This is a genomic window from Chitinophaga sp. CC14 (assembly GCF_048957795.1).
Classification (GTDB): Bacteria; Bacteroidota; Bacteroidia; order Chitinophagales; family Chitinophagaceae; genus Chitinophaga; species Chitinophaga ginsengisegetis.
The window spans coordinates 865,072-922,742 of the sequence record NZ_JARBFY010000003.1 but is presented as its reverse complement, the minus strand read 5'-3'; the positions used below and the strand labels follow the sequence as shown (position 1 = coordinate 922,742).

At 42.2% G+C, this 57,671-nt stretch carries 51 protein-coding genes (2 of these 51 only partly in view); 36 read left to right on the top strand and 15 right to left on the bottom strand.

What is annotated here, in order from left to right; translation table 11 throughout:
- The 26 genes from PV783_RS13860 to PV783_RS13735 all read left to right on the top strand — a co-directional run.
- On the top strand, positions 1-1,441 hold the 3' portion of the coding sequence (locus PV783_RS13860) for a DEAD/DEAH box helicase family protein (RefSeq protein WP_420988416.1). It extends 4,085 nt beyond the left edge of the window; only the last 1,441 of its 5,526 coding nucleotides appear in the window; its start codon lies off the left edge, out of view; the stop codon is at positions 1,439-1,441.
- Between the two features lie 17 nt (positions 1,442-1,458).
- On the top strand, positions 1,459-1,794 hold the full coding sequence (locus PV783_RS13855) for a DUF4133 domain-containing protein (RefSeq protein WP_420988415.1): 336 nt from the start codon (positions 1,459-1,461) through the stop codon (positions 1,792-1,794).
- Positions 1,795-2,125: 331 nt separating this feature from the next.
- Positions 2,126-4,633, top strand: a complete 2,508-nt coding sequence (locus PV783_RS13850) for a TraG family conjugative transposon ATPase (protein WP_420988414.1) — start codon at positions 2,126-2,128, stop codon at positions 4,631-4,633.
- A 39-nt stretch (positions 4,634-4,672) separates the two neighbouring features.
- Positions 4,673-5,353: a conjugal transfer protein TraI gene (locus PV783_RS13845; protein WP_420988413.1), complete on the top strand. Its 681-nt coding sequence runs from the start codon at positions 4,673-4,675 to the stop codon at positions 5,351-5,353.
- A gap of 70 nt (positions 5,354-5,423) precedes the next feature.
- Positions 5,424-6,092, top strand: a complete 669-nt coding sequence (locus PV783_RS13840; protein ID WP_420988412.1) for a hypothetical protein — start codon at positions 5,424-5,426, stop codon at positions 6,090-6,092.
- A gap of 35 nt (positions 6,093-6,127) precedes the next feature.
- Positions 6,128-6,763, top strand: a complete 636-nt coding sequence (locus PV783_RS13835) for a TerB family tellurite resistance protein (RefSeq protein ID WP_420988411.1) — start codon at positions 6,128-6,130, stop codon at positions 6,761-6,763.
- Between the two features lie 14 nt (positions 6,764-6,777).
- On the top strand, positions 6,778-7,968 hold the full coding sequence (gene traJ / locus PV783_RS13830; RefSeq protein WP_420988410.1) for a conjugative transposon protein TraJ: 1,191 nt from the start codon (positions 6,778-6,780) through the stop codon (positions 7,966-7,968).
- 28 nt (positions 7,969-7,996) lie between these two features.
- Entirely contained in the window at positions 7,997-8,611 is a 615-nt protein-coding gene (gene traK / locus PV783_RS13825; protein WP_420988409.1) for a conjugative transposon protein TraK, read from the top strand.
- Positions 8,612-8,616: 5 nt separating this feature from the next.
- Positions 8,617-9,096, top strand: a complete 480-nt coding sequence (locus PV783_RS13820; RefSeq protein WP_420988408.1) for a hypothetical protein — start codon at positions 8,617-8,619, stop codon at positions 9,094-9,096.
- A gap of 31 nt (positions 9,097-9,127) precedes the next feature.
- Complete coding sequence (gene traM / locus PV783_RS13815; RefSeq protein ID WP_420988407.1) at positions 9,128-10,450, top strand: conjugative transposon protein TraM; 1,323 nt, start codon at positions 9,128-9,130, stop codon at positions 10,448-10,450.
- Positions 10,451-10,488: 38 nt separating this feature from the next.
- Positions 10,489-11,355, top strand: coding sequence for a conjugative transposon protein TraN (traN, locus tag PV783_RS13810; protein ID WP_420988406.1), 867 nt, complete (start codon positions 10,489-10,491; stop codon positions 11,353-11,355).
- Between the two features lie 57 nt (positions 11,356-11,412).
- Entirely contained in the window at positions 11,413-12,051 is a 639-nt protein-coding gene (locus PV783_RS13805; RefSeq protein WP_420988405.1) for a hypothetical protein, read from the top strand.
- 78 nt (positions 12,052-12,129) lie between these two features.
- Positions 12,130-13,032 carry a hypothetical protein gene (locus PV783_RS13800; protein ID WP_420988404.1) on the top strand — a complete coding sequence of 301 codons (903 nt, stop codon included), beginning with the start codon at positions 12,130-12,132 and terminating at the stop codon, positions 13,030-13,032.
- 46 nt (positions 13,033-13,078) lie between these two features.
- Positions 13,079-13,858 carry a phosphoadenosine phosphosulfate reductase family protein gene (locus PV783_RS13795; RefSeq protein ID WP_420988403.1) on the top strand — a complete coding sequence of 260 codons (780 nt, stop codon included), beginning with the start codon at positions 13,079-13,081 and terminating at the stop codon, positions 13,856-13,858.
- A 53-nt stretch (positions 13,859-13,911) separates the two neighbouring features.
- Entirely contained in the window at positions 13,912-15,294 is a 1,383-nt protein-coding gene (locus PV783_RS13790; RefSeq protein ID WP_420988402.1) for a hypothetical protein, read from the top strand.
- Positions 15,295-15,357: 63 nt separating this feature from the next.
- Complete coding sequence (locus tag PV783_RS13785) at positions 15,358-16,731, top strand: hypothetical protein (RefSeq protein ID WP_420988401.1); 1,374 nt, start codon at positions 15,358-15,360, stop codon at positions 16,729-16,731.
- A gap of 18 nt (positions 16,732-16,749) precedes the next feature.
- Positions 16,750-18,108, top strand: coding sequence for a hypothetical protein (locus PV783_RS13780; protein ID WP_420988400.1), 1,359 nt, complete (start codon positions 16,750-16,752; stop codon positions 18,106-18,108).
- Between the two features lie 104 nt (positions 18,109-18,212).
- On the top strand, positions 18,213-19,622 hold the full coding sequence (locus PV783_RS13775) for a hypothetical protein (protein WP_420988399.1): 1,410 nt from the start codon (positions 18,213-18,215) through the stop codon (positions 19,620-19,622).
- Positions 19,623-19,647: 25 nt separating this feature from the next.
- Positions 19,648-21,012 (top strand): hypothetical protein, encoded by a 1,365-nt coding sequence (locus PV783_RS13770; protein WP_420988398.1) that lies wholly within the window; start codon positions 19,648-19,650, stop codon positions 21,010-21,012.
- Between the two features lie 76 nt (positions 21,013-21,088).
- A complete protein-coding gene (locus PV783_RS13765; RefSeq protein WP_420988397.1) occupies positions 21,089-22,432 on the top strand; it encodes a hypothetical protein in 1,344 nt (447 codons plus the stop codon).
- A gap of 82 nt (positions 22,433-22,514) precedes the next feature.
- Positions 22,515-23,534, top strand: a complete 1,020-nt coding sequence (locus tag PV783_RS13760; RefSeq protein ID WP_420988396.1) for a hypothetical protein — start codon at positions 22,515-22,517, stop codon at positions 23,532-23,534.
- A 27-nt stretch (positions 23,535-23,561) separates the two neighbouring features.
- Positions 23,562-24,602 (top strand): bifunctional DNA primase/polymerase, encoded by a 1,041-nt coding sequence (locus PV783_RS13755; protein WP_420988395.1) that lies wholly within the window; start codon positions 23,562-23,564, stop codon positions 24,600-24,602.
- Positions 24,603-24,621: 19 nt separating this feature from the next.
- Positions 24,622-25,455, top strand: a complete 834-nt coding sequence (locus tag PV783_RS13750) for a DNA adenine methylase (protein ID WP_420988394.1) — start codon at positions 24,622-24,624, stop codon at positions 25,453-25,455.
- A gap of 63 nt (positions 25,456-25,518) precedes the next feature.
- On the top strand, positions 25,519-26,073 hold the full coding sequence (locus PV783_RS13745) for a hypothetical protein (RefSeq protein WP_420988393.1): 555 nt from the start codon (positions 25,519-25,521) through the stop codon (positions 26,071-26,073).
- A 563-nt stretch (positions 26,074-26,636) separates the two neighbouring features.
- Positions 26,637-27,026 (top strand): hypothetical protein, encoded by a 390-nt coding sequence (locus tag PV783_RS13740; RefSeq protein WP_420988392.1) that lies wholly within the window; start codon positions 26,637-26,639, stop codon positions 27,024-27,026.
- A gap of 34 nt (positions 27,027-27,060) precedes the next feature.
- Positions 27,061-27,435: a hypothetical protein gene (locus tag PV783_RS13735; RefSeq protein ID WP_420988391.1), complete on the top strand. Its 375-nt coding sequence runs from the start codon at positions 27,061-27,063 to the stop codon at positions 27,433-27,435.
- A 153-nt stretch (positions 27,436-27,588) separates the two neighbouring features.
- Here the strand turns inward: PV783_RS13735 and PV783_RS13730 are convergent, their stop codons facing one another.
- The 10 genes from PV783_RS13730 to PV783_RS13685 all read right to left on the bottom strand — a co-directional run bounded on the left by PV783_RS13730 (position 27,589) and on the right by PV783_RS13685 (position 37,406).
- The gene (locus tag PV783_RS13730) at positions 27,589-28,107 is read right to left on the bottom strand and encodes a hypothetical protein (RefSeq protein ID WP_420988390.1); all 519 of its coding nucleotides are present in this window, start codon (positions 28,105-28,107) and stop codon (positions 27,589-27,591) included.
- Positions 28,108-28,128: 21 nt separating this feature from the next.
- Positions 28,129-28,725, bottom strand: coding sequence for a hypothetical protein (locus tag PV783_RS13725; RefSeq protein WP_420988389.1), 597 nt, complete (start codon positions 28,723-28,725; stop codon positions 28,129-28,131).
- A gap of 75 nt (positions 28,726-28,800) precedes the next feature.
- Complete coding sequence (locus tag PV783_RS13720; protein WP_420988388.1) at positions 28,801-30,030, bottom strand: hypothetical protein; 1,230 nt, start codon at positions 30,028-30,030, stop codon at positions 28,801-28,803.
- A 178-nt stretch (positions 30,031-30,208) separates the two neighbouring features.
- Positions 30,209-31,504, bottom strand: a complete 1,296-nt coding sequence (locus PV783_RS13715; RefSeq protein ID WP_420988387.1) for a hypothetical protein — start codon at positions 31,502-31,504, stop codon at positions 30,209-30,211.
- A 130-nt stretch (positions 31,505-31,634) separates the two neighbouring features.
- Entirely contained in the window at positions 31,635-32,906 is a 1,272-nt protein-coding gene (locus tag PV783_RS13710; protein WP_420988386.1) for a hypothetical protein, read from the bottom strand.
- 114 nt (positions 32,907-33,020) lie between these two features.
- On the bottom strand, positions 33,021-33,626 hold the full coding sequence (locus PV783_RS13705; RefSeq protein WP_420988385.1) for a hypothetical protein: 606 nt from the start codon (positions 33,624-33,626) through the stop codon (positions 33,021-33,023).
- A gap of 12 nt (positions 33,627-33,638) precedes the next feature.
- Positions 33,639-34,127, bottom strand: a complete 489-nt coding sequence (locus tag PV783_RS13700) for a hypothetical protein (RefSeq protein ID WP_420988384.1) — start codon at positions 34,125-34,127, stop codon at positions 33,639-33,641.
- A gap of 1,632 nt (positions 34,128-35,759) precedes the next feature.
- Positions 35,760-36,185, bottom strand: a complete 426-nt coding sequence (locus PV783_RS13695) for an RNA polymerase sigma factor (protein ID WP_420988383.1) — start codon at positions 36,183-36,185, stop codon at positions 35,760-35,762.
- Positions 36,186-36,284: 99 nt separating this feature from the next.
- Positions 36,285-36,857 (bottom strand): hypothetical protein, encoded by a 573-nt coding sequence (locus PV783_RS13690; RefSeq protein ID WP_420988382.1) that lies wholly within the window; start codon positions 36,855-36,857, stop codon positions 36,285-36,287.
- Positions 36,858-37,061: 204 nt separating this feature from the next.
- Positions 37,062-37,406, bottom strand: a complete 345-nt coding sequence (locus PV783_RS13685; RefSeq protein ID WP_420988381.1) for a hypothetical protein — start codon at positions 37,404-37,406, stop codon at positions 37,062-37,064.
- Between the two features lie 203 nt (positions 37,407-37,609).
- Here PV783_RS13685 and PV783_RS13680 point away from each other — a divergent pair, with 203 nt between their 5' ends.
- The 9 genes from PV783_RS13680 to PV783_RS13640 all read left to right on the top strand — a co-directional run bounded on the left by PV783_RS13680 (position 37,610) and on the right by PV783_RS13640 (position 45,763).
- A complete protein-coding gene (locus tag PV783_RS13680; RefSeq protein ID WP_420988380.1) occupies positions 37,610-37,978 on the top strand; it encodes a helix-turn-helix transcriptional regulator in 369 nt (122 codons plus the stop codon).
- 623 nt (positions 37,979-38,601) lie between these two features.
- A complete protein-coding gene (locus PV783_RS13675; protein ID WP_420988379.1) occupies positions 38,602-39,369 on the top strand; it encodes a hypothetical protein in 768 nt (255 codons plus the stop codon).
- The gene (locus tag PV783_RS13670; protein ID WP_420988378.1) at positions 39,366-40,658 is read left to right on the top strand and encodes a tetratricopeptide repeat-containing glycosyltransferase; all 1,293 of its coding nucleotides are present in this window, start codon (positions 39,366-39,368) and stop codon (positions 40,656-40,658) included. Before PV783_RS13675 ends, PV783_RS13670 begins: the two co-directional genes overlap by 4 nt.
- Positions 40,648-43,260 carry a lanthionine synthetase LanC family protein gene (locus PV783_RS13665; protein ID WP_420988377.1) on the top strand — a complete coding sequence of 871 codons (2,613 nt, stop codon included), beginning with the start codon at positions 40,648-40,650 and terminating at the stop codon, positions 43,258-43,260. Before PV783_RS13670 ends, PV783_RS13665 begins: the two co-directional genes overlap by 11 nt.
- 5 nt (positions 43,261-43,265) lie before the next feature.
- A complete protein-coding gene (locus PV783_RS13660) occupies positions 43,266-43,715 on the top strand; it encodes a MauE/DoxX family redox-associated membrane protein (protein ID WP_420988376.1) in 450 nt (149 codons plus the stop codon).
- Between the two features lie 368 nt (positions 43,716-44,083).
- Complete coding sequence (locus tag PV783_RS13655) at positions 44,084-44,380, top strand: hypothetical protein (RefSeq protein WP_420988375.1); 297 nt, start codon at positions 44,084-44,086, stop codon at positions 44,378-44,380.
- Positions 44,381-44,711: 331 nt separating this feature from the next.
- Positions 44,712-45,014: a hypothetical protein gene (locus tag PV783_RS13650; RefSeq protein ID WP_420988374.1), complete on the top strand. Its 303-nt coding sequence runs from the start codon at positions 44,712-44,714 to the stop codon at positions 45,012-45,014.
- 18 nt (positions 45,015-45,032) lie between these two features.
- Complete coding sequence (locus PV783_RS13645) at positions 45,033-45,341, top strand: hypothetical protein (RefSeq protein ID WP_420988373.1); 309 nt, start codon at positions 45,033-45,035, stop codon at positions 45,339-45,341.
- A gap of 113 nt (positions 45,342-45,454) precedes the next feature.
- Positions 45,455-45,763 (top strand): hypothetical protein, encoded by a 309-nt coding sequence (locus tag PV783_RS13640; protein ID WP_420988372.1) that lies wholly within the window; start codon positions 45,455-45,457, stop codon positions 45,761-45,763.
- A 64-nt stretch (positions 45,764-45,827) separates the two neighbouring features.
- Here PV783_RS13640 and PV783_RS13635 read toward each other — a convergent pair whose 3' ends face one another.
- The 5 genes from PV783_RS13635 to PV783_RS13615 all read right to left on the bottom strand — a co-directional run bounded on the left by PV783_RS13635 (position 45,828) and on the right by PV783_RS13615 (position 54,888).
- A complete protein-coding gene (locus PV783_RS13635; protein ID WP_420988371.1) occupies positions 45,828-47,261 on the bottom strand; it encodes a TlpA family protein disulfide reductase in 1,434 nt (477 codons plus the stop codon).
- Between the two features lie 336 nt (positions 47,262-47,597).
- Positions 47,598-48,965: a RagB/SusD family nutrient uptake outer membrane protein gene (locus PV783_RS13630; RefSeq protein WP_420988370.1), complete on the bottom strand. Its 1,368-nt coding sequence runs from the start codon at positions 48,963-48,965 to the stop codon at positions 47,598-47,600.
- A 21-nt stretch (positions 48,966-48,986) separates the two neighbouring features.
- Positions 48,987-52,541, bottom strand: a complete 3,555-nt coding sequence (locus PV783_RS13625) for a SusC/RagA family TonB-linked outer membrane protein (protein ID WP_420988369.1) — start codon at positions 52,539-52,541, stop codon at positions 48,987-48,989.
- 389 nt (positions 52,542-52,930) lie between these two features.
- On the bottom strand, positions 52,931-54,124 hold the full coding sequence (locus PV783_RS13620) for a FecR family protein (protein ID WP_420988368.1): 1,194 nt from the start codon (positions 54,122-54,124) through the stop codon (positions 52,931-52,933).
- Between the two features lie 164 nt (positions 54,125-54,288).
- The gene (locus PV783_RS13615; protein WP_420988367.1) at positions 54,289-54,888 is read right to left on the bottom strand and encodes an RNA polymerase sigma factor; all 600 of its coding nucleotides are present in this window, start codon (positions 54,886-54,888) and stop codon (positions 54,289-54,291) included.
- Positions 54,889-55,784: 896 nt separating this feature from the next.
- Between PV783_RS13615 and PV783_RS13610 the strand changes: the two genes are divergently transcribed.
- Positions 55,785-57,671 carry the 5' portion of a hypothetical protein gene (locus tag PV783_RS13610; protein ID WP_420988366.1) on the top strand. Its footprint extends 48 nt past the window's final position, so only the first 1,887 of its 1,935 coding nucleotides appear in the window; its start codon is at positions 55,785-55,787; its stop codon lies beyond the right edge, outside the window.

Sequence of the window (57,671 nt, the reverse complement as noted above, 5' to 3'; positions counted from 1 at the left end):
TGACCCCGGAAACAAAGTAAATGTATGTGCCGCCAATATAGCACGGATCTACCATGAAACAACCGAATTTAAAGGTACCCAGGTATTCTTCTCTGATATAGGCACTCCTAAACCAGGAGAATTTAACGTATATGACGCCATTAAAGAGAAATTGGTAGACATACACAAAATTCCAGCCCATGAAATAAGCTTTGTCCACGATTGGAACGATACAAATAAAAAAGAGCTATTCGACAAATTTAATGCCGGGCAAATCCGGGTATTGGGAGGCAGCACAGAAAAATTGGGAGTAGGAACCAACATCCAGGAAAGGGGGGTGGCAGAACATGACATTGATATACCCTGGCGCCCCGCCGACCTGGAGCAACGGGCAGCAAGATTGGCAAGGCAAAAAAACCAGGTAGCAAAACGATATAGGGATAATAAAGTAATCCGCTATATCTATGCCACAGAGCGAAGCCTTGATGGCTACAAATTTAACCTGCTGGAAACAAAGAGCTCTTTTATTCGTCAATTTAAAAACTCAAATCTTTCCTCCCGCACACTGGACGAAGGAGCCATGGATGAAAACGGCAACATAAGCTATATCGAATGTATGTCCATTCTCAGCGGGGATACTTCTCTATTAGACAAAGCCAAACTTGACAACAAAATTACCGTCCTGGAAAGCCTGCGCACCCTCCACCTGAGAGAGGTTTCAGATGCCCAATGGCAAATGGAAGTTCTAAAGTCCAAGCAACATAACAATACCCAGATTTTGTCAAAACTGGCAACTGACAAGGCCTTGTTTACCGGCAACCTCCGCTTAGAGAAGGATGGTAGTAAAGCCAACCCGATTTCCCTTTACGGGTTTGGTGGAACCGATGCGGAACAAATCGGTGAATTCATCCTTAAAACAAAGGAGGCTATTTCCTGCTCAAAGGAATCTCCCCAAGTTCAGGAAAAAATCGGCACCCTCTATGGCTTTGACCTGTACGCAAGAGCAACCTGGTTTATGGGGACCGTGCGCAAAGATCTTTATGCAATAAACCCTGCAAGCGGCATTATCTATCTGCACAATAATGGCGTCCCAAACGATGATAACCTCAAAATGGCAGGAAGATACTTTCTCTATGCCCTGACAAAAATTGATAATGTTATTTCATTTCATCAAAAGGAAGAATTGCAGCTTTCAGAAGACATCGCCACCTATACACGAATATCCAACAAAACATTTGAAAAAGAAACCGAATTGCAAACATTAAAAGCCGAGCGTGAGCAGATCATCAAAAAGATTGATAACGCCAGCATCAATATAAAGGATGAAGCCCACAAAGAAGCCGGCGCCAAGGTAATAGATATGGGCGCCGATGAGATAGATCAAACCGGGATTATCGCACTAAAACAACAGAACCGTCCCCGATTAATGGAACAGGCTACAGGTAATACCATGCATAAATAACCTTAAAAAACTTTCCAATGTCTAACAGCAGTATATATCAAATCAATAAAGGCATTAACAGGCCAGTGGAGTTCAAGGGCCTGAAAGGACAGTATATCATGTACCTGGCCGCAGGCCTGGTAGCCCTGATGATCCTGTTTGCCGTTGCATACATCCTTAAAGTTCCTGTCTACCTGTGTCTGGCCCTGGTTGGGATGTTAGGCTTTGCCCTATTTACAACCGTGTTTAATCTTAATGCAAAATACGGAGAGCACGGCCTGATGAAAAAAAACGCACATAGGCTAATCCCCTCCGCAGTGGTATGCCATAGCAGAAAAGCATTTTTAAATCTAATTGTAACACAAAAGAAATAGCCAGCCGGCAAAATTACGGGTTATCCCATGCCCATGAACCGGGCACACAGAGACAATTTAATGAACTGGTGGAATCTCGGTTGCCTTCAAAGAAATCGATACCGAATTTCCAGCATGCATAACAAGGACCGCGGCATTCATTTTCAATTCAATAAAGGATAAGTAAACATATCACCACACAAGATAAGTGTGGGTGGCTCCTGCTAAATGCAAGCCATAGAGAGAAGGCGTCTCCCATCCCCATTAAAGGTTTCACGTGTAACTATTAGGCAACCTAACTAAATGGATAAAAAACAAATTAATCATGCTCATCGCAACTATAATAATTTTCATGGTAGTACTAACAGCCGTACTACTACAATTGAAAGAGGAAAAGCCAAACATTAAAAACATTCAACAGTGGCTGCCGCTATCTACCATAGAAAATGATTGCCTCATTTCAAAGCAAGGAGATGTAACGATCGCTTACAGCTTAGTGATGCCTGAGATTTTCAGCCTGTCCTCAGATGAATTTGAAACACTACACCAGACATGGGTCAGGGCCATAAAAGTATTAAGCCCCGGAACCATACTCCATAAACAGGACTGGTACCTGGAAAGCCTATACGCTCCCGACCTGGAGGCAGACAGCTCCTTTCTGGAAAGAAATAGTAACGCCTTCTTTTCCAACCGGCCAACCATGGAACACGAATGCTTTCTGATGCTTACAAAAAAAACACCTAAACGAAAGCCAGCAACAAGTGTTTTTTCAAATCTGTTAAAACCTGGTATTGTTCCTGCTGAAACCCTTGACCAGGTGGCCCTGGCAGACTTTACCGATAGATGTAGTCAATTTGAGAAACTTATCTCCGAAGCCGGTTTTATTACCCCCCGCAGACTTACCGCCACTGACCTGGCAGGCACGGAGGACAAAACAGGACTAATAGAACGATATCTTTTCCTGCAGCCCGCAAAAGGAACCCCCACCCTTCGGGATATCACCTTCAAACCAGAATTTAAGGTAGGGGAAAACTACTGCCAGCTCTATGCCATGAGCGACGTGGAAGACATGCCATCACTATGCGGATCACGCATCACCTATGATAAGTATTCCACCGACAAAACAAAATACCCGGTAAGCTTTGCTGCATCCGTAGGACAACTACTTCAGGGAAACCATATATACAATCAGTTTATGGTAATTGAGGATACCGCAAAGGTGATGAAAAAGCTGGAAGCAAAAAGAAGGCGCCTGCAATCATTGTCTAATTATTCCAGAGAAAATGCCATCGCCAGAGATGCCACCAACGACTTCCTGAATGAGGCCATCAGCCAGCAGCGCCAGCCTGTTAAGACTCACTTCAATCTCCTTATCTGGACTCAGGACAAAGAGCAGCTTAAAGAAATGCGTAACAAGGTATCGGCCGCCCTGGCACAGATGGATGCCACCCCCAGACAGGAGATAACCGGCGCCCCGCAATTATACTGGGCAGGGCTTCCGGGAAACGCCGCTGATCTGCCCACCAACGAGTGTTTCGACACCTTTACTGAGCAAGCCACCTGTTTTTTCGCCCAGGAAAGTTCCTACCGAGATTCGGTAAGCCCATTTGGTGTCAGGCTGGTAGACAGACAGCATGGCAAACCTGTATGGTTAGATATCTCAGATGAATTCATGCGCAAGGGAATAACCACAAACAGGAATAAGGCATGTTTTGGATCCAGCGGATCTGGAAAATCGATGCTGATGCAACATTTTATGCGCAGCTATTTCGAGCAGGGAAGCCACATCATCATCGTAGATGTTGGCGGCAGCTATTCCGGCCTCTGTCAGCTTGTAAAAGGCTATTACTTTACCTATTCAGAGGCAGACCCCATCCGCTTTAACCCGTTCCATCTGCCCGATGGCGACAGCATGGATACGGAGAAAAAAGAGTCTATCAAAACACTCATACTCTCTCTTTGGAAAAAAGATGATGAGCAATATAAAAGAAGCGAATACGTGGCCCTGTCTAATGCCCTTAACCTGTATTTTGAATACCTGGATGCCAATAAACACGTATTTCCCTGCTTTGACTCTTTCTATGAATTCATTAAGGAAGTATATGTAGAAAAGATCCGGGAAGAAAATGTAAAGGAAAGGCATTTTGATATTGATAATTTCCTGTACGTGCTCCGACCTTACTATGGTGATGGGGAATTCGGCTACTTGCTTAACTCCCGGGAGAGATTAGACATTTTTCACCAACGATTCTGTGTCTTTGAACTGGACGCTATCAAAGATCATCCCATACTTTTTGGTGTCGTTACCCTCATCATTATGGAACTTTTTATTTCCAAGATGAGAAAGCTCAAAGGCATCCGCAAAGTAATTGTTATCGAAGAAGCCTGGAAAGCCATTGCCAAGGGACAAATGGCCGAATTTCTCCGATATCTGTATAAAACCGTCAGGAAATTCTTCGGAGAAGCCTGGATCGTCTCCCAGGAACTCGACGACGTTCTTTCCTCTGCCATCGTTAAAGATGCCATCCTCAACAATGCTGACTGTAAGATCCTGCTGGATATGCGAAAGTTCCAGAACAAATTCGACCAGATACAAAACGCCATGTCTATGCCCGAAAAGGGAAAACCAATGGTGCTTTCCCTTAATAAAGCAAACGATCCTAAAAGGCGATACCGAGAACTATATATAGAAATGGCCGGCATGGTGATGAAGGTATATGCCTATGAGCCATCACCGGCGGAATACTACGCTTATACCACCGAAGAAAAAGAAAAAGTACTGGTACAGCGATATACCGCCCAGGAAGGTGGCGATATGCAACGAGGCATCCGTGCCTTGCTGGCCAGTGGAGAAGTATAAGAATAAAAAAGGCTTTTATCACTATAAACGAGAAAGACCATGAAGAAGAGATTTTTGTGCATCATGTTTATGTGGATGACAATATTTACAGTAGCCCCGACTCAGCAAAGCCAGGCTTATGTATGGGTGATCATTAAAGAAATACTCATTAAGGTGCTTAAAGCCCTGGATCTGGCCGTGCAACGGTTACAGAACGTCACCGTAAAACTTCAGAACGTACAAAAGGAGATTGAAAACGAGCTATCCAAGCTAAAACTGAAAGAAATAGCAGAGTGGGGAGAAAAAGAGAGATCGCTGTTTAAATCCTACTACGACGAGCTGTGGAAGGTGAAAAACCTGATCTCCATGTATAAAAGGGTGGCCGATATTATTGCCAAACAAAAACAGATCATTGCAGAATATAAAACGGCATATAACTCCTTTTCCAGGGACAGTCATTTCAGCCCACAGGAGCTTGAGCATATCTACCAGGTATTTTCCGGTATCCTGGATGCCAGCCTCAAAAATATAGATCAGCTTTCCCTGGTAGTCAATTCCCTGCTGACACAGATGCCTGACGGCAAAAGGTTAGATATCATCCATCAGGTATCGGTGAGCGTAGATAAAAATCTTTCAGACCTCAGAGCCTTTACCTCCCAGAATATTATGATAAGCCTGCAAAGGGCAAAAAACCAGCAGGAACTATCCACCATTAAAAACCTCTACGGCCTGCCCCAATAGCTTTTTGTCCTGTAATAGGAAAAATGATTTTACCAGGCCCTCCAGGCAACTATTAAAAGATAATTTCTTTATGAAAAAGGCATTTTCCATCTTAACAATACTACTGGCTTTGTCCTGCGGTCACCTACATGCCCAGCAATCCGAGGACAGCCCGGCGCCTAACAGCGATGAGGTTAGCAACCAGGACAAAACAACTGTAAAATATGGCCTGACCGCCATCGCAGAACTGCAACTCTACTTAGGCTGGCTGATTAAAGGATACGAAATCGTCCGTGACGGACTCAATACCATCCACCAGATCAAAAGTGGTGAATTCGACCTCCATAACATTTTTTATACCTCCCTGGAAAGGGTAAATCCATCAATAAAAGGATTCTCAGAAATCGCCGCCATCCTGGCAAATGAGGACTATGTAATCGGCCAGGCCAGGGCATATGCCACCAGCGCCGAAGCAAGCAACATGCTGTCTGCCGCTGCAAGGGACGCCTTGAAATCGACCAGCAAAACAGTACTGGCAGACTGCAACAGGGTGCTGGGAGAACTAGATGATGTGACTACCCCTGGCAGGCTCAAAATGACCGATGACGAGCGCCTTAAACGCATACATACCTTATATGCTTATTCGGTAGCCCAGAAAGCCTTCGCTCAAAGCTATCGCCAGCAGGTGGCCACCTACCTGGGCCAGCGCATAAAAGATTTAAGTGAACAGCAGTGGCTTAAAGAAATGTATTTGAAATAGCCCTCTCTTCTTTCAGCATATTAACAGCACGCAAAATGAAAAAAATAACATTACTGCTATTACTAACCCTCTGCCTGTCCATATCGATAGTGCCCACCCTGCATGCGCAGGAAACCGAAGCGGCCGCCCTGGTCCTTGACCTGGAAAAACTCAACCAACTCCGGCAGATTCTTCAGAAAATGTATGACGGCTATAAAATCCTGGTGGAAGGATACAATAAGGTTAGAGACATCACCTCCGGCAACTATAAAATCCATGAAATATTCCTCGATGGCCTCCTCCTGGTAAGTCCTACCGTTCGCAAGTATGAAAGGATCGCCGAAATCATCGAAGACGAACTAAAAATACTTTCCGAATCCAAGTCGGCATTTAACCGCATAAAGGATGCAAAAGCCTTTAGCCCCCAGCAGCTTGAATATATCAGCGGCGTATACGACCGGCTGCTATCGGCCAGCCTGCAAGGGCTCGATGAACTAACCATTGTTATTACCAGCGGTAAGCTACGCATGAGCGATGACGAGCGACTATCGGCCATCGACCGGGTATATGTCAATATGAAGCAGAACCTGTCCTTTGTCCGCGCCTTTAACCAGGAAAATGCTATCAGCGCAGGGCAGCGGTTGAAAGAAAAACAGGAAATCGGAACGCTGGACAATCTTTTCAATAAATAATACCTGCACTTTATATGAAAACTAAAATATTAAAATTATCGCTGCTGCTGACGGCCGTATCGCTAATACCTGCAATAGCCTTCTGTCAGAGCGGCTCAACAGGAGTAGCCGGAGAAATTAAGGGATTACAGAAAGTGCTCGATGACCTGTATTATGAAATGCTTCCCATGTGTGGTGACCTGATATCGATTGGCAGTGCTATAGCCGGATTTGCCGCCACTTTTTACATTGGGTCAAGAGTGTGGAGAAGCATCATCAATGCAGAGCCCATCGATTTTTATCCACTCTTGCGACCATTCGTTCTAGGCTTTTGTATCCTCAAATTCCCACTGGTTATCGGCGTGATGAATGGCATTCTAAACCCCACCGTTACCGGCACCCGCGCCCTGGCCGACAACACCAACGTATCCGTGCAGAAACTAATAGAGAAAAGAAAACAGATGATGGATACCACCATTACCTATCTGATGTATGGAAGCAACGACGGGGCAGGAAACAAAGACCTGTGGATGCAATATACCCAGACCGAGTCTGATAAGGAAAATGACTTTTTGGGCATTGGCGCCTCCTTAAAATTTGCCATGCAAAAAACCTATTATAATCTCAAAAACTGGTTTAAGCAACTACTCAGCACCCTACTTGAGATCTTGTTTGAGGCGGCCGCCCTTTGTATCAACACCATCAGAACCTTCAACTTATTAATACTGGCGCTTCTGGGCCCCATTGTATTCGGGCTTGCAGTCTTTGATGGATTCCAGCATACCCTGCAAGTATACCTGGCCCGATATATCAACTATTACCTATGGCTACCAGTGGCAAACATCCTGGGAGCACTCTTGGGCAAAATCCAGATAGGAATGCTCAAACTGGATATGCAGCAGATCGCCCAATTCGGAGATACCTCCTTTACCACCGCCGATGTTGGATACCTCATTTTCATGATCATAGGGATAGTATCCTATTTCACCATTCCCAATATCGCCAGCATGATCGTCAATGTAGGCAGCGAAAGCGTACTTACCAGAAAAGTACACGATATGTTTTGGGGTACCGTACGGTCTACCACTTCTACCGCTTCAAGAGTGGTTGGTGGCCCTGTTGGAATGGCAGCAGATGCCTTCGGCGACGCCAACCTGCGCATGACACAGGGATATAGTGGCTCCTCCACTGCCTCCGGCTATTTCGGTGATAAACTAAAGACCTAACCTCTCTTTCAAAAGCAATTAATATTCCATGCAACACTTAAGAAACATCGACACCGCATTTAAGCATGTGCGACTATTTACTGCCGTGCTGGCCGTTGCCTTTGCCTGTACCTGCTGCTATATTGAATTTGAGTCTTCCCGACAAATTGAGAAAGCCAACCAGCGCGTTATCGTCATCGCTGGTGGCAAAGCATTTCAGGCCATGGTGGGAAATAGAAAAGATAATATTCCGGTAGAAATGCGCGATCACATTTCCGTATTCCACCAAGACTTTTTCAACCTGTCCCCGGATGAAAAAGCAATTGAAAACAATATGCGCCGCGCCCTTTATCTATGCGATGCCAGCGCAAAACAGCAGTATGAAGATCTTTTGGAAAAGGGGTATTATCAGGCCATCGTCACAGGCAACGTCAGCCAGGAGGTGACTTGCGACTCGATACAACTATCGGCTTCAGAACCAGTATCCTTCAAATATTATGGTAAGCTCATCATTACCCGTACCAGCGCCATCAGCACCCGCAACCTTATCACATCAGGATATATCCGGGACCTGAATGAACGCAGCGACTCCAACCCTCACGGCTTTCTGATCGAGCGATGGATGATAGAAGAAAATAAAGATCTGTACACCAGAAAAAGATAACCGTTATGAAAAAAGAACAGCAAATAAAAGGACCTGAAAAAGTCACCCCGACGCAAACAATTGCCGGCGTTATCTCCCGGCTACTCGGTGGCCTGCAAAATAAAAGCGCCGCCTTTATAGGAAAGAAGACACACCATTGGAATCAAAAACAAAAAGTTGTCTTCTTTATCTGCGTTTGCCTTGCCTTTGGTGGAGTGAGCATCTTTATCATGGTTGACACGCTCACAAGCTGGGGCCAGGAATACAAATACGAGCTCGTTCCACCCAGCAACCAGATCATCATTCCCGTCCCGGAAGTTTCCCATGCCTGGATACCTAAAATCAGTCCAGCCGACACTACCATCTTACACCGCTTTCACAGAGCGGTAGACAGCCTGCAGCGAACACCCCAGGGAAGGGCGCAGTTGGAAGAATTTGAAAGCAATCATAAGGGGTTTATTGACAGCCTGCTAACGGCTGAGAAAATGCTGCAAACACCATTTTAATCATTTCAAGTAACCAACAAAAAATTAGCATATGATAACAAACACGATTGAAGAAAGGAAGAAAAAATTTCTTTTGTTTCTTCCACTGGTGGTCCTGCCTTTTGTTACCCTGCTGTTTTATTCCATCGGCGGCGGCAGAGGACCCCAAAATACGGCTCCCCCACCAGCGGCAGGGTTTAACCCAGTGCTTCCATCCCCACAACTTGATAAACAGGACGGCGTGGATAAGCTTAGTCTTTATAAAAAAGAGGATCGCTATGCCCTGGAACAGGGAAGACGCAGCACCGACTCAAACCCCTCTCCATTTGAGGAGACGGCCGATACCACCCGCCCAGTAGACAGCCGGGCACCTGGACGTCCCAGCGGATACAGGCCGGCAGCAACCGAAAGCCCATATTCTCCGGGCAGTTACGGCGCAGCCGCCACAAAAAGAAGATCCAGCGGGGACGTGAGGTCAAGCGAGGAAAAGATAAACGAGCGCCTAAAGAATCTACAGGCCCTTCTGGATTCAAAAGTCACAGACTCCGCGGCCGGCAACCCACCGCCAGAAACCGCCCAAACAGAGACGGACCAGCAGATTGCCGCCCTACAAAACATGATGAAGGAAAATACAGGACAGCTTTCTACCCAAGACCCACAGCTTAAACAGATGGAAGGAATGCTCGATAAGATACTTGCCATCCAGCACCCTGAAAAACTGAATGAAAAACCGGTAACCGACCTTGCGAAAGGAAAAGTTTATGCCGTTTCCTCAGATGCGCCAGTTCCGGAAAATGACCTGCTGGCAGGACCTAATAACAAAGCAGATACCTCCCGCTACAGGGTCTTTCATTTAACCAGCCAAAGAGCAAACACATTCTTTGATGACGAAAATGATCAGGGTCCGAAAAAAAGCAACGCCATAAGCGCAGTAATCCACGAAGGAAAGACGGTATCAAACGGGGCCACCATTAAAATACGACTTACCCAGGACATGTATGTGCAGGGACTGCTGGTGCCAAAGGGCAACCTGGTGTTCGGAAGATGCAATATCACCGGGGACAGACTGATGGTAGAAATAGCTTCCATCTTTTTTGAAGGCAACTTCTATCCGGTAAATCTCTCCGTATTCGATACCCATGGCATGCAGGGATTATCCACCGATGCAGGTATGGAGGTCCAGGCCGCCAAGGAGGGAACCGACCAGGCCATGCAAGCCCTCTCCATAGGAACCATGAATGAATCACTTGGCGCCCAGGCTACCATGGCCGGCATCGAGGCAGCTAAACGCCTGATAGGAAGAAAAGTTAAAGTTGTCAAAGTGACACTGAAAGCAGATTGTCCCATACTGCTAGTAGAAAGTAAAAAAGGATAACACAACATCCCAATTCCTAATCTCTTAAAATTAATGATATGTGCAAAGGAAAACTCGTTCGTTCTGCAAAACTTTTCATTTTCCTACTATTACTTTACAGTTGCCCCACCCTGGCGCAACATCCCATCTCAGACGGCATACTGGCAGGAGCCGTGAGCACCGAAAACCTGGAAATAACCACCGGGCAAACATCGATCCTGGTATTTCCCAAACCGATAAAACGTCATGACCGCGGATCTAGTCAAATCCTGACTAAGACGATCAATGGGATTGACAATGTGCTCAAAGTAAAGGCCGAGGACTCCACCATGCGCAAAACAAACCTGACAGTATTTACCACCGATGGACATATTTATTCTTTCCAGGTGGACTATTCTCCTGTACCGGCCAAGCTGGTCTATCCTATCCTACCTGATCCGAGGATCACCATTGCCCCAGCCCCCACCATAAGACTCAATGAAGCAAGAATAGTTGAAGTGGCCGACAGCATAGCACTGACCCCGGGAAGATGGATTGGTAAACATAGTAAGAAGTCCGGCGGTATGCAACTGCACTTAACCGGCATCTACTTAAAAGACGCCGTTATGTTTTTCCAATTCTCCGTCTCCAACCATTCCCCCATCCCTTATAACATTGACTTCACCCGCTTTTTTATTCAGGACAGCCAACAGGGAAAAAAAACCATCAATGCCGAGAAAGAGGCCCTGCCACTGCTCAAAAGGATAGCACCCATGGACCAGGTAGACAGCGGGAAAAAAGTGATACTGGTAGTAGCTTTTGACAAATTTACAATAGCAGATAGAAAAGTCTTTACCGCCCAGGTATATGAAAAGAACGGGGACCGACACCTGACCATGAAGCTAAAAGGGAAAGTATTTCTAAAAGCAAAACCGGTAAGTCCATAAAATAGCCCTGCTAACATTTTCACCGGCATCCAATAACATTATTAACAACAACAATTTATGGAACAGCAAAAGGCAAAACAACCTGTCAACAGAATAGACAGGGACCTTACCATATGGGAGGGAATGGAGCAGAAATTGGCAAAACGATACGGTGCGGGAGCAATAAATGATAGAACTGGCGCAAAAGTAAGACTGGGAATATATAAACAGATCCTTGACAAATACCGTGGTAAACCATTAAATCAGCATGAAAAAATAGAATACAGGATGCTACGCGCTCAGGCAGGAGCCATCAATAGAAAGCTTTATCCCAATCCATGGGTACGACTTGCCCGCAACATGGGCCTTTTCGCCATTAACATGATGGCCCTCCCCTTGCGTATCATAGGACGCCTGGCAAAAGTAGTTTTTGGTCCCTTCGTCCTTTCGGAAGTAACCAATTCTCAAAGGCGCACCCCATCTTGGCAGCAGGATAGAGCCTCCCAGCAGCAAAACCAAGAAAAAAGGCAACAGAAAAACGGCGTGGCCCAAACTAACGGCTATGCCGACAGCAAGAAACAAGGTGCTTCCTCACAAAATGGAAATGCGGCCATTGCAAGAGAAAAGAATTTTGAGCCGATGAAGGTAGTAAAGAAAGTAAACCCTAACAAAGAAAAGGTAGTGCAAACAACCCAACAAACGGGATTGCACATATGACCGGTATACCGCCATATCTGGCGGTCACATTTGAACCAGTAATCAATCAATGGATTTTATCAAATAAAAATTATCATTATGAACAACGAAATCAATCTCTACGACGTAAAGGAACGCCTTAAATATGCAGGATTTGGCACCCAGTTTAATGCGGAACTTGAAAAACGGGTGGCAGCAGGTGAAATAGATATAAAAATGTCAAGGGTAGAAACTGTAAATGGATTTACCATGAAGTATGAGCCTGAAATTGCCATTAAAGAGGACAATGTATACTACAATGGTATGCGTGCCACCCGCACAGAACTGGAAACGGGCAAGGAAATCAGTCAGTGGTTTTCTTCCAAAATTGGTATCACAAAACGGGAAGCAGAAAACCTTTTGTCCGACACCGAAAATCCCCGCGCCGCTTTCAAAGGCCACTTTAATGACCAAAATGAGCTGCAACATTCCTGGGTTTCAATTAATTTTAAAGCCCCACTTACCGATAGCGGTAATCACCAGCTCAGTTTCTTTTCCAGCGCCTACAGCGCCAGCATTGCTGACCGGCTGACCGACTTTACCTTCCTGGAACTTCAGGACCAGGCCATATCAAGGGAGGTGGTCAAAAGTTTGCAGAAAGGAGAAACCATTACTCTTACCCCAAGGGAGGACTCCGATTATAAGAAGGTTTTAGCATATGTCAACGCCTCTAAGGGGACGCTGACCATTATGGACGAATCAGGAACCATGTTAAAACATGATCAGTTCCGCACACCTGAGGCAAAAAAGCGCCATCAGGAAAGCCGCGCTGATTGGATGACCCGTCAAACTCAGGAAGGCGGCCGGCAGACAGATCCTACCGAGCAGCCGGGGCAGCATCAAAGTGCTGCCCCCGAAACCGGCATTACATCTACAGGAGAACCACCAACAACCATAGACAGAAAGCGGCTGCCCAAAAATCCAATTAAGGGTCAGGACCCCAGTGCCATGAAACACCCTTAAGTAAACACGACGATAACAGATTCCAGGATAGTGCAAATGATTTGTGATGAGACAGATGGAGACAACCATGATCAGCTTTAGCGGAGGCCGCACATCAGCCTATATGACCGCAAAACTGATAGAACAGATACCACCAGAAAAAAGAGTGGTATGTTTTGCCAACACCGGTAAAGAAGAAGAGGCCACTTTAAAGTTCGTTCATCAATGTGACGAGCTTTGGAATGGCATCATTCACTGGATCGAATATGATCCTATTACCAAATTCAGGATAGTGGACTATCATACCGCCAGCCGTAAAGGAGAGCCCTATCAGACTATCATCGAAAAGAGGCGATATCTTCCCAATGTAGTGGCCCGCTACTGCACACAGGACCTTAAAATCCGTCCTATCAAGTGGTTCATGAAATCACTGGGACACCGAAACTGGATTAACGCAGTTGGTATCCGCCATGATGAGCCTCAAAGATGGGCGAAGACGAAAAATATTGCTTCCAGAGAATGCTTTGACACCTGGCTGCCACTGGTGGACTGGAAAGTAGATAAACCAGCCGTACTTGAATATTGGAGGCAGATGCCTTTTAACCTTCAGCTATTAGAACATGAAGGTAACTGTGACCTATGCTTTCTAAAAGGCAAGAATAAGATTAAACAAATCATTGAACAATATCCACAAAAGGCCACCTGGTGGATCGATCAGGAAAAGGCAATAGGCGCCACGTTCCACAAAGGGTATTCTTACCAACAACTATTTGACCTGATGGCCAGGGCCCCTACCCTTTTTGATCATATTGACCCGGATTTTCCTTGTTTCTGCAACATTGATTAGGAAAAACTACCCTAAAAATCCCCATTTTTTCCATTGACATGAAAATTATGAAAATGAGTCCATCAAAATATTATCTGTCCATTTTTGCTTCAGCACCTTTTAATCAGGAAAAGGACTTTATGCTCAAAAAACACTACTGTAGTACTTTTGAGCAAGGCCTTGCCATTTTATTGAATTTAAATATAGAAATATTTTGCACCTATACCAAAGGTAACGGCCCTCAGCAAATTATTGGCGCGATGCTCAAAAACGACAATATGGAAACCCTGGCAAGCCTTGAGAGAGTAGATTTAGGAAAAGAAATGGTACGAACTTATGAGCCAGGAATATATCTGCAATGTTCTATTAAAGAAGTTGAGAAATTAGAGGAGCACGTAAGAGAAAAACTTTCCCTTCTAAAGCATTATAAATCCGATACCCTGGCCTATAGAATTGCAACATATGAACTAGCCCCTGAGTTTAATCTAAAGGTCGATAAAGGGATAATAGATTTACGCGCTGCCCTTGACAAAATTACCCAGGCCACAAATAATTATCATTTCGTTACCAGAATGCCACCCTCTGATGCCTCCCATGAAATAATTGAACATAGATACTATTCGAATTTAAATGAGGCCATCACCGGACTTACTTCTGTTGATCTGTTACAAATGGATAAAACCTCTGCCCGACAAGCAGAACATTACGCCTATACCGACAAGGCATTAATCCTGGATCATAGGGCCTCACCCGTGGTCGAACTAATCAACAGCAAGAGCCGGCAATTTGAAATAAAATGGCCACTGCAAGGTATTTACATAAAATTCTATTCCGATCCATACAAAATGCTGCAAGCATCCGGTCTTACCATTAAATCATTTCCCGGCTCCATCCAGGATGAAAAAACAGGGATTAACTATGTACTTGCTGCCACCATTGATAAAGCAAGATATGAAATGGAGGTTTTACCCAGTTGGATAATATTGAAGGAATTCTATGGGGGTAAGATAATACCTGGGCTGGAAAACAAATTTTTTCAGGTGTATTTGATCCAAAATACTACTGGGAAAGATCAAATAGCCTCAATAAAATATGAAGGGAATCTGCAAAATGCCATCGATAGCCTAAATATGATAGGCCGCACCGTTTCCCAGAAAGGACCGCAGTTTTCTGCAATACTACAATCAAAAGAGGACAAAACTGAAATCGCTGCCGTAGTATGGCAAAAGGGCGCCAGGTCTGAGGAGGATGACATGGTAATAAGAATTAACCCGGGAGGCCTTTCGCCTGAAATACTTCAAAATATTTTACTTCCCCGGCTACAGTACAATAGCGCGAAAACCTTGCATCTTCACATTGCTTCCCAAAAAAGTAATGTCCCCGTAGCACGCAAAACATCACGAAAAGTAAAATCGCGAACAGATAAATCAACAGGAAGGAAAACTAAAAAAAAGTAATTCACCAGGTAACAAATATTGTTAAATGGATAACAAACGCTGTCCTTCTAAATTATCAAAAATATGAACCAGAGCCAGTTTCATCTTCACCTACTGGGAACAGAAAGCACCGAAAACGGTGCTATTCAGTCATTTGGTGAAAAAAGATATTTTGCTGCTCTTGGCGACGCCCTTCAATGGATGCTACAATTTCATCTGCCCAGATTTGGTAATGTTGAAAGGGAAAATTCCAGTCAGTTACTCTCAAAAGTTGATCTGGTTAATCCCGAACAGCAGATCATCTTTAGCCTTCATCAAAGCAGCTTCGATGAAAGTCTTAAAAATGGTCTCCACCCTGGAATTTATCTGTTTATCAGTCCATCGGCGCCGCTGGACCTGGTAAAGTCCAGGTATGGTATCGATTTCACGATGCTCAAACCAGGGCTTGACCAGGAAAGAATGCTCCAAATAATTAGGTACAAATATGACCACCAGCCATCACGACACCTACATCCTCAAATCGGAAGTTTCCTTTATAACCTGACTGCGCAGGTTAATAGGGAAAAGCCGGAATATTCTCTTCATATCACCGAAAACAATATGGTTACAGGATTTAAATATGACCGGGTTTTCCATGACAGAACATTGGCATCTGCCATAGCTGATTTGACCTCCATCAGCCTTGATGCCACCGACCCGGCATATATGAAAGATCGCGGAAATGAATCCTACTTTTCCAGCGCATTTATAAAAAACGGGAGAGGTGGCCATATTATTGAACTAAAGAACAGTCATGTTGCTGACTCACTTGTCCTTCCCTACCCCGGTATCTATCTTCGTCTGGGTGAAAGGCCATCAGGTATTGAAAAACCTTCCGGGGCAAATCTTTCCTTTTTATTCCACCATATGGATCCCAGTGGTCGGTACTATCTACTCGCTGCCCGATATAATAGAACCTGTACCGGCCTAGTAACCGAGCCCGCCTACCAACATTTGCGGGAAAACCTGGCTTCCCACCGGCAGAATGAAATAATGGATAATCCATTCGAATTGCAATTTCAGTTTTCATCAGGCGAAAACAAAACTATGATGGAAAGCTCATTCTTTGATACCCTGCAAGGCGCCATGGACAGGATAATGGATCAAAATTCGCAATCTTCCCAAAAAGATAATCTGCAAAAAATAGCCCTTTTTGACAGGCAGGGGCAAAAAACTGAACTGCTTTCCGCTTATCTGGAATCAATGCCACAGCAAGGACAACGACGTTTTTTTCTAAAGGTCAATTTTGAAAATATCACCCGGGAAAACATCCGGATAATAGGACCCATAATAAATGGCAGGCATCATAAGGGACCTATCTATCAAATTGATCATCCTGCGAAGGAAAAAAGAAAAACCAACAGGAATAAAAACCTAACCATGCCGAGACACGAGGAAACAAAAAAAAATCATTTGTAATAGTTTATTACTTCTTATATGCAAAACTTGGAATTTACACTGGAATCTAAAGGAAGCATTGGAAAAGGTTGGTCCGTTCAATTTACTGAAATGGACCATTTCAATTCCCTTGCCGACGCCAGCCGCGGCCTGATAAAAATCGCTATTGACACTTTTGGTAAAAGCCGAACAAAAGGCATCACACGAACAGAGCAAGCATTCATCCGTAATGCCAGCGGACAGGTATTAATGGAATTGAAAGAAGCAGTCCCCATCCTGAAGGAAACGACCAAAACTGCAGGTATCTACCTTCATGCCCGCCCGGCCACCATCAATAATATTGACTCCGGCTTGGCTAAAAGCATATTCGGACCTTTCCACGAACTGGAGCAGTATCCACATATCAAAATTGTCGATTATTCCTTCGACCGAAAATTTAAGATAACGCCAACCAGCGAAGGCATCCAAATAACTAGCAGAATCGATATGCTATCTTCTCTTTCCTGGAACTTCAGAGTTCATACCTGCCAGCAGAGCAAGGAAGCAGACAAAATCGCCTATGATAATTTGCATACATCCACCTTGAAGGAAGCTTTATCCGGGTTAAATAGTACAATACTGCTGGAAGAAGATGTAAAGATTTCAAAGGATAAAATGTATCAATCTTCAACAACAATAGTTTATAATGCCAATGGGACGACCATGGCTTATTTCACCGATGGGCTGCACCTGCGACAGACCCGTGGAATGAGTGAACTGGGATATTTCCTTTATGTCCCTGCGGGAATAGATCAGATTGAAAAAGAAACAGGCGTTATTTTTTCGGGACTGCAAGTATTTTTGCCGGAAAAGTCCCTTGCCAAAATTGCAACCTACAATCCTGACAGCCAAACTTATCATCTGCTGGATTGCTATAAACAAATTATCCAGGAATTGAAAAACCCCGTTGTTGCAGACCGCGGATATACCCTCCAACTAGAATATAAGTCAAAGAACCCTTCCATTTATTTGAATGGCCAGATAACCGGGGTCACGCTTGCAGACGCAGATTTTCAAAATGCTTTCTTAAAGCTCGGTGAGCTCCCCCCAGCCTTGTATGAAAGCCAGATTGAAAAAGCAAGCATTATTGACAACCTGAATGGGAAAGAGGTACTTTCCCGTTTCTGGCACCCAACAGATACAGTGCTCAATGCTGGGATATATACCCGGCTAAACCCAGAGAACATCGGCCTTGATACCCTCCATGAATTAAAAGACAAACTACAACTGACTGCCGGAGGCAATGCAGGGTATTTTCTGATGTGTAATGAAAAAAGACCCGCTGAAATCCCTTACCGAAAGATGCCAGATAGAACAAGACAGCCGGATAACCCGGCAGTTAAAAAGAATCATTTGTAACACTTGACCATCGGCGAAACACCTCGTGCTCCGCAATATGACATAAGGAAGCAAGAAAATAAGTCGCGTTTAATTCATTCAAACACCAAATTAAAAGCTTACACATGAATAACTGGAATTTTTCAATAGTCATGGTAGGAGAACGCATGGAAAATCAGCCGTTCCCGGTGGAAGAAATACATTACTTCCACAGTATTCAACAGGCAATGGTGGCAATGCTTTCACCCTCCATTCTGGAAAGATTTGGAGAGTATGGAAAGGCAACAGATGAAGATGCCATCCTCAACGGAGTGGTGTTAATCGACGAAAGCGGAAAAGTTCCGCCAATTTATTTAAAGGAAATCCCCCTTGCCCAGGCAATTAAGGACAGCACAACTGCAGGCATATATCTGACATGTGACTGGCCAGGGGATATAAATTTGAATAAAACAAGCAACGTCGTAGAACAATATACCGGCATATCCCTTAAACATTTTGAGAACTATCAGGAGGGAGAAAATAATCTCAGACTTGTATCATATCATTACAATCAACTCCTTACAAAAAAATACGACGACGGCTTCTTAAGATTTAATCAAACACTTGATAGTATAGATCCAAAAGATCAGAATCCATTGTACTATGTAAGGGCTAACTACTTGGACATAGCCGAAACACAATTATTCATAGAGCGGTATTATTTCCCTTCATTTACACAAGCATTTTCTAAACTTATATCCTTTGATCTTTCAATATTTGATTATAACTCTGATGAAGCCAAAAATGATGATCGGTACCTGCTGGCTGCTGACATTTTCAATGTACACAACAAAAAGCAAATTGGTTACTTTATTGCCGACCCCTACGATGAATTTAATAATATTGACACTGAGTATATTTATCTTCAGACAGAAAACACACAGGAGACTATCAGAACTTTATGCCTGCCAAAGTTTATGGAGCTGCCATTAAACACTTTTCCGGATGGCCAGACCTTAATAACGGTAGGACAATACTCTGAAGGCCATAATACGATATATCCCTTAAAGGGGTTTTCTGAGCTGCGCGATCAACTACATATTCCTGAGACCGGAGAAAAAGCGGGTTACCAGATTATAGTCACTGAATTGATAAAAAATCTCAACGCCGGTGCGGAAACAGAGAAGACGGAAACATTTGACCGGCCCACTTTCCAGTCAGCATTTGAGCATCTTTACCAGCTCGATAAAGATCAGTTCTTAAATGGGGAAATTAAACAAGCCACAATTATTGATGCAAACGGGCAAAACATAGCCACAAAATTTTCCTTTACAGGCGCCCCCGAGCTTCCTCCAGGTGTTTATATCAGGATAGACCCGATGGCCCTCACATCCGAGGTAAGCAAGGCCATGGCACCCTATCTCAGCCCATTACCCGAAGCCAGCAATGCCCATATACTCATTTGCCGCCAGAAGGAAGACAAGCCAATTGAAAAAAAACATGCGGCAACTTACTTAAAAACAGAAACTGAAACCGGCAGAAAAAAAAGCATGTAGTTTTTACTCTTAAAGGAATCTATCAATGGATCAGCATAAATTTTCAGTAGAAGTTAAAGGAACTGATTTTGATCGCTTCCTACCAAATATATCGTTTGGTGAAACGCACCATTTTAACAGTTTAGCAGAAGCGTTTTTATTTATGCTCCAAAGTGGGCCTTTTCGTCATTGCCCATACGGGAACAAGAAAACAGATCCACCTGAGAAAATTTCTAGTACCAGGTTATTAGGTCCGGATTACAATACCCTGATGGAACTAAAACATGTCAGCCTCCAACCTATCGTTCCTCAAAAAGTTTCTGCCGGAATGTATCTAAGGATCTATCCCACTGCAGAACTTATTGCCGAACAAAGGGCTGGAAAAATATTTCTGCCAATACTCACTACTCACATGCGTGAACCCATCAATATTGCTGTCCTTGCCTATCTCAATGATGACAATCCCCAGGTAAAAACCACACTACTTTATCGTTCACTGATAGCTGGTCAGCAAAAGCTACCAGGAGTCGAATCCGCATTTTACCAGGTGATCCATAAACAAAATGTATTTAGCAATTATCTGTCCATAGACATTTACTCCTATCCGACCCTTAAGCCCGCCCTGGCAGATCTCATTGCTCTGGACCTAAATCATACCGATCTGGCAATAGTCAAAAAATATTCAGGAATTGACCATTGCCCATACGCTGCAATTATTGATCGAAACCAAGCGGCTGTGGTATCTTTTGTCAACACGAAAATTCAAAAAGAAAATGCGCCCCTGGCGCAAGGTGTATACCTGAGAATGGAAAAATCTGCAAAAGATCTGCAAGCATTTGATGAAACCGACATTTCACCAATGGAGGCCTTCCCTGGTCCGGAAGGCGCCATCTACTTAAAAGCAGGTGCCTACAACATCTTGCAAAACGATATTGTCCCTAAAATGGAATTTCAGCAACTCAGAAAACAGCTTAGTGCTTATGCCACCAGAAAGCAAGTTCATATGTCCTTTGAAATCAGGTTTGGGCTCCTTGACCAATTAAAGGGCGCAAATTATGGCTCCTGGTACATCGATGATCCCAAAATGGCCGTGCAGACTTTTTTGCATGTGGGCAATTTAGGATTCTCAGAATGTTCACTATCCAAAATCATCCTTTCAGATGTACTTACCGGTAAGCCCCTTGCCCAAAAGTACTTTTTAAACAGGGAATTAACTGGCAGTCCTGGCGTCTATTTTCAAACCTTCCCCTTAAATATGCCAATGGATATACTCGGTCATTTTGCAAAAATGACTGCCAGAGACCCATCAAATACAGAACAGCAAAAGGTTGAATTAAGGGCTGCTGTCAGGTCGAAAGGAAGCTTTAAAAGCCCCCGCACGGATGGATTAGGACAAAAGCAAAAAAAATGACTCCATCAACAATTTGTATACCTAAACTAATATAGCGATGAAACAATGGGATTATACCTTACACCTGGAAGGAGAAATGGGTATCGGGCGCAGAACCGGATACGCTGAAACCAGGCATTTTGATACCCTGCAGGCTGGCCTTGCCGGGATGCTGGAACAACAACAAACCCTCAGGTTCGGAAGCTATCCACCTGCCCAGCAAGATCTGCCAAAATTTAAAAGGATCGTGTTGACAGATAACAATGCGCCCGGGGAGGCCTTTTACCTGCTGGAAATTCCTCCCAGGCCGGGAAATGGGCTGGGCCTGCCCCCAGGGATGTATCTGGGATATGCAGACAAAAGCATGGAAAAATTACAGGAGAAAATACAGTTAGATATCTCCGCATTTAAGTCTTTTGCCCCACAAACAAATTTTTTGCAGATTGCCGGTTATGATTATAAAGACGGGCTAAATATCCGTATTGATCCGCAACTGGAAAAACTCCATGACAGGCTCACCGACTTCGGCCAGCATCAACGCTATCAATTGCAATTAAACAAAATAAATCCTCAGACCGATAGCATCATCAAATACCAATACCCCTTTGCTGAGTTAAAGGATGCATTTGCCGAGTTGTTACAGCTCGATATCGCCGCATTTGCTCCTAAGGCTACCGTCTCCCAGCCCGGAGCCGAACTATTAACCTATGCGGCCATCCATGACCTGAACGGTGACAAAATGCTGGGAATGGTACATGCAGATCACCGTGCCCCCGGAAGCTGGATAGATCCTAAAGGTGTGTATCTGGAATTTAATATCTCACCTGTCGTCTTTGAAATTAGGTCAGGTGTGAAACTGGGACAGTTGACCGAAGGAGACCAGCAGCAACCATATATGATGCTGGCTGGCTATAACCATGACCTATCGAAATTATCCGTCTTATCAAAATATAATGAATTAAAAGAAGCGATTAGTTCCCCTCAAAATGAACAACAGACGGGGTATTCCCTGCACATGGTATATAACAGCAAACGGCAGACAAGCGAATTGTCAACCGATAAGCCTACACCTGTATTTAATTTTGACGACTTGCATTCCGCAATGGACCGGTTTTTCGGTATCGACAAATCGCAATTTGAGAAAAATAGTCTCAGGCACGCCATTGTGACCGATAACAATGCTAAACGGGAAATCGCCACCAAAACCATCTATTATCCCAATAAAATTTTGGACGGTGTGCTTAAAATTGACATAAACCCCGCCGCCATGAATATGGAGGTAATCAGCTCTATTGCACCCCGAATTGCACTGCTTAAGGAGTCCAACCTTCAAAACATTCTTTCCTGCTATCAGCATGACAGAGGTGCCGTGCTGGACAGAAAGCAATATCAGACCGCAAAAGAAGTGGCGATGCCGTCACGGGAAAAAAGAGCCATTTAATCCTACCTGCCAGGCAAGACCGCCGTGAAAGCACAGAAGGCTACGCGCCCGCTGGTACTAAGAACTAATCAAACTCATTAATATGACTTACTTATCTCACCAAGTAAAAATGGCCGGCCATTATGGTGGCTTTGATAATACCATGTATGCCGAACAAACCTATTTTAATAGCCTGGAACAAGCCCTTTATTACATCCTGCAGGAGGCGTGCCTTACCCGGCTAGCCTATGGCGCTGGCCAGGATCCTGATACACCCATCCTCGACCAGATTTCCGTCAACGGTTCCAAGCAAGAAAATCCTCTTATCTTCCTTGAGAGTAAGGTGCCACTGACCGGTAAAATGCCGGAAGAAACTCCTGGCATCTATATTAAAACAACCCTTGGCAGTATCCAGGACCTGGGAGCATCATTAGACCTGGATTTTACGGCATTTAAAAGTTACAATCCCAAAAAATCCTCTTTGTTGATTGCCCGGTATAACTCCTCTCAAATACCAGATACGGTATTTGATCCGGCACTTAATGGGCTCAATTCTCTCTTACATCAAAAAATACATGGCCATTTTGAGCCTGGATTTAAACTAAGCATGAGAGAATCCAACCTGGATGAAAGCTGTATTTTTTTAAGAAATTATTTCTATCCTGATCTGGCAGCCTCCCTGGGCCATTTATTAAAAGAAAACATATTGGCGATGGATTATGACATCGCATTAAATAACCAGAATAGCAGATGGCTCATTGATGCCAATATTTCGGGTAGCAATAACGACCTGCTACTGCGATTAATTCATGTTGATAAACCGGGCGACAAGCAGTCAAATCAGTTGCCTGGCATTTATCTATATACAACCATGACTGCACAGGAGTTTGAAGGTTTAACAGCAGTCCCCATGCCTGAGTCCTTCCAGGAACTAGAAGGGTATAAATGGGTTAAAGTAGGATTTTACAACAGTTCCTTTACCACCATGCATATTCAGGAGCCTTTCAAAGGCGCATTTGACCATCATCCAAACCTTCAGAAAGGTAGCCAGAATCCATCCCGAAAACATAACCAAAAGACGCGGCAAAACCCGGGACCTTCAGACAACTCTATCCAGATGTAAACCGCCCCCCTGTAGCATCCCAACAACGTGAAAGAGAAAAAATGTGCAGTTATGGAAAGTTTGTTTAAAACAGCATGTAACTATCTAAGGCTGGGGCTATCGGTCATCGCCGTAGATCAAAATAAAGCCGCCGTATTGCCATGGCAGCAGTTCCAGCATAGGCTACCTACCCAGGCAGAGATCTTCAAAATGTGCAATTATAAAGGAGCATCAGGCCTGGCTCTCGTATGCGGACAGGTCAGCGATGGCCTGGAAGTAATAGATATTGACCTTAAATATGACCTCTCCGGCAATTTGTTTCAGCGGCTGACGGAAAATATCTCCTCGCAGAACCCAGGCCTTATGGAAAGACTATTGATCAGTCAGAGCAGGTCAAAGGGAATTCATTTGATTTACCGCTGTAATCGGCCTGGCCCAGGCAGACACCTTGCCAGAAGGCCAACCACCCCAAAGGAGCTGAAGGATAAACCAAAGGAGAAAGCAAAAGTGCTCATAGAAACCCTGGGAGAAGGATGTATAGTGGTAATCCCCCCAACAAAAGGTTATAGCCTGCTGCAGGGTGATTACCTGCATCTACCAATACTTAGTCCACAGGATGCTAACTTGCTTTACCATTGTTCTGAGGCATTTAACCTTTATTCACCAACCAGGACCCCCTCCCCCCAGGTCCAGGTAAACTATGACCCCGGGGACCTTAGCAATCCATTTGCCGACTTTAATTTCCGAGGGGATATAATCGGGCTGCTGCAAAGCCATGGATGGAGAAAACTAGCTGAAAAAGACAATAAAACCACCTTTTTAAGACCAGGGGATACCGATAAATCTATCTCCGGCAGCTATCATCATATAAAAGGTGTTTTTTTTACATTTTCAACTAGCACAGAATTCGAAAATAAAAAAGGCTACCGGCCCTCCACCGTTTTTACCATTCTGGAATGTGATGGTAACCGCTCGCTGGCAAGAAGCAAATTGCTGAACCTGGGATTTGGTAAGCTAACCCAGAAGAACCTTCTCCGTGCCCGCCAGTTCACATTGCCAGCGGAAAGGACCCGGCACCAGAAAAAATAGAAAGAAAGTAATTGTGCAAATGAACCAGAAGAAAATGAAACCACCTTTCTCTTTTTACGGGGGCAAGCAAAGGCTTGCCCCCATCATCAACACTTATATTCCTCCCCATTACCTTTATGGGGAGCTCTTCGCCGGCAGTGCCGCCCTGTTCTTTTTAAAGCATCCCTCACCCGTAGAAGTGCTAAATGATACCAACGGCCTGCTGATCAACTTTTTTAAAGTGGTAACAACCCGGTTTGAAGACCTTAGAACAGAAGTTATCCAAACACTTAGCAGCAGACGTACTTACGATCAGGCAGTGGTGATCTGTAAGTTTCCGGAACTTTTCGATCCGGTAAAGCAGGCCTGGGCCATCTGGCTACTATGTAACCAGGGCTTTGCAGGCAAACCCGGCGCCGGTTGGGGATTTGACAGGACAAACAACGCCAGCACAAGCCGGGCATTTCATGCCAGAACAGATTTTGTTTACAATATTGCCAAAAGGCTGGAAAAAACACAACTTGAAAACGCCGACGCATTGTATATACTCAAAGCTAGAGATAGCGCCGGATCATTCTTCTACCTGGACCCGCCCTATATCAATACCGCTCAGGGACCTTATAGCGGCTACCGGAATATAGATTATCAACAGCTCCTAAATTGTCTTGCCACCATAAAAGGGAAGTTTCTGCTTTCCTCCTTTCCCACAGATCTGCTATCGACCTATTGCCGCGAACAGGGATGGCACCAAAAGGTAATTGAGATAAACGGGGACGTTTCCAGAAAGAGCGGCCGGCTAAAGTCCAAAAGCGAAGTAATCACCACCAACTATCCGCTAATCCAAAACAGTTCACCGTCACTATTCCTCCATTAATTATCGACGATTTCTATAACAAGACAAGCATAAACATTTATTCATCATTCAAACATCATTACAATGGAAAACAATAATAACGAAGCGCAATCTCCCTCCGGGCAATCCTTACCCGTTCATTCAGAATTGGAAGAGGCACAAAAAAAGCTCTTACAAAGGGAACAGAATCACCAAAGAATGAAACAAGCCAATAAACTAATCAAAATAAATGGCCCTGAGCTAATAGAGGAATTAAAAAAGTTGGGAATCAGAGATGATAAGATCGCCAGAATATTAAATCCCCGATACAGCTATGAAAGGAAAGGGTTCCCGTCATACGAACTAACCAACAACGGATCTGAGATCAGACGCCTCACCGCCAGGGTAGAAACCCTAAAGCTAAAAGCCGAAAAATCCCAAACCCAAGATGGAAAGACGGAAGAAATCAATGGGGTGATAATCACCCATAATTATACAGAAGACAGAATTCAGCTTGATTTTGGTAAAAAGCCGGAGAGAGGAATTCTGATCGAGCTACATCGAAGAGGGTTCCACTGTACACATGAAAAAATATGGCAGCGAAAAATAACCGACAGCGCACAATACGATGCCAGACACATTGCCGGCATGAAAAAATAGGCGGCTGCTTTATTATTCACTTATCTCCTACTTTATCAATTGGAACAAATGATTTTAAATAAAGATGATCTATCGGCAAATTTAATATCCCATCTGCAAAACCTGGGTTTTCAACACCTGGAAATGCTAGGAATAACAGAAAAGAAATCAACCAGGAAAATCCATTTCTTTAAACAGCAGTCCGAAAGGATCTATTTTGATTATACGGTTAGCTGCCGCCAGGATGAAAAAAGATGCTTTTACATCACAAAAGTAAAAGTCAGGTACGGGTACTGCCTGCCAGATGCTAACGATCTGGTAATAGACCTGACATTTAAGGCTCGTAGCAGCAAACTTCCAACAGTGCGACAGATAGAAGCCTTCTTTACCTACCAGGTCCGGTTCAGAAGGCCTAAACAGAAATATCTTTTCCCCATTTCTCTGGAAGGCAGGTATATACCGCCATAACATGACCCATTACCTTCATAATATATTCCTCCACTTTTTCAGCAAGGTCACTGCCAGACATCCCGATTAGTATCCCCAATAACCATATCAAATTTCCAAAGAAAAATGTAGCTATTATGAACAACAACCTAAAGCAGGAAAATCCACCACTGCCCGAACATTTTACGTTTTACGAAGATCCAGGTCACGGATCGCTTAAAATGCCGTATTCAGCCCTTAAGCAGCTAGGTATTGAGGACAAAATTTCGGGATTTTCATACCAAAAGGAAGAATATGTATTTCTGGAAGAAGACATGGATGCGGGGACTTTTGTCAAAAGCTACCTCAAGGCCATCGGCAAAGCCGAAAATGATTATAAGTACTTCCATAGTTTGACAGACACTGACTATTCAGATCGCTCGTTTGTCCCTAATCTCCCGTCATATTTCCCCCCGGAAAAACAGCCCAAAAGGCGAGAGCACAATATGAAAACAGACGGCCCTCAAGGAAAAGGTAAAGGTATTTAGGAAAATAATTTAACAAATCTATCAAACTAAAAACATGAAAGGATTTAAAAGTGTCACTGATATCCAGAGAGCAAAACTATTATTTGAATGGTTTCCCAGCCAGATGACAGAATTTATCGCATTCGAAACAGAAATTGCTCAGTTAACTATCCAGGAAAGGGAGAAAATTAAAAATTCTAACGCAGAAAATCAGTTATTTCCCACCGTCACCTGGATAAGGCTGGCGGAAAACACACTTTCGAGAATAAAACAGCATGAAGGTAAAATTTCGTCCAGCCCGACCATTTTCAGTGAACAACTCTTCGAAGGTGATAACGGTTTTTTTTCAAAATATTGCCTGCAGCAATTTACGTCCTCCAAAATAAAGGATGAAAAGTTAAGAGAAGCAGTAAAACTTTTCTTCTACTAAATCGCCCCCTTTATTACAGCGAGAGCACAAAGGGGGCAGCGTAGCATTATTAAGACAAATATCGAGCATACCATAAAAATAGCCGGGTGTCGTTTAATACCAACAAAACGGCATCCGGCAAAAAACAGAATTATCTCTTACCGAGATACAAACTCACAAAACTACTGGCACATAATTGGCCACACCAGAAAAAATATCGAAAAAAAACCCGAGAACTCTTTCTCGTGCCACACTATCATTCCTTTTAAAATTACTCAATGATGGGTAAAGACTGAAGGGCTCGCGCTCCTCAATTTGAAACGTGTAATAATATTCAAAAACGGCATAATGCATGGGGTTGTAAGGTCTTATCAGATCAGCTTCAGTTCTTTCACCATAACAAAACGGAATGATTTTATCCAATATTTCTATCTGGGCCGGAAGTAGTTGGTAATTGGAATATCTATCAATAAAAGATGTGGTTTGCAAACGCATTTGCCGCGGTGATAATAGATAGGTTCCACGCACTATACCACCGATGTAAATGATGAATGAGTGAACCGTTAATGCCATAGGGGTTGAATGGCCATTAAATTTTTGGCAAGCCAGCAGGTAATTTTTACCAAAATTGTTTTGGACAAAATTGAAAATTCTCCATGTAATTTTTATGCGCTCCTGGTACGAAGTATTCATGAGTATGAGGTTTATGGGTTTTTACTTAATAGGTATTTCTGTCCGAATATAAACTAAGGTGCCCCCATTGATCCGCTCACATTTGAGCTTACCTTCCCTGGTTAATGTTTTAAACCAATAGCAAATCCGGCTGGAATGCCGTCGCTTCTTTTCAACATGTCCTAATTCTGCCTCCAGCACTTTTCTGATCGCATTTACGGTAATTTTCTCACCTTCCCCCATGGAAGAAATGTAAACGCTAAAGTATTCTCGCATCTGTTTACTGGCCACACCCATAAAAACCTGGTCCTTCCCCTCCTTGCTGTCCACGGCCACCGCCGCAAATCGCTTACCCAACCCCCAAAATCTAATTCCGGAAGGCGACTTTTTCCGGGAAGCTACCCCCCACTTTACCAATCTTGCCATTTCGTCCATGAAAAGATTCCTGTAAACAGAATTAACGAGGAAATCATCCATTTCATAAAGGTTTAGCTCAACCAACAGGTTTTTAAAAACGATTTCCTCCGTACCCGTCGTACATCTAATCATTAGGGCTTCCTTCAGTACCTGCCGACTGCTCCTATAAAGCTTAGATCGCTTCGGGTCTTTTTCTAATTCAGAAATTGAAAACCACGGCATAAGTCTTAAGTATTTAAGCCGGTCATCAACTCACCAAACACTGTATACAGAACCGAATGGGCATTGACCGGCCGTTTAAAAAATCCTGTTGAAATGATAAAGTATTCCCAGTCCCAGGCAACGTTGACGCAGCGTATAGTGGGTTTGATTAACATAGTCAAACATATACTTATAATATCCGCTAACCTCCACCTTTCCATAGTCCAGAAAGAGGCTGGACCTCAGGCCGCCAGAAACCAAAGTATTTGCGACAATTATATAATCCTTTTTTTGTTCCACAGTTAAGTTCTTGTATTCATCAAGCACACTTTTGGAGGTAAGACAAATCTCCCAGGAAATATCCATTCCCATCCAAAAAGACATGGAAGGCGATATCTTCAATAACTTGTACAGCCCTCCAAGATTAAAAGTGATTAGGGTTTGTTTAAAAGAAAGTCTCGTGGAATCATTATACCTTCTTATTTGAGGCGTTCCGTTGGCCTTTTGAGAAAAGCTATAACAGGATACAGAGAATCTGCCGATTAAATTTTGAACATACCACGGGTCTATCCAACTAATGCCCGCCTGCATAAAAGGGGAAGCAGGTTTCTTAAAATTAAGTTGCCCCATCTCATCACCATTACCTTCCATTTTTATAATAGATAATGTGCTTCCAGCACCGGCAAAGAAAGATCGCTTAAAATATTTCGCTCTGGTTAACTTTTGGTAAGTAGTATCCGAGACATCGAGATTGTTGAGTGTATTAACAAGGTTTATGAGACTTTTACGGCTATATCTGGCCTTTGTAATGTTGTCAATAAAAAAAAGGCACCGATCTAAAGATAGTTCATCGAACCTTTTTAAGAACCACCGGTACAGTTGACATTTATACTCAAAGTCTGATTGCTCGTCCCAACAGGAAAGTTTTACTCGCCGGGAAATGAGCTCTTCAGCGCAGTCGGAATCCTGCGATCCTTGCAGGTAAAAGTGTTCTTCTATCTTATCTTTATAACTAAATAAGGAAAGCTTATTGTCAACAACAATTTCCGTGTAAAGAGTATCTTTTCCACTAACAAGCCTACGATATGTTACTCCTTCTGCAAACACCTGAGAGGAAGAATGGATATCAAGCGTATCTGTTTTACCTGATAAACCCACTTGCCTGAAGAAAAATTGTTGAGGGGTATGCCCCCAGTCTCTTGCTCCTACTTTTCCATATTTTACTTCATTTCTCTGGTCTACAATCCTGCCATCTTTATACCACACTTGAGCAGATAACGATAGGCAAAGACCGGTGACAGAAATGAACAAAAGAAGATGTTTCATAGTCCCATATAATTGATGAATTCTGTATTTTTCATTCAGTCCCCCGGTATGTCAATATACCAGATCTACAGCCCAGCCCAGCCCACCGGCGCCGGCCGAATAACAATACGACAAGGGTATTATTAGGCTAACAATAGCGGTTGGGTCTAATAATGGAGATTTCATAATCTTAAGACTATTATATATATTTTTTATATAGCCTGTAAAAAAAGGTGATGCCTGCCGAGTACCTTCTTAGTTCATAGTTGTCATCGCCATGTGCTGAACAATTGCCCAGAAACTGGATAAAAGTGGCTATCTCAGTTTTTTTATACTTTAAACCTACAACACCCCTAATGACAAAATTTCCCAATACAATATGAGCCCCCTTTGTATCATCGGGTTTTGCCACACCATTTTCAACCCACAATTGATCAAGAGCGGTTCCATAGGACCCGCAGTAAGCTATCTCAGGCCCGAAGGATATAACGGTTCCATTACTTCTTCGACCTTGAAGCAGCACGCCCACTGATGGAGTAAGGCTGATCAAACGGTATCCATAGTTTCTAAGTGAATGCTGCTCATCAATTGGCCCAGTGAAGGAATTATAACTATAATCTGCCGTTAACCCAAGTCGAAAACCTACATTAGATTGCGGATCATCCCCCCGTAACATATAAGCTATACCCAAGGATGGGCCGAAGGCCGGTTGGAACTTGAGAGAATGCTTAATGGGGAAAAATTCATAGGATAATTGATTAACCGTTACTCCCCCACTTGCATAAATAGAAAAGCAATTTGTTGATTTGGAGGAGGGAGCAATATAAAATGGTTTATCGCTGGAATTAATATATGCTACAACGTTTACAAGAGCCTGCTCAGTAAATGCTAATTTTTCAATTGTATCCCTGTACGCTGGAAACCTTGCGGGTGCTACCTCCAAAAGAATTCTACGAAGAACCATCCAATAACTCTGAGGGACCCTAATGTGCTTAACACCCAATGAAGCAAGCTCCTCAAGCTCCTCCACTTTATATATTTTTTCCAATGCATAATCCCCGAGTTCATATATATAGCCCCTTTTGTTGTCTTCAACAAAATATCGCTCATTCCCATTCAAGGAATATAGACTAAGTAGTTCTCCATGAACCAATACCTTTAAAAAACAACTAATTTGAAGGTAACTGATCTGCACGTTAGCGTCATTCTCCCTATGCTCAACTCTACATAAATTTGGTTTTTTAGACATATAAAGTTCCCCACCGCTGATCGAAAAACCGGTTATTTGCCTACAGGTGTATATTACCGGCTTATCACCAGGCATTACCTTGAATCGGACTATCGTCGGGTCTAACACGCCTTCCGGGAAAAATAAATACCCCCGTATAGTGTCTTTTCCTTTAATAATGTAGCCAGCCTGATAATCACTTTGGGACAAGCCCTTTAGGGAAATTGGAATAATGAAAGCCAAGAGTAAGATAGTTTTTAGGTTCATTTTTATAGAGTTATTTATAATTGATGGGCACATGCTTGTATCAAAAGATTAATCCAGGATTGCAACAGGCCAAAATAGCATCTCTTTTGCCGATGGTATATTTTCGCTTTTCATAAGCTCAGCTTTCACTCTATTTGATTCGGTATATAAAATTCAGCCCTACACGGTGAGAATGCATCTGAAAACCGTCAAATAATTCGTCCGCCTGTTTGTAAAATGTCCAGAAACAGCCTATACCAATTTTTCTATGCTGCACTATCAACTGGGTAGAAAGGGCAAAGGTTCCCCTCTGAATATTCTTGTTCTGCCCGCCTTCATAGCTGCTAACTCCACTTTCTATCTTTTCCATCCTACCCGATTTAATGAATGATCGCTCGTATGCAATTTCCACCCCGGGGAGCAACTCCCAATCTGGCCGCTGCCTATAAGGGACGAGTAGACCTAAACGCCCACTAATTATCGTATACGTGAAGTCATAGTTTTTCAGCGTTAGCGTAGGACCAATATTTCCTGAATAAGACAGAGAAGAAAAACTAATCCCAGCCCCTACCTTGCCAACGACAGGCCACCCGGCAAGACCATTCCCTATTTCTACCGTTGCATCCAGGCACGGATTAAAAACAGGTCTATACTTTATTACTGAAGTGGTAGAAAGCCAAAGGGTTGACCAGTTACTTTGCAAGCCAGCCCCGATATAAAAGGAGAATAAGCCAGGTTTAACACCGGCAACGGCGCAGCTATTATAGCGCGTATGCGCTGGGGTGTTAAGATGGGCAATAACCCATCTTAAACTATCTTCCAGAAAAGGTACATGTTCAACATTGTGGCGAAAGCTATCAAAAGGGCTAACATACTCCATGAGCAGCTCCCTATACCCTCTTTTCTCCCCATTCGTCGCCAGATCAGAGGCAGGATCTAATGCCGTGCTACCATAGGAGCCAAATACATCCTGGGAGTGGGGAGCAGTTAGCTCCCGTAATAAGCCGGGGGATCTCCAATCGGAAATGAAAAATCGTTGGCTCTCTTTAAGGGAAAAAAAGTTCAACATATCCCCTCTTATGAGGACCTTTAAAAATACGGTTATCGTGCTTCCTTGGGCTGGCGGTGAAGAATTATCCTCGCAAAATCCTCCTTCCTCCACAGCTACCGCCTTCCTTATGTAGGTATCTCCATTTACCAGTCCGAATCCCAATATATCGGATAAAGAAACTGACCTTGGCTTATCAGCCATTGTAACCTTAAACCTTAGGCCACCTATATTGGGTCCTTGAGGATCAAACCAGACCAGCCCTCTAATAGTGTCTGAACAACTAGAAATAAGATAGCCTGGACGATAACTTGTCTGGGCAAAAATGGGATAGAATAGAATTGTCATAGTAAGCAGGGATAAAAAGGACTTCATTTTGAAACGGTTTGGACAAAAATGTATGGTTTGTTTATAGCAAAGACATATCCTTGCGACCCACGAAATATTTCATTTCATGAATTGCTATTAATATTTAAAAAAAAGTAAGTCTTATTTATTTGGGCCCTTAGGGCTTTCTATCGAGGTACGCTCAAATAATAAGATTCGCTTGTTGACAACAGCAACAGACTTTAAAAATCGTCTCCTCACAAGTGAATTAATATATTTTTTTGTGGACCGGCTGATTTTTGGGATAATTTCAGGGTGGTTGTTATAAGGCAAATCCAATTGAAGGACCAGGTTCATTAAAACAAACTGCGATCCCACCTTCATAGCAAAAACATATCCGGTAATCTTCTCTTTTATCCTTGGGGAAATTTCCTTGAAAATTTCAGTAGCATCTTTTCCCGTTTGTGCCAGATCAGGTACACTAATCTCTTCCCCGGTGGAATAGTAGATAACCTTATCCTTAATACCCTTGGTTAAGAGCTTATACTGGGTAAACAAATTCAACAGTGATACGCAATGCTGGGCATAACGCTCCCGGATTAAATTATCATCCTTTTTATACAAGGGCAGGACTTCTATAATATCCTTGACAATAAGCGTATTTCGGGCAATTAAGACCTGCTCATTTATGTATTTGGATATCTCCTTCTTGCCATCCAGGTACTTGCTATAATTGTTCTTTAAATAACTTTGGAGCGAATTGTGCATTAAATCTGATATTTAATTCAAGGTAACTGGAACGTCATTCAAAAATCCACCAACAGATATCATGCCCGCTGAAAAAGGATCATACACATGACCGGAAAAAGCACCATCCAGCCGTCCTTGAGAATACCCGGAAATTGAAAGCGCAAAATTTCCTGTGAGTAGTTGCCCGCCCTGCAGTTGACCAAACCGGGCAACCCTGACAAGGCAATTTGAATATGACTGTAGCCTGATGCTATCGGTTTCAATATCGATCTCAATCGCAAACTTTCCATTGTTGGCAGTTATGGATAAGGTACGTTTCTGCGGATCCTCATAGTACTTGTACACGCATGAAATTTCGTTTACGTTAAAAGATGCAGAAAAAGCCTCTCCATATGTAAGAACAAGAGTGGGTACTATAAAGGAAACTTCTTCCAACGATGAGTGCTGTCCAGGTGTTATCACACCCCTACTACATGAAAGCAGCACAATACTAAATAGGATGGTTACTATTGGTCTCATTTGAATCTCAAATAAAAGTGAAAAAGTAAAGACGCCTAAGTGCGGTAAGTGTTTGGGCAAAAAAAGGGACCCGGGTGGGAACACCGGGTCCGGTCAGTGCAATAACCACAGCCTGAAAGCAAGCCTTCCAAAGCGCTGTGATCGTTTGTTGGCGTAATAATACCAACAAATTCTGACAACGGACCCTTTCCCCATTTCAATTTTAATAACAATTTTTTAAGATGTATCGCCATAAGTCAAAAACAAATTCTTAGTAGATTTAATTATGATCATCATACAAAATATTTTTTTTGGTAGACCTGCTTTCAGTAGTCCTTAGTGCAGCCAACATCAAAGACATGAAACTGCCTTTCCCATAAAAAGGGACTACTGTACATGATAATAGTATAAAATACTTTCCCGATATCAGCCGCGATTGCCGATCGGAATAGAAGCCGTTTTTATGAGGGCATGGAAATACTTATCCCCTAAAGGCCAATCACTACTATTGTAAAACGAGAAAAATGCATTTCCCCCAAAAGCTTTTTCTTAATAGTTATCCACATACTTAAAGGGCATTTTAAAGGCCTTTAGAAAAGATCTCAAAATTGTGACTTCAAAGCCCAACTTCTCAAAAAACTTCCGTAGCACAAACTGCTTTTTCCCAGTTGCCATAACAGATCCGAACACGCTATGTAATTTCAATAACCTGGCGGCTATTAGCCCAGTCCTTAACAACTCCATTCCGAGCATCATTTGCCTGAAAACTTGCTTGATCTCGATATGAGTTACATATCCATTCCCCTTTTTTACCTTAAGGCATAAAGTCCCAAGTCTTTCAGCGCTAATTGAATAGCCATACAAATTAATGATTGCACACCCCTTTATCAAAGGACCACTTGCAATAAGGTAGCTGGCCTCATAAATCTGTTCCTCATTAAAGCTGGTGCCATCTTCCTTACAATTGATTTTTACAAAGTTGCGCTTGCTGTTTGCATACCAAAAAACTCAACATTATTCCGGTCTAATTGCAGAGAAAGCCACTCATTTTTCTTTTTTTTTGTCTTATATTTCCCAAGGTCATGTTGAAAGGATTTCCTTTCTTTAAAAACACTGGCATATGATAATTGAATCCCAATTATGCAACCAAAGTTGGCAAGGGTTCTTCTGTGCAGGCCTTTCCTTGTCGGAAGCATCCTGCCTAAATGAAAGGAACGGTAAGCCATAATTGTGCAAAAAATGCTTTGCAGCAAACTTACCAGGGAGTGGTTATAGACTGACTGGGATGGTCCACCTTTGGCTCCATCCGAACATAAAAACAGTTCAAAACATTAAAAGTACTAGTGACCCAACAAAAAAAAATTGCATATCCTAAAAAACTGGCATCTCAAAATTACATAATCCACTGAATTTCAAATTATTATGCCCGTAATTAATTACAATCACCTCTTCAACGATAAGGATCACAATATTTCCTGACTCTCAAAAAGACACACAACCCACCCAAAATTGCCAGTTGAGGCCCCAAAACACGTCCAGGCTACAGCGCACAATCACAACATTCATGTCTTCTTCCTTCTCAGCCGCCTTCAATCATCGACGCCCATTTCCAAACTGGCGCCTTCACTGCCGCCAAAATGGTAAAACCATCATCTATACTTTTAATTTCAATCCTCCCTGATTAAGAAGCGCCTGGAACTTTTCAGGCAGGCGACTAACCAGATCATCCGACGCTTCTTTATAAAGGCTTCTAAAATCAACATGGACCAATAAGTCCTGCTCTAGGCCAGATGTTGATTGAAGGTTTTTACAATGCAAGCCTCTCAAAAAATTCAAGCATAAGTTTCTGGTAGTAACAAACAAGAACGCATTAATACTCTGGGTATCGGTAAACATTGACCTTTGCAACCATAACTTTGCAAATACCTCATTGCATAAGAACAAGGCGTCATCAACATTTTTAACCAGATTAAAGGAGAAATCAACCAGTTCCTCAGCATACTGTTCATAGATATGGATAAAATCAAGTTCAAAGTCCCTTCCCTGCAGTCCCAAATCGTTCTCATTAATTGATTGCATACCTAAGAAATTTATTAAAAAGCAGTGAAAGGCTGCAAAGGGACTGGGACACTCAAAAAAATTTTACCAGGTAATAAATGTCTCTGCCTATCCCACAACCTAGCTGCCTGTTATTGCCACAGAGGAAATATGCCGACCCCGGGAAACTGCTTTTGTTAAACTCAATAATTCAATTATAGTCTTTTTGTTTCGCAGTACTACGTCTTTTTCAACCTTATACCTGCGTGAAATTTGACGGTTCGATTGCATTCTAATGTAGTGATCAATACATATCCTTCTTATAATATCCGCAGGCAAAGTAAAACCTTCGCAGATTCTGCGGCTCAACTCTTCCAGCTCTACATTTTCTTTAAAAAGTTCACCTTGATTTACTTCAATTTTGTCCGTCCACCAAACCGGCCAGTTTTCAAATGTGCTCTTCAGCAGGCGTTGACAATTGTATAACACCGTTTTGTTCATGCAATGATCTAAATCTCTGTAAGCCGGACCACGAAGCCAAAAATCAACAAACCCATTAAAGACTACCCTATCGACAGCGGGCTTGTTCACAAGTAGCTCACTGGAAAGTCTATATAGACCCGAGTGTACAGTTTCATATAGAGAAGGCAGCACAGATAGATCTCCGAGGTTCAATTTTACCAGTAAGGATTGCTCAAATTGTTGTTTTATCATCGGGATTTATTTTCCTGGTCGATAGGGTGCAGCGGTAAAGATTAATAAAATGCCCGAAATGGCAATTGAGATAATGACAAATTATAGGTAATAGCGTAAAGAAACACTAAGTGTTTCCACCTATAAACATTACTTTAAACTATTTAGAAAGAGAAAAAACTGATGTAAAAAAGTCTGGCATTGGCACATGCCGGGCCCCAGGATCTAGTTCTCAAATACCCTAATGTCTATGTTGGCAAGAGCGGCAAAAGCCGGCAGGAAGGGATTATAATCCAGGACGGCATCAAAATATATCCATGAAAGAATGAATATTTCTATATAGTCAGCAATGGTCTCTAGCGGCAGTCCTTTTAAAAATAAACGCTCGGCATTAAAATCAATGGATAGCTCAACATACTTGTTGGCAGAAATATATCCCCTCTTAAATAGCACTCTCAACTTTTGCTTTGCAGCCCGCGCCGTATCCTCTATAAATCCATGGATAAAGAATTTCCAATCCGATTTCTCAGCAGCATCAAGAACACAAAAGGTACTATCCATCAATTTCATAACCAAAAGTTACGAAATTCTTAACATCGATAAAGCCGGTAAAAGAATTCCTTACGCTGATTATACAGAAATCCATGTATAGAACATCAAATTTCAGGGTCTTCGTTCAAAAGGCGCTATATTTATGAGTTATACGCAGCAATATTCTGTTGAGGCCCAGGTTGGTAATTAAACCTTATTTCTAATTATAGACCAATCCTGTTATGCCCATCAACGGTATTTATACCCCCCTCGAATACAACCAGGCAAAAAAGGCTATCTCCTATATAGATACCAAGTACAAGGAACACATAAGCGCACATGGCCTGGCAGAAGAATTCCGAATGGATATTAAAACGCTCAGGATCGTGGTTCAGGCCATTACCGGGGAAAGTATCCATAACTATCTATTGAAAGTCCGATTGGATAAAGCAACCCAGGACCTTTTAGATTTCAAATTATCTATCGCCTCTATAGCTACCAGAAATGGCTTTAGCCACTCCCACCACTTCAGCAGGCTGTTCAAAGCAAGGTACGGCGTTACACCAAGAAAATACAGGGAGGAGATATCCCGTAAAGAGAACCATTTATAAAAACGTAGGAAAAAATACTACAAAAATATTCCCCGATTATGTTACTTTTTCTCTTGATCCTGTTATTACCCTACCCTACCTTGCATATATAAACGAATAGGGGACACCAAACCGGTCAGTACAGGTTTTCAAAACTGGAACATTCAAATTTTGGACTAGCCTCTGCATTATTAGCAATCCCATATATACAACCCGGCAGGCGGCCCTTCCTGGCAGAAATCAAGGCATAAGGTTCATGCCCAGGTAAAGGCCGCCACCAGGTATGCTTCTCTGATTAGCAGTTTATTACTCTTTTAAAAAAGGCAATTTACAAAGACTATTTCCCCACCGGGCCAATAGACTAAAACAGCTATGATTTAAAATATAAAAAGGGCAAATGAAATGATAGGGCCAAAAGCACTAGAACACCAATCCTCTGTACCAGAAGTCAGTAAATTTCCGAAGGAATATTACTTGATCAATTAAGGTTAATGAAAGATCTGAGGTTGGCAATTTCGTATAACAGAACCCAAAATGTCATTGTTATATCGCGACGAGTTTCTTTTCGGTTTCTTTCATCGAGTTATAGAGGGTAAAGCAAGATATAAGAGAGAATTCAACGTACACATTTATAAAACAATCGCATGTTTAAAACCTTATCCATGTCCATATTGGACACAGGGAAGTCTTCCGCTTCTCCAATAGACTTTGCAACATCCTACAAGTCTCTTCTGCCGGCGACTCTCCCAGATACAATCTTCCTTATTGTTGTTGAAAGTCAAAAATTCGTTGAATTTGCAAGGCTTTGCAACCAGGAAATACCCAATACTTCCACGCCCAAACTATTACAATACCTATTCCCTGCGTACTTCTGCCAGCAGGCCGCAAATTATTGCGATCAAGGCTTTCTGGTTAAAGAAATTCTTCAATGTTCGTTGAATAATTATTTAGATTTTCAGAGTGATCATGTAACCGTCAGCGATGTGCATTACTTTGCCCAATGGCAACTAGCATTGGTCATGGAACAACTCCAACTGCCCTGGCAGCAAGTGGAAGAGGCCCTTATTAAAGCAGGACAATATAACCAGGTTAGGGGGGAAGCCTATAAATATATTGTCCAACACCATAAAGAAAGAGGAGATCTAGGCATAGCCTACATGTATTCTACCATAGCAAAGGAACAATTTTACGGAAAATATTCCCCCGCTACCATGAAGTGGTTCGCAGATCCAAGCTATTATAACTGGAAGACGCTGAACTACCATTTTTCCATTTGCGCCAAACTTGGAAACAACCAGGAGGCAGCAGAAACATTCAATGAATTATGGATATATAGTCAGCGCCATCCAGAGGAGTTTTCCGAAGAGCAATTGCAAAATATTTATAAAAATCAGAAAGCCTTCCAGCAATGAAAAGAATCGTATTAAATTTCATCTGCAAAAACGAAGCTCATATTTTGCAAAGAATGCTTTCTTCGCTCCTGCCATTTGTTGATATGATTGTAGGAGTCGATACAGGATCTACAGATAACTCCATAGCTATTACCGAAAGTTTTGGCAAGCAACATAATATCCCAACATTTATTTTCACAAGAGATTTTGATAATTTTTGTAATTCGAGAAACTACGCACTACAAATGCTTAGGCAAAAAGTTGAAGACAAGAATTGGTCGATGAATAAAACCTGGGCAATCACCGCAGACTGTGACGAAACTTTCGAAATCGAAAAAGATTTTGTAAAGCAATCATTATCTGACCAGTGCTACATGGTTCGCCACATTACCGGCCACGAATCCTTTTGCCGAGAAACGGTTTTTCGCCTCGATCTTCCTTTCTTTTGGCAAAGCCCGGTCCATGAATTTCTATCCTTGCCAGGTTTGGCAATGGTAAGAACAAATCTTCCTACAATCAGGATAAAGGTAAACCCGGGAGGGGCATCTTGGAAAGGCAATCTAGTACAAAAATACCTGAACTATGCTTCTTTACTAGTAGAATACGACGGAGAAAGCCAACCCCTATTCAGGACAAAGTATTTTATCGGTGACAGCTTCAGCACAGCGGCTGGATATTGCAATGACCGCTCTAAAGCAAGGGAATTATATGAGAAGGCCCATGATTACTACATTCAGGCATTGAAGATGAAACCGGATAGCAGAGAAGTATATTTCCTGCTTTTACGAAAGCTCGGTGATAACCTAGAACATATTAGTGATTGCTGGCCTGATCGGAAGCACTATTACCTGCAGGCATTTAACCACCTTTTAGGCCGAGCAGAGACACTCTCCCAGATAATTGTTTATTATATGGACCAAAAAGAATGGATAACGGCAAATCAATATTCCTGGTTTTGCTATTATCACTTTTTCCTAAACAAAAGACTTGATACCTCGATAGGATACCGTGATGACTCACTATATTACTGGAAACTATTATTCTATTACTATTTATGCTGTTATCACAGTGGTGAGAAAAAGAAAGCGAAACAGTTATATAAGTCTCTTATCCATCTCGAAATAGAAAATAATGTTTTTACCGAAAAAGACGCAGTATGGATTAGAATGAATTCCCCATTTCTGCTGAAATGGCGATTGAATAAGGAAAAGCTGTATTATAGAGCGAGGAAAATAGCCTCTATATTTAAGAATAAAGCAATATCCTCTACCCGACCACAAACCCAAACTGATGTAAACTATGCATCCTGACTTAAGTCATAATGAAACAATAACAATAGACCCTGAAATAGAGCGGGATCTTCATTTCAATGAGGATTTTGCTCCCCTACTTCGTTCCTATGGACTAACATATAATGAAGAAGGCATTTATTATTCAGTCGGCAATCAAAGTCCAAATAACTGGGTCATTGACATCCCTGTGATTGTGACCCAACTTAGATCCTGCCTTGACAGAATTTTACCGGAATTGAAACAAAACAGATGGGCATTCTCTATACCCCAAAATGCCGAAATAGCCTCTAACCTTTTAGGCAACGAATATGGCTATCTAAAATTAGGAAAGGTAATTGTGGTATACCCACAAAATGCAGCAGAGGCAGGAATTGCTGCCCAGCTCCTTGTCAATCTTACCCTTGACCTGAGAGGACCGGATGTGCCAACAGACACTAATCTGGGCGGCCTGGTATATGTGCACTTTGATCAACAATTGAATGTTCCTTTCAGCTACCCAAACGGAGAAAGTTGGCCGTTTCCCTTCCCATTACCTAAAAAAAATAGACTAAAACGAATCCTTAACAAAAGATTCATTCCTATTCAAATAATTAAGTCAGATATAAAAGGTAATGTTTTAAAGGCTATATACTTAAAAAAATGGTGGCAACTGCAATTTGAACTCTGCATAATTAAAGAGGGCAAAAAAGAAATGAGCCTTGACGGCGCCGACCGAACAATAAAAGACAGGCTAGAGTGGCAGATTTTGGTCCATAAGCTGCTGGCCACCGAGCTTCCAATTCCCAAAGTCCTGGGATATTTTGAATTAAAAGGAAACCATTTCTTTGCAATGCAATACATAGAGGGTATTCAAATACACGACTACCTTCATGCTAGATTTTCGAATCGGACCTGGCAAGCGCTGCCTCTTGTGGTTAAAGAGGAAGTATTAGCTCACTTATGCCAGGTTATCGAGTTAGTCATGGCTTTTCACAGCAAAGGATTCATTCATAGAGATATAACGCCACCTAATTTTATTCTGGATGCCTCCGGTAAAATCTATCTTATCGATCTTGAGTTATGCTATCACCCAGGCCTTTTCGGGCGAAAGCCACCATACACTTTTGGAACTCCTGGATTTATGTCTCCGGAGCAGGAAAATATGCAAAAGCCCACCATTGAACAAGATGTTTATGCAATAGGTGCAGTAATCATATGTTTTCTAACAGGGCTTAATCCCTATAAATTTAGCGTTGAAGATAAAAACTTACTATTTAACAATTTGTACTTTTTTATTGGTGATGAGGAAATATGTCACCTCATTTTGGAATGTACTTCAAAAGATAAGAAGGAACGACCATCTATGGAAATGGTTAATCAGAAGGTGCTAAAATACCGCCATCGGATTAGAAACATTAATAGCCCGGTTCAAAGCACTACATTAGGGAAGGAGGCAATTGAAAAAATAATTCAGAAACATATTAATGCTTATAAAACCGGAATATTAGCCGCAGAAAACATGATCTGGTTCTCCCGTCCACAATCCCATTATCATTATGTGGCTAATCCATCCTCAGAAACAGGGGAACACACGGGGTTTTACTCCGGAATAGCAGGGGTGCTATTTGTAATGGCAAGGGCTGTAAGGGAAAATCTATCTTTATCCGCTATAGACAATGAAGTAAAAGAGAATATAGAATATTTAATACAACAACCACAGAATAAAACATCCATACCCACGCCCGGTCTTTACCTTGGGACAAACGGCACAGCAGTCGCCCTATCTGAGTCCATAAAAAGCCGATTGATAATAGCAGATGTAGCCTTGATAGAACTTATAGGGAAGAATCTCGAAAGGGTTCCATCAAACTTTGAGATCGGCAATGGACTTGCCGGGTACGGTCTTTCATTAATGGCGTGTAGAGATTTATTGGATCCCGATTGGGTGGCGACTTCTTTATCAATTTGCTTTAAAAAAATCACAGAAGGCCAGGAAAATGACGGCTCATGGATTGCTACAAATCCTAAATATCCCGGAATTAAGCTAAAGCTCGCTGGATTTTCTCATGGTGCTGCCGGCGTAATTTACTTTTTACTAAAGTATTACGCCTTTTGTGGAAATGAGTCAGCACTAAAGCCGGCCATAAAGGGCCTTGGATGGCTTCAATCAGCAGCAGCAAATATACATGGGATTGCAACTTGGACGATAAGTGATAAGACTAAACTTTCAGATCCATTTGTAGACATAGGCGACGCGGGTATTGCATATGTTTTCATTCGAGCATATGAGGTTCTTGGATCGAAGATATACAAACAGATCGCCACTACCGTACTCACGGGAATTAACCCTAGCCTTTTAAGTCCCAATAACAGCCTGATGACAGGGAATGCCGGTATTGGAATGGTGTATCTCCATGCATATCGGGTTTTTAAGGAAATTGAATGGAAAAACAGGGCAGAGCATATTGCCCAGGTCTATTGCCACTCATTTGTTCAAGGATCTAAACTAGATTTTATCTACTGGCTGACCGTCAATTCAAACCTTCCGACTGCAGATTTTATGTCAGGCAATAGCGGCATTTGGTATTTCCTTTTAAATTATTTACGACCGCAAAACATAATTGATAATTTATTAATATAAAGTTTATGAAACGAGACTCAGCCCTTTTAATTATCAGGATGCTATTTATCCTACTTTTTATTTATGCAAGTTTTAGTAAGATTTTCGATCCAGAAGGATTTAAAGACTCCATGGAAAAACAACCGTTTCCACAATGGATAAGATATGCCCTTATGTTCTTGGTCCCTGCCTCGGAGATAGCCATCTCGGTATTGCTTTTTAAGGAAAAATTCTGGAGGCTTGGTATATATTTATCAACAGCATTAATGACAGCTTTCACCCTTTACATTGGTATTGTACTCTTGCATTTCTTTAGATACGTTCCGTGTTCATGTGGAGGTGTTATAAAACAACTTTCCTGGCAACAGCACCTGATTTTTAACTTATTTTTTGTTCTGCTCGGAATTGTTGGAATAATCTTGCCATCTTCAACAGATAATAAGCGAGGCTATAATCCTACCCAGCTTTCAGTTTAGAGATTACCATAAAACCCTTATTGATGAAAATTGCTAGATCGGTTATTCTATTAACGGCGGCGTTATCAGCTCTGATTGCGGCATATGCCCGCAGGCCAAGACTATTTACAGGTACAACCTATTATGCAATATCGGACGGGGTGGGAGGTTTCCATTGGTCAACTATAAGACCAGATCCGAACATATATTGGTGTGCTACAGGAAGAGCCTATTGTACAATAATAACAAGAGGAGGATTTGTTCCAGTCGATAATTACGTTCCGAGCCCTTCTGAGGCTACGCCCACCCTAAACTGGAATCGGACTTATAAACAGCAACCTTGAAAATTGCTTAAACATCAAAAGTCTAAAACAACATTGCTAAACAACATGAAACAAAACTTATTGACCAGATCATCACTTTTAGTATTGCTTCCAACGATATTTTCCTTTGATGCAAAATTGTCCGGATCGACTTACTATGGAATAACAGACGGCGCCGGAGGTTTTTATTGGACAAAAATAGCTCCTGAAAGACAGTTTTATACGTCAATGCCTGGATTAGGTTATGCAACCATCCATGCTATCAACGACTTTATACCTGTAAACAATCAGGTACCAGATTTGAAACAGGCGATCCCAAGTAGTACCCGGCATTGTTTGTACAAAAGGTTACCAGGTACTTAATTGCAACTAATGACTATGAAAAGGTTAAAGACAATTCTGCTTACCGTACCTACGATGATGGGTATTGGTGCCGCCTACAGTTCAAAAATTATAAATTCGGGAACTATCTATTATGGAGTGACAGATGGAACCGGCGGTTTTGCCTGGACAAGGACACGTCCTAGCCCAAACTTGTTTATTTGTGTAGTAACCTCTGCTCATTGCACTATTAACACCCTCGGAGGTTTTATATCTGTAAATAACCAGCCCCTACCACTTCACAGGAAAAACAAAACGGAAACCATTCATTATATAAAAAATTCCCTGGTCTTGACTTTTTAAATTAACCATCATGAAAAAGATTAAAACCTTACTCCTTGCAGCATCTGCCCTTATTGGCATCGGTACAGCCTATGGCTCAAAGCCCCATTTTAATGGCACAACATATTATGCCGTTACCGACGGAGCCGGTGGATTTGTTTGGACTAACATCCATCCCGACATCGACATATACGCATGTCTACCTTTCTTTTTCAGCTATTGCACCATTCATACAATAAATGGGTATTCGCCCATAGCCAATGTTGAACCCACTGCAAGTCAGGCTACACCAACCAATACCAAACATGCCATATACATTCACATTCATATTTGACCCCTAAAAACATTTTATATGAAAAATCTAAATAAAATGCTATTGGCAACGTGCGCACTTATAGGAATCGGAGGGGCCTATGCCACCAAGCCACAACAATTTAACGGAACTACTTATTATGCCGTTACTTCTGGGTTGGGAAATTGTTCCTTTTGTTGGGTAAAAACAAAACCCGATCCGGCCTTTTTCTTTTGTGATGTTTGCAGTGGAGGCTATTGCACAATCGTTACCATAGGCGGCTATATGCCTGTATGCAACGTAACCCCTTCTGCAACCCAGGCAACACCAACCAGCACTACACATCGAATTTACAAACGAATTCCATAGTTAGTCAACAATTATAGAAAGAAACAATTTAAAATATTTCATGCGCATGAAAGCAGGTTAAATCATCTACCTGTTAAAAAGGGTGTATTTTTTTTAACTTTAAACGTTTTTTTATGAAAAATTCAAAGTATGGATTAATGGCACTGGTCGCCTTAGTAGGTCTGGGAAGCGCATTTGCTACCAAACCCGCTCACTTTAATGGAACAACCTACTATGGTGTTACCGATGGCAATGGAGGCTTCACCTGGTCAAAAGTTAAACCTGACCCGAACCTGTATAATTGTGTTGCATCCACACAGTTCTGCACAATCCATACCATTAACGGTTATTCTCCTGTTGCGCAAGTATTACCAACAGCCTTACAAGCAACCCCAACTTCTAATTCAAAGTTGTACAAGAGAATCCCGGGTACGTTCCGTTAATCGTTTGACGCATAAATGCCAATCAGAAATGATTGGCATTTATTTTCCTATAATTCTAATGTATTTATTCCGTCAGCCCCGCTTCAATTCTTTCCTTTAAATCTTTTCCCGAATCTGTTCTTACGTCCTTAGCCGAGTTAAGTAAAATTCCATTTTTACCTATTAACAATACTGTTGGATAACCGTTAATACTCAAATCTTTTATTATTTTATCATTTTCACCATTACCGTTTGTATTAAGTTGAACACTCAGTGGACTCGTATAGGAGCCTCCATAGATTCCTTTTAACCACCTGTCACGACGAGCATCAATATTGATAGCGAGAAAAACAACATTCTTTGACTGGTATTCCTCTTCCACCTTTTCAAGAACCGGTTTAATTTCCCGACAGTTACCACAGCCATTATACCAAAAATCCAACACCACCACCTTTCCAGCGAAGTCTGAAATTCGCACCTGCTTTCCAGTAGTATCAACGAACGAATAATTACTAACCGTAACCCCGCCTAAACTTGTCCTTTTTACATAGTCAATTACTTCTATCATTTTACTATCATGAATATAGCTTGCCGCAAGGTCAACCATTTCAGGGAAGTTCTTTGCATTTCCGGAATGACGGTTATTAACCGTTAAAAGTGCCAAAAGGCGCTCACGCGCATAACCATTAAAATTATTAATAAGGTAATTGTAAGCCTGTTTTAAATCGTAATCTTTTCCCTTTAAGAAGCAAGAGTCAACTTTGTAGGTGTAGAAAACGTAATTACCAAAGTATTGTGCATTGGTTTTTCCGGGTATAAGAAATTTGCCTTTTATATTTTTCTCATAATCCATGTTAAAATACTGCCTCAATTTAGGGAATTCTTTTTCCATTAACACCCTGTCCTCATGTTCGCCAACAAAAAGCAAAGCATTGCGCTTGGTGATCTCTGCCCCGCAAACAATATCCTCTGCCAACTGTCTCTGCACATATTTGGGAAGGCTGTCACCACTGTCAGCAAGTACGCGTAACGCTTTGCCCCGTAATGAATCCAACTTAGGCAAATAGTTCACATACTCAGCCATCGTTGACCACGCCCTATCACATGACTTGATCATACTTCGCAGACGTATGTACATCAAATGTTTCTTGGATCCAGAACCACTCATATAAGTTTGACCATTTATTTCCTCAATCGTGATGTTATCTCTAGGTTCAACTTTATATAACTGATAGTTAAGAGAATGACCAGGAAACACAATATCTATAAATGTTTGATAGTTGGAGATGGGAACCATCACCATAGCATACCCATTAATCAAATTAATAGTATCCACTTTACGCGCATATTCACTGAAGGCATGTCCTTCACGAAAGGTTAGTAATACCATTTTTTCATTAGCCCCTTTAAAAGGCACCTTAACCCGGATCCTAGCACTGTTAATCAGGCTCTCGTCGCCCCGGTACCCATTAACAACCATAGCCGCCAGTAGAAGTATGACAAGTACAAAACGTTTCATTTTAAAAAATTTAATTTTTGATTGCCAGTTAACTTGATAGTTCGATTTTATTGAATTTATAATCAAGCTTGACCTTCGAAGAGGTACCATTAATTTCCAGTTTTTTCACCGTTGTCTGTTCCGTTTTTCTATCGGAAATTTCCTCCGTAATTTCAATTCTGATCTCCTGTAAACTTTCCTGGGGAGAATTAGTACTGCAAAAGCCGAAATCGAATTCACACATAAAATGCTTTTATAATTATTAAATAGAGTTTGAAGGTAGCGGACCTGGCACTTAGGAGGCGATAACCCGGGCCATAAGTTATTCTGCTTGACTTTTATTTGGACCATAATTATTCACCGAGGGTTTTGTTGTATACCACTGAGCTGAACTTCCAGATCCGGAATAGGTAAAGCATATTTAGGATCATTCGGCGGCAATTGGTAAGAGGTTCCCTTTACTATACGGGTCAGCGTTTTGGCATATTTTGGATCTTTATTTAACCGGCGAAGATCCGTCCAGTAAACACCTCTATAGAGAAGCTCTTTTTTGCGTTCCTGCAAGATTATTGAGAGGGCCTGATCCGCGGTGGTCGCCTGAAGGGGAATAAGGGTTCCGGTCACATACCTGTTTAAAAGCAATGTATTAAGATCGGCCATTGCATCTGCAATTTTCCCCATCCTGGCCTCGCATTCAGCCCGGATCAAATACATTTCACCTACCGCTATTCCACAATAAAATCCAAAGTTTTGCACATCAAAGGTGCCTATAAATGTGCGTCCACCCTTGCCATAGTCATGGAAAAACAATTTGCTTCTTAGATCGTTTGCATCGAAACTTTTTACAATGTTGGAATCTATCAGGGCGCTCGGGCCGTTAGAAATAAAATATTTATTCATCACGGCATGGAATATGTCCTCGCTCAAATAATCAGATGAAAGAGAATTTCCCACCGGCGATAAAGTATTGAAATCAGTAAGGGTACCGTATCGATGCAAGAATGCATCAGCATTTGAAAATGCTAAGTCGTACTTTCCTATCGAAAGATATACCCTGGCAAGAAATCCGCTTGCAACTGCGCTACTGGGCTGGGTAAACAGCGTAGTGGATGGAGGCAATAAGGTAATTGCTGCGTTCAGATCCGCCGCCACCTGATCATAACAATCCTGAACACTTGACCGAACAGATTTTATATTCAAATTTGAACTTAGTCTCATCGGTATTCCCAAATCGGTCCTTGCTGTGACAGAATCGTAAGGGACAGCAAATATTTCAACAAGGTTGTAAATCGCTTTTGCCCTGAAAAATAAAGCAGTTCCCTTTACTGTGTTCATTGCTCCTTGCTCACCCTCTTTTAATATAATTGTTGGAATGGCATCCAGGACTGTATTGGCAATTAACATCTGACTATAAGGGGTATTCCAGTCCGATAATTGGTAATTTCCAGGATATATTACCGAGGACCACTTATAGGCATTCTGCTGGGTAATTTCAACGGCGTTATACAGTGCCGGCAGCGCTGTATATTCATCTCCTGATACCAATCCTAATGACGGCTCAAACCGATTAAGAACGCTTTCGTTCAGCAGTAACTTCTGAAGATCACCAACTGATTTAGGGATAGTCAGCGAATTGTTGGGCACAGCCGCAAGAAAATCATCCTGCTTTTTGCAACCTGAGATAACCCCTAAAAAAACGAGTATAACGACAATATTTGTTTTCATGATAACTGTAATTTGTTCCTTTTAGAAATTTGTTTTAAGGCCAATTGAATAACTACGTGGATTAGGATACGAGCCAGGTGCTAAATCCGGATCCAAACCGTCTTTATTTGCTTTCCACAGGATACCAAGATTACTCACGTAAAAATAAAACTGAACTCTTTTGATGCTATTATTAAAGACCTTTGACAAATCCCAGTCATAGCTAAGGGAGATATCCTGAAGCCGGATATGATCACCTTTATCAACCAGGGCTTGAGAATATTTATAAAAAATATCCCTGTTAGGATCCAGTGAAGTCGGAACAGGCATGGATGGAACATTTGTCTTGGTTTCATCTCCCGGATTCTGCCACCTTTTGGAATAATCCTTGTTGACCAGCCACCCTTGAAATAATCCGTTATAGGAAATCGAGGGCCTTCTAAAATAATATCCCAGCTTACAAATAATATTGGCTGATAAGGAGAAATTTTTGTACGTAAAAGTATTTCTTAATGATCCAAAGGTCGTAGGTCGAGCAGCACCGTAAAATACCAAACTATCAAAGGAGGTCTTACCAATTATGGTGTTATAATCAGTACTAAGCTTACCATTTATATAGCCTTGCGGATCACCCGTATTATGGGTCAGCGGTCCTGATTGGAAACTAAATATCGAAAATATAGGCTTCCCAGGAGTTGGTGTGATGGTACCAGCATTTGCCCCAGCATTTAAATAACTGTCCGTTGTAGACTGTACATCATATTTGACGACCTTGTCAATAGCGTAACTAAACAAAAAGGAAGCAGTCCAGCCCAAGGCCTTGTTCCTTAACACCCGGTAATTAAGGGTGATATCCCAACCATGACCTTTCGTATCGGCAGTATTCCCAAAGAAACTGGAAAGACCGGTTGATGGCGCCAGCGGCGAGTTACCAAACAGATTAAGGCCTTTTTTGAGGTAGTATTCAAAGCTACCGGAAAGAACGTCATTTTTTGAAGCAAAATCGTATCCACAGTTTATCATTCTTTGTTTCTCCCACCGTAGGTCAGGATTTCCAGCGGCTTGAATGGACGCATATGGCTGACCGGTATAGTAAGACGTACTAATTTGCGTAATGGTTGTAACGGCAGCAACATTTTTATTTATATTGCCGGTATAGCCATAACTGGCTCTTATTTTACTATATGGCAGGATAGCCAGATGATAGAAGGCCTCCTTACTAAAATCCCATCCTGCACCCACTGAATACAGCGGAACAGATTTCTGGTTTGTATTTACTCCAAATAGGTTCGACTTATCGATCCTTCCGCTGGCCGTTAGTAAATAGCGGTTTTTAAACAAATAGGAGCCATTGGCATAATAGGAAATATACCTGTTGGTTATCACACTGTATTGTACAGAATTTGGTATTTGAGCACTATTCTGAGAAGGGATCAGCGGAAAATAGTCAACGTAATCCACATTTTGATAGGTGCCATTATCAGCACTATACCCATAAGTAGTACCTGGAGAAGTATTATTTGCTATCGATTGGCTGATTTCAGCTCCCAGAATGGCGGAAATATAATGATCGGAGGAAGGGGTCACAGTATAATTTAACTGCCCCCGTAAACGATGAGAATTAAGTTCAGAACTTGACTGGTTTAATATACCTCCAACAGGGATGGGATAAATATTTTGTCCTGACAGATTAGTAAACAGGTTAATTAGATTTCTTGCATAGTATGTGGAATCACTATAATAATTCTTCGAAGATGTTAGGGTCTTCTCATATTGGTATTTGATTTCAGCGGACAATCCTTTTATGATAGTGTATTTTGCACCGAAAAGTAGTCTTATGTCGGTAAGTTTGGAGGTATTATCCGCAAATTTTAACTCATCCATGGGCTTAAATTGCCAGTTTAATAATCCGGCTTGGGAAACCGGATCTGTTATCCATGAATAATTATAGTCTTTAACAATCGCCGCAGGGCTCCCATCTGGATTTACCACAGATGCATAAGGATAGATATTACCCAAGTACTGTCCACCTGTATTTATGTTTCCAACAGGGCTATTTGACCTGCCAGAAGATTGAACAATGTTAGTTCCAGCGGTCAATATTAAATTTTTCACCGGGTAAAAATTCAGCATGCTATTTAGGGTAATCCGGTCCGAATTATTTCCAACTAAGGCGTCCCGTCCCTTATCGTATCCAAGGGAAAAGGCATAGTCATTGTTAAGCCCCCCACCCCTGAAGTTTATATTGTATTGCTGAAGAATCGGCTTTTGATAAAAATACTTTGATAAGTCCCGACGGATATCATTTGACTGAAGGGCAGCAATTTTCGCATCCGCTGTCGCGGCTGAGATAACACCGCTGCGCTCATCAGCCAGCAATTGCACTACCGGTGATACCGGAAATTCATGGGGATCAGTCAAAAGATTGTCATAGTAACCGTAGCCAAAAGCATACTTCTCAAGGCCAATAAAATCTTTTGAGTTTAAAAAATTAGGGGAATAATTCAAATCCGGTTTTTCAGAGACAGTCAAATTAACATTGGCTTCCACCTGCATGGGCTGATTTCTCTTTCCTTTCTTGGTAGTAATGACGATTACCCCGTTGCCGGATTGTACCCCCCATATGGAGGCGGCTGCAGCATCCTTCAACACCGTGATATTTTCAATATCGTTAGGATTGATGCTGGCAATATTGCCATCATAAGGAAATCCATCCACGACAAGCAATGGTTGGGCATTCGCGTAGAGTGTACTGTAGCCCCTTATGCTTATGTCTATCCCATTTTTGTTTCCGGATAGTGAAACGTTCCTGTTTACTAGAAGGCCAGGGACGTTCCCTTCCAACCTGCTCAACACATCAGGGGCCACCCTCCGGTTAAATAACTGATTATCCACAAATGCAAAAGACCCTGAAGCGCCAGCAGGTGGTATCTGTTGGTATCCGTTGGAAACGGATACTACAGCCTCCCCAAGCTGGGCAATCTTTATCTTTAACCGCACAAAAACCACCTGCTTTCCTCCAAGAGCAACAGCAGTGTCATAATAACCAACGCTTGTAAAAGTAAGTACGGCATCAGGCTCAATATCAGTTAATTTAAATGTACCTGTCTCATCGGATATTGTAGATCTTTTGGTGCCTTTGACAAAGATGGATGCCCCAACAACGGGCTCATTTTTATCATTGACGACCCGTCCTGTAATATCGCCATTTAAGCCAGGTGGGGCAGGCACTTGCCCAGGCCCCTTTTCCTTAATAATGATAGTATTTTTGGCCACAATGAAGCCGAATGGCTGGTCTTTTAAACACAATTCAAGGGCCTGGTCCAGTGGTAAATCCTTGCAGATGATTGATACCTCCTTAGTTATTCCTTGAATTTCTTTGTGAAAGAAAAGTTCCATTCCCGCCTGGCGGGACACCTCTTGCAATACACTTTGAAGGGGGGCATTTTTAACTGAAAGCGTTATTTTTCCCTGGCTATGCAATTTTGCATTCACCTGGAAAAATGCGACGAGCAAAAGGAGGGTCAGTTTCATGCCGAGAAAATTGGTTTGTCTGGACATTCCACAAAAGGATTGCCCATGCACGATTTTTTGCATAAATTGTGTTTGTGAGTGTAAAAAAACGGTCTTGACAGGTTGTTAAATTTGCCTCATAACATTGCCGGTTTCCCCGTCCTACCGGGGGCCGGCTTTTTGTTATGCTGGCAATTGCTTTGGTTTAAATGCCGTCCCTTAATTTTGAAAAAGCTAAGGTCAGGTGAAAATTAGAAACGCTTTTTCATTGGCAGTGGCTTGTCGTTAATAACTATTCTTTTTGCGGCAGGAAGACAAAAACTTCACATTTTTTGCCTGAATTATGCGGTAATTTTTTAATGGTCAAAATTGCAAAAGGGAGGAGAAAACCCGATTATATTTCTCTCTGTAGCTGCAACCGGGCTTTCCCCTTGAATTTGAACTGACCGGACCGAATATGGATACGAACTAACTTATGGATAGACCTTTAAAGTCTTTGGTGCCTCCAATTTTACTTTAAAGCCGCTGGCCCGAAGTACTTCGATCAGATCACCGGCGCTTTTCTTTCGACTTAGCCTGGCCGTAATCTGCGATGAGCGGAAAGATTCGGGACCTGAAACCTCAATATTTACATCATACCACCTTCCAATCGTCCGCATCACGGTTTCGATATCTTCCCCATTAAATATGAAGAAGCCGTCCTTCCAGGCTATTACCTGCGAAGTATCGGCTTGCTGAACCAAAATATTGGTGGTAATTATTGCCTGTTGTCCTGGACGTAATTTGGTTTCCTGCCCTTTCTGGGTGGAAACTATGATGGCCCCTTCCAGAAGGGTAGCCTGCCGGCTCTTTTCTTCCGGGTAGGCCATTAAATTGAAATGAGTACCCAGCACCTGCACTTTAACATCCCCAGATCTGACTACAAAAGGGTGGCTGGCATTAGCGGCAACTTCGAAATAAACTTCTCCGGACATTTCCACATCCCGGGTTTTCCCTTTAAAGGTGGTGGGGAAGCGTATTGTCGAGGCAGCATTCATCCATACAACTGTACCATCAGGCAACACCACCTTATACTGGCCGCCGGCCGGAGTAATTACCGTATTATAGGTATTGCCAAGAGCTGCACCCGTAGTTTCAGGCTGATAGGTAAGCATCCCCGAATCTGATTGAATGACTTGACTGCCGGCCTGGTTAGCAATCGCCCCAGCCCTTGCACTATCGAGAGTAATGCGGCGCCCATCAGCCAAAATTAAAACTGCCCTGTTGCCACCCGGTGGCAGATCAACAGGGACAGCGGAACTAGGGGTAATAGAGGTTTGCACTAAACGAGATGCCTGATAGTTATACCCTATCGCAAAAATTAATATCGCGGCAGCCGCACCAGCAAGCCACTTCCAAATTTTTCGGGATCTGTATCTGTCACCAAGATGAGCAGCTTCCTGTTCAGCACCAGGCATTTGCAACTGTTTAGCAAGCTGCTGGCCTTCTTCCATTAATATCTGATCTTGTATGATGGATTTTAATTTGACCCTTTCTTCCCATTTTTTTCTTCGGCCAGGTACTTCGTCCAGCCACTCGTCAAGAATGGCCTTTTCCTCATCCGTTATGACCCGGATAACATACTTAAACGTGAGATCGTTTATTTGTTCAACAGTTAGCTTCCCCATTTCGTAGAAAATTCATTATAAGCCAATAAATAGAAACCCTTAGAAACACCATCCTGGTTTCTATATAAACAACCACACTTAAAAAATCGGGAGTAAAAAGTTGAACTATTTATCAACTTTTTTGAAACCTTAAATATGAATATCCATATTTCGCTGGAATACAATTATTTACGAAGAAGAGCGTAAATAAGTAGGGAAAGAAGAAAAAGTGCAATTGGGGAAGTTGCAGAGTTGAAAATTTCGCGGAATTTAGCAAGCCCACTCATACGAAGTTTTTTCACCCCATCTACTGTAATACCCATTTTATCAGCAACCTCACGAGGCTTAAGACCATTAAAGAAAATGAGTTTTAAGGCCTGTTTCTGTCGATCTGGGAGACTTTCCAAATATTTCCGTATGGTATAGCGTAACATTTCATCAAGCTCGTCATCGAGCGTTATAAGGGCATAAATCGATTCAGTAACTCTTTTCTCGTTTTTCTTCTTACGCATTGAAAACCGCAGATAATTCAGACAGGCATTTCTGCAGGAAACGAGAAGAAATGCCTTAATATTTCCAATTGAATCAAAGTCTGATCGCTTAAGCCAAAGCTTGATAAACAAATCCTGTGCAATGTCCTTTGCCTCCTCCTTGTCTCCTAACATATTCGTGGCGAAGGTATAAACAGTGGCATAGAACCTTTCGGTGATTGCACAAAATGCAATCTCCTTTCCAGCGTGGAAATCCTCGATCAGAGCCTGGGAAACTAGGTATTCGGAACACATAACCAACGTTTAGAAATTCACCTTCAAAGGATATTAGTATAGATAAAACCTACCGCATCAAATGCCAGTCTATTGGTTAATATTAATTCAGCGCGACAAAAATGAAAAGGGAAATTCTATTAGGAAAGGTAAAGAAGTAAGATATCAACTAAAAAAATGTTGATCAACACATCAGGTAAAATGATGGCATTTCCTTACGCTGCCAAGATAGATAGATTCCCGCACTTATTAAAATTAATGTTAGCCGAAATGGCCTGGTCTCAATTTCATAATAACCACTTTTTACACTGCTACGTTTTTTAACATTGACATAAACCTGAATTCAAGACGAGACGACCACCTTCAAGGGGGCTTTTACTATTGTCAATGCTAGAGTGGATCCTGTAACCGTCGTAGTCCGGAAACTTTTACCAGCCAAATAAGCCAGGACGCAATATACATTCCCTCCTTTCACTTTTCCCAAAACGGGCACCGTTCCATTTTTGAAACAAGAAGTTTAGGCTGCACAGGATCAATCAGCCAGATTCGATAAAGCTATTTGCCGGGTTTAATCCCGATAAATCTGGCGTCCGTTCAATAAATTGTAAAAATTGATATTGGTACATTATAAAACACGACCTTTAAAAGGTTCTTATCAAATATCAGTAATGTCGGCAATCACTACAAAATCGACCCGATTGGCAGCATAAAAAATGAGGTCAAAAAACGTAGGAATGCTCTTTATAACCACACCAATATAAAGCAGAAATTGAATAAGTGGTGGGGACTGGATAAAAGGTGCTTATTTGACAGTGAGAAACCCAATTACTCCGGTCCCTGCCACATGCTCATAAATATTTATGATTTAATTGCCGGGCCTGATCTCCCGTTTTAAATCCTCTCTAATCTGCCTCCCTATGGAATTTTATTTGCTGACCCCTAACGCTTATATCTGCAAACTTTGTAAGTATTTTATGGAACCTACCAACCTCAGGAATTTCCTTTTGACGCTTTCATTTTTTTGTTCCTTAAGCTATGCTGGCACAGCTCAAACTGAAAGCCTGTACTTACAATTTGATAAGACAATCTGCTATCCATCGGACACCTGCTGGTTCAGGGCTTACCTTTTTAAAAATTCACTTCCCGGTAACGTAAGTAATAACCTCTATGTTGAACTGTTCGATAGTTGCGGCCATCAGGTGAAAATGAAAAGAATACCCGTTGTCAATGGCATGACTATCGGCCAGATCGAGTTACCAAAAACTGCCGGGCTATATTGGCTACGCGCACATACTAAGACTTCCCCGCTTTTTTATCGGTCAATCACCATTCGCGCAATTGATGGCTTGGTTGTTACCAGGAACTTGTATCACCAGAATACCATCCCTGCCCTTTCCTCAGCCCCCGGCCTGCTGTTTAACACCATCTTTACCTCAAAGGGCATTTCCTGCACCATTTATCCGGAAAAAGAAAGCAAATATTTGGGTGAGTCTCTAAGGCTCAAACTGAATTACTATGGCGCTCAAATCGGAAACTATGATTTTAAAATCAGTAACCGCCAAAGAAACATCCTAATTTCTTCAGATAGTCTGAAAGGATATGTACATGGTTATATAAACCTTGATTTTTATCACCGTGATACGCTGGTTATAAGCCAACAGGTATATATCCCATGCCGTGAAATTGCTGTCGAACTTACGCGCGATACGGGATTTTACACCTTTCATATCCTAGACAGCTCAAACTGGAATTTTGCCATAGCCGTTGTACGGGGCCCCAGGCAGGCAAATCAATCAATAAATGATTGCCTTTCCCCATACCTGACAAATGGCTATCCAGATTCCAACTGGCTTAATTATTCAGGAAGGGTAATTAATACGACTAAAAAAAGAGATATTGTAAAGGATCAGGAGCTGGTTGTGATGATAGAAAAAGATTCGGCCACTAAAACAACGCTGGTACCAATTGGTCATCTGGGAGAGATAACATTTTCCGGTATGTATTTTTACGATACGGCCTATTTAAATTATATGCTCAACGGCTACCCTGGCGATAGACTAAGTGACATTAAGCTCGAAATTACCCAGGAAAGCACCCCGCAGTTTCACCCTCCACAGCCAGAGGATTATAGCCTTGACACCCTATATATCCCTGCCACCTTTCAGCTTCCAAAACTTGATTCCCTAAAATATCTAAAACCTGTGATTGTATCCGCATCCTATAAAAAGGCACTGGATGAAAGATATACCACCGGCAGATTCTCATGGCCGGCGCACTTTAAGTTCGACCTGATTCACATAGACAAGTTCAACATGACCATCATGGATTACTTAAATGTCGAACTTCCATGGTTTATGTTACTGCCGACGCCAAACAGTGTCCCGTCCTTTAAAGGTAAATCCGTGACATTCTACCTGGACGAGCAGGTAGTAAACTGGCGAGAGCTAACTTTTCTACGCATTAGTGATCTGGCCTATGTAAAAGTCATAGAGGATTTCCCAGACGACAGCCCCTATACTCGGAGCATTTCAGAAATTGGCAGCGACGCGGTACCTACCCTAAAAAATCCAGGGGGAAGGGACAGTGCCCCCGCCGCCATGATCTGTATATATACCCGAAAGGGTAAGGATCTGAGAACAATAAGTGGAAATCTCCAAAAACTGCCTATTCGGGGATATGATAAGCCCCTTACCTGGCAATACCCGGACCGGACAACCCTGCTCTGGGCCCCTTTCATTACAGCCAGCGAGTATAAATTCCCCGTTCCTGGCCCCCAAGGGCAAGTAACCCTGATAGCCGAAGGG

Excerpts from the sequence above, each read along its gene's own strand:
- PV783_RS13855 (WP_420988415.1), top strand. The coding sequence starts at position 1,459 with ATGTCTAACAGCAGTATATATCAAATCAATAAAGGCATTAACAGGCCA.
- PV783_RS13850 (WP_420988414.1), top strand. The coding sequence starts at position 2,126 with ATGGTAGTACTAACAGCCGTACTACTACAATTGAAAGAGGAAAAGCCA.
- PV783_RS13845 (WP_420988413.1), top strand. The coding sequence starts at position 4,673 with ATGAAGAAGAGATTTTTGTGCATCATGTTTATGTGGATGACAATATTT.
- PV783_RS13840 (WP_420988412.1), top strand. The coding sequence starts at position 5,424 with ATGAAAAAGGCATTTTCCATCTTAACAATACTACTGGCTTTGTCCTGC.
- PV783_RS13835 (WP_420988411.1), top strand. The coding sequence starts at position 6,128 with ATGAAAAAAATAACATTACTGCTATTACTAACCCTCTGCCTGTCCATA.
- traJ (WP_420988410.1), top strand. The coding sequence starts at position 6,778 with ATGAAAACTAAAATATTAAAATTATCGCTGCTGCTGACGGCCGTATCG.
- traK (WP_420988409.1), top strand. The coding sequence starts at position 7,997 with ATGCAACACTTAAGAAACATCGACACCGCATTTAAGCATGTGCGACTA.
- PV783_RS13820 (WP_420988408.1), top strand. The coding sequence starts at position 8,617 with ATGAAAAAAGAACAGCAAATAAAAGGACCTGAAAAAGTCACCCCGACG.
- traM (WP_420988407.1), top strand. The coding sequence starts at position 9,128 with ATGATAACAAACACGATTGAAGAAAGGAAGAAAAAATTTCTTTTGTTT.
- traN (WP_420988406.1), top strand. The coding sequence starts at position 10,489 with ATGTGCAAAGGAAAACTCGTTCGTTCTGCAAAACTTTTCATTTTCCTA.
- PV783_RS13805 (WP_420988405.1), top strand. The coding sequence starts at position 11,413 with ATGGAACAGCAAAAGGCAAAACAACCTGTCAACAGAATAGACAGGGAC.
- PV783_RS13800 (WP_420988404.1), top strand. The coding sequence starts at position 12,130 with ATGAACAACGAAATCAATCTCTACGACGTAAAGGAACGCCTTAAATAT.
- PV783_RS13795 (WP_420988403.1), top strand. The coding sequence starts at position 13,079 with ATGAGACAGATGGAGACAACCATGATCAGCTTTAGCGGAGGCCGCACA.
- PV783_RS13790 (WP_420988402.1), top strand. The coding sequence starts at position 13,912 with ATGAGTCCATCAAAATATTATCTGTCCATTTTTGCTTCAGCACCTTTT.
- PV783_RS13785 (WP_420988401.1), top strand. The coding sequence starts at position 15,358 with ATGAACCAGAGCCAGTTTCATCTTCACCTACTGGGAACAGAAAGCACC.
- PV783_RS13780 (WP_420988400.1), top strand. The coding sequence starts at position 16,750 with ATGCAAAACTTGGAATTTACACTGGAATCTAAAGGAAGCATTGGAAAA.
- PV783_RS13775 (WP_420988399.1), top strand. The coding sequence starts at position 18,213 with ATGAATAACTGGAATTTTTCAATAGTCATGGTAGGAGAACGCATGGAA.
- PV783_RS13770 (WP_420988398.1), top strand. The coding sequence starts at position 19,648 with ATGGATCAGCATAAATTTTCAGTAGAAGTTAAAGGAACTGATTTTGAT.
- PV783_RS13765 (WP_420988397.1), top strand. The coding sequence starts at position 21,089 with ATGGGTATCGGGCGCAGAACCGGATACGCTGAAACCAGGCATTTTGAT.
- PV783_RS13760 (WP_420988396.1), top strand. The coding sequence starts at position 22,515 with ATGACTTACTTATCTCACCAAGTAAAAATGGCCGGCCATTATGGTGGC.
- PV783_RS13750 (WP_420988394.1), top strand. The coding sequence starts at position 24,622 with ATGAACCAGAAGAAAATGAAACCACCTTTCTCTTTTTACGGGGGCAAG.
- PV783_RS13745 (WP_420988393.1), top strand. The coding sequence starts at position 25,519 with ATGGAAAACAATAATAACGAAGCGCAATCTCCCTCCGGGCAATCCTTA.
- PV783_RS13740 (WP_420988392.1), top strand. The coding sequence starts at position 26,637 with ATGAACAACAACCTAAAGCAGGAAAATCCACCACTGCCCGAACATTTT.
- PV783_RS13735 (WP_420988391.1), top strand. The coding sequence starts at position 27,061 with ATGAAAGGATTTAAAAGTGTCACTGATATCCAGAGAGCAAAACTATTA.
- PV783_RS13730 (WP_420988390.1), bottom strand. The coding sequence starts at position 28,107 with ATGAATACTTCGTACCAGGAGCGCATAAAAATTACATGGAGAATTTTC.
- PV783_RS13725 (WP_420988389.1), bottom strand. The coding sequence starts at position 28,725 with ATGCCGTGGTTTTCAATTTCTGAATTAGAAAAAGACCCGAAGCGATCT.
- PV783_RS13720 (WP_420988388.1), bottom strand. The coding sequence starts at position 30,030 with ATGAAACATCTTCTTTTGTTCATTTCTGTCACCGGTCTTTGCCTATCG.
- PV783_RS13715 (WP_420988387.1), bottom strand. The coding sequence starts at position 31,504 with ATGAACCTAAAAACTATCTTACTCTTGGCTTTCATTATTCCAATTTCC.
- PV783_RS13710 (WP_420988386.1), bottom strand. The coding sequence starts at position 32,906 with ATGAAGTCCTTTTTATCCCTGCTTACTATGACAATTCTATTCTATCCC.
- PV783_RS13705 (WP_420988385.1), bottom strand. The coding sequence starts at position 33,626 with ATGCACAATTCGCTCCAAAGTTATTTAAAGAACAATTATAGCAAGTAC.
- PV783_RS13700 (WP_420988384.1), bottom strand. The coding sequence starts at position 34,127 with ATGAGACCAATAGTAACCATCCTATTTAGTATTGTGCTGCTTTCATGT.
- PV783_RS13695 (WP_420988383.1), bottom strand. The coding sequence starts at position 36,185 with ATGCAATCAATTAATGAGAACGATTTGGGACTGCAGGGAAGGGACTTT.
- PV783_RS13690 (WP_420988382.1), bottom strand. The coding sequence starts at position 36,857 with ATGATAAAACAACAATTTGAGCAATCCTTACTGGTAAAATTGAACCTC.
- PV783_RS13685 (WP_420988381.1), bottom strand. The coding sequence starts at position 37,406 with ATGAAATTGATGGATAGTACCTTTTGTGTTCTTGATGCTGCTGAGAAA.
- PV783_RS13680 (WP_420988380.1), top strand. The coding sequence starts at position 37,610 with ATGCCCATCAACGGTATTTATACCCCCCTCGAATACAACCAGGCAAAA.
- PV783_RS13675 (WP_420988379.1), top strand. The coding sequence starts at position 38,602 with ATGTTTAAAACCTTATCCATGTCCATATTGGACACAGGGAAGTCTTCC.
- PV783_RS13670 (WP_420988378.1), top strand. The coding sequence starts at position 39,366 with ATGAAAAGAATCGTATTAAATTTCATCTGCAAAAACGAAGCTCATATT.
- PV783_RS13665 (WP_420988377.1), top strand. The coding sequence starts at position 40,648 with ATGCATCCTGACTTAAGTCATAATGAAACAATAACAATAGACCCTGAA.
- PV783_RS13660 (WP_420988376.1), top strand. The coding sequence starts at position 43,266 with ATGAAACGAGACTCAGCCCTTTTAATTATCAGGATGCTATTTATCCTA.
- PV783_RS13655 (WP_420988375.1), top strand. The coding sequence starts at position 44,084 with ATGAAACAAAACTTATTGACCAGATCATCACTTTTAGTATTGCTTCCA.
- PV783_RS13650 (WP_420988374.1), top strand. The coding sequence starts at position 44,712 with ATGAAAAAGATTAAAACCTTACTCCTTGCAGCATCTGCCCTTATTGGC.
- PV783_RS13645 (WP_420988373.1), top strand. The coding sequence starts at position 45,033 with ATGAAAAATCTAAATAAAATGCTATTGGCAACGTGCGCACTTATAGGA.
- PV783_RS13640 (WP_420988372.1), top strand. The coding sequence starts at position 45,455 with ATGAAAAATTCAAAGTATGGATTAATGGCACTGGTCGCCTTAGTAGGT.
- PV783_RS13635 (WP_420988371.1), bottom strand. The coding sequence starts at position 47,261 with ATGAAACGTTTTGTACTTGTCATACTTCTACTGGCGGCTATGGTTGTT.
- PV783_RS13630 (WP_420988370.1), bottom strand. The coding sequence starts at position 48,965 with ATGAAAACAAATATTGTCGTTATACTCGTTTTTTTAGGGGTTATCTCA.
- PV783_RS13625 (WP_420988369.1), bottom strand. The coding sequence starts at position 52,541 with ATGCAAAAAATCGTGCATGGGCAATCCTTTTGTGGAATGTCCAGACAA.
- PV783_RS13620 (WP_420988368.1), bottom strand. The coding sequence starts at position 54,124 with ATGGGGAAGCTAACTGTTGAACAAATAAACGATCTCACGTTTAAGTAT.
- PV783_RS13615 (WP_420988367.1), bottom strand. The coding sequence starts at position 54,888 with ATGTGTTCCGAATACCTAGTTTCCCAGGCTCTGATCGAGGATTTCCAC.